The sequence below is a fragment of the Streptomyces sp. NPDC045470 genome, assembly GCF_040646595.1.
Classification (GTDB): domain Bacteria; phylum Actinomycetota; class Actinomycetes; order Streptomycetales; family Streptomycetaceae; genus Streptomyces.
The window spans coordinates 1-47,828 of record NZ_JBEZAN010000034.1 but is presented as its reverse complement, the minus strand read 5'-3'; the positions used below and the strand labels follow the sequence as shown (position 1 = coordinate 47,828).

Annotated in this window: 28 protein-coding genes and 1 pseudogene; 21 read left to right on the top strand and 8 right to left on the bottom strand. The window is 72.9% G+C overall.

The annotated features are described in order from the left end of the window. On the top strand, positions 1-294 hold a 294-nt coding region (locus AB0A97_RS40155; protein ID WP_361160609.1), incomplete at its 5' end, for an ANTAR domain-containing protein. A 905-nt stretch (positions 295-1,199) separates the two neighbouring features. On the opposite strand, the gene AB0A97_RS40150 is transcribed toward AB0A97_RS40155, so the two are convergent. Further along, entirely contained in the window at positions 1,200-2,612 is a 1,413-nt protein-coding gene (locus AB0A97_RS40150; protein ID WP_361160606.1) for an MmgE/PrpD family protein, read from the bottom strand. A gap of 116 nt (positions 2,613-2,728) precedes the next feature. Here AB0A97_RS40150 and AB0A97_RS40145 point away from each other — a divergent pair, with 116 nt between their 5' ends. From AB0A97_RS40145 to AB0A97_RS40135, 3 genes are all read left to right on the top strand, one after another. Further along, positions 2,729-3,631 (top strand): LysR family transcriptional regulator, encoded by a 903-nt coding sequence (locus AB0A97_RS40145; protein WP_361160603.1) that lies wholly within the window; start codon positions 2,729-2,731, stop codon positions 3,629-3,631. A gap of 171 nt (positions 3,632-3,802) precedes the next feature. Then, positions 3,803-4,711: an isocitrate lyase/PEP mutase family protein gene (locus tag AB0A97_RS40140; RefSeq protein WP_361160600.1), complete on the top strand. Its 909-nt coding sequence runs from the start codon at positions 3,803-3,805 to the stop codon at positions 4,709-4,711. Then, positions 4,711-5,850 carry a PrpF domain-containing protein gene (locus AB0A97_RS40135; protein ID WP_361160597.1) on the top strand — a complete coding sequence of 380 codons (1,140 nt, stop codon included), beginning with the start codon at positions 4,711-4,713 and terminating at the stop codon, positions 5,848-5,850. Before AB0A97_RS40140 ends, AB0A97_RS40135 begins: the two co-directional genes overlap by 1 nt. On the opposite strand, the gene AB0A97_RS40130 is transcribed toward AB0A97_RS40135, so the two are convergent. Together AB0A97_RS40130 and AB0A97_RS40125 are read right to left on the bottom strand one after the other, a co-directional pair. Beyond that, entirely contained in the window at positions 5,801-6,049 is a 249-nt protein-coding gene (locus AB0A97_RS40130; protein ID WP_361160612.1) for a hypothetical protein, read from the bottom strand. The genes AB0A97_RS40135 and AB0A97_RS40130 overlap by 50 nt on opposite strands. Positions 6,050-6,627: 578 nt before the next feature. Next, on the bottom strand, positions 6,628-7,476 hold the full coding sequence (locus AB0A97_RS40125; protein WP_361160594.1) for an AraC family transcriptional regulator: 849 nt from the start codon (positions 7,474-7,476) through the stop codon (positions 6,628-6,630). A 75-nt stretch (positions 7,477-7,551) separates the two neighbouring features. Between AB0A97_RS40125 and AB0A97_RS40120 the strand changes: the two genes are divergently transcribed. Both AB0A97_RS40120 and AB0A97_RS40115 read left to right on the top strand, forming a co-directional pair. Continuing rightward, positions 7,552-8,019: a nuclear transport factor 2 family protein gene (locus AB0A97_RS40120; protein WP_361160591.1), complete on the top strand. Its 468-nt coding sequence runs from the start codon at positions 7,552-7,554 to the stop codon at positions 8,017-8,019. Between the two features lie 287 nt (positions 8,020-8,306). Continuing rightward, on the top strand, positions 8,307-8,939 hold the full coding sequence (locus tag AB0A97_RS40115) for an FAD-dependent oxidoreductase (RefSeq protein ID WP_361160588.1): 633 nt from the start codon (positions 8,307-8,309) through the stop codon (positions 8,937-8,939). An 8-nt stretch (positions 8,940-8,947) separates the two neighbouring features. Here the strand turns inward: AB0A97_RS40115 and AB0A97_RS40110 are convergent, their stop codons facing one another. Together AB0A97_RS40110 and AB0A97_RS40105 are read right to left on the bottom strand one after the other, a co-directional pair. After that, positions 8,948-9,355: a DUF1761 domain-containing protein gene (locus tag AB0A97_RS40110; RefSeq protein ID WP_361160585.1), complete on the bottom strand. Its 408-nt coding sequence runs from the start codon at positions 9,353-9,355 to the stop codon at positions 8,948-8,950. Between the two features lie 263 nt (positions 9,356-9,618). Beyond that, on the bottom strand, positions 9,619-10,380 hold the full coding sequence (locus tag AB0A97_RS40105; protein WP_361160582.1) for a MerR family transcriptional regulator: 762 nt from the start codon (positions 10,378-10,380) through the stop codon (positions 9,619-9,621). A 1,112-nt stretch (positions 10,381-11,492) separates the two neighbouring features. On the opposite strand from AB0A97_RS40105, the gene AB0A97_RS40100 reads away from it, so the two are divergent. The 13 genes from AB0A97_RS40100 (at position 11,493) to AB0A97_RS40040 (ending at position 41,457) form a co-directional block, all read left to right on the top strand. Next, entirely contained in the window at positions 11,493-11,957 is a 465-nt protein-coding gene (locus AB0A97_RS40100; protein WP_361160579.1) for an ester cyclase, read from the top strand. Between the two features lie 168 nt (positions 11,958-12,125). Then, on the top strand, positions 12,126-16,454 hold the full coding sequence (locus tag AB0A97_RS40095; protein ID WP_361160576.1) for a beta-ketoacyl synthase N-terminal-like domain-containing protein: 4,329 nt from the start codon (positions 12,126-12,128) through the stop codon (positions 16,452-16,454). After that, positions 16,451-22,957: an amino acid adenylation domain-containing protein gene (locus AB0A97_RS40090; protein WP_361160573.1), complete on the top strand. Its 6,507-nt coding sequence runs from the start codon at positions 16,451-16,453 to the stop codon at positions 22,955-22,957. Before AB0A97_RS40095 ends, AB0A97_RS40090 begins: the two co-directional genes overlap by 4 nt. Then, positions 22,941-25,907, top strand: coding sequence for a beta-ketoacyl synthase N-terminal-like domain-containing protein (locus AB0A97_RS40085; RefSeq protein WP_361160570.1), 2,967 nt, complete (start codon positions 22,941-22,943; stop codon positions 25,905-25,907). The genes AB0A97_RS40090 and AB0A97_RS40085 overlap by 17 nt, the downstream gene beginning before the upstream one ends. Next, on the top strand, positions 25,904-30,304 hold the full coding sequence (locus tag AB0A97_RS40080; protein WP_361160567.1) for an amino acid adenylation domain-containing protein: 4,401 nt from the start codon (positions 25,904-25,906) through the stop codon (positions 30,302-30,304). Before AB0A97_RS40085 ends, AB0A97_RS40080 begins: the two co-directional genes overlap by 4 nt. After that, a complete protein-coding gene (locus AB0A97_RS40075) occupies positions 30,301-31,143 on the top strand; it encodes a methyltransferase domain-containing protein (RefSeq protein ID WP_361160565.1) in 843 nt (280 codons plus the stop codon). The genes AB0A97_RS40080 and AB0A97_RS40075 overlap by 4 nt, the downstream gene beginning before the upstream one ends. Further along, positions 31,140-31,349 (top strand): MbtH family NRPS accessory protein, encoded by a 210-nt coding sequence (locus AB0A97_RS40070; protein WP_031004704.1) that lies wholly within the window; start codon positions 31,140-31,142, stop codon positions 31,347-31,349. Before AB0A97_RS40075 ends, AB0A97_RS40070 begins: the two co-directional genes overlap by 4 nt. Beyond that, a complete protein-coding gene (locus AB0A97_RS40065) occupies positions 31,346-33,142 on the top strand; it encodes a fatty acyl-AMP ligase (RefSeq protein WP_361160563.1) in 1,797 nt (598 codons plus the stop codon). The genes AB0A97_RS40070 and AB0A97_RS40065 overlap by 4 nt, the downstream gene beginning before the upstream one ends. Further along, positions 33,132-34,463: an aspartate aminotransferase family protein gene (locus AB0A97_RS40060; RefSeq protein ID WP_361160560.1), complete on the top strand. Its 1,332-nt coding sequence runs from the start codon at positions 33,132-33,134 to the stop codon at positions 34,461-34,463. The genes AB0A97_RS40065 and AB0A97_RS40060 overlap by 11 nt, the downstream gene beginning before the upstream one ends. A 116-nt stretch (positions 34,464-34,579) precedes the next feature. After that, a complete protein-coding gene (locus tag AB0A97_RS40055; protein WP_361160557.1) occupies positions 34,580-35,401 on the top strand; it encodes an alpha/beta fold hydrolase in 822 nt (273 codons plus the stop codon). 100 nt (positions 35,402-35,501) lie between these two features. Beyond that, entirely contained in the window at positions 35,502-36,548 is a 1,047-nt protein-coding gene (locus AB0A97_RS40050) for a TauD/TfdA family dioxygenase (RefSeq protein ID WP_361160555.1), read from the top strand. Further along, positions 36,545-37,591 (top strand): TauD/TfdA family dioxygenase, encoded by a 1,047-nt coding sequence (locus AB0A97_RS40045; RefSeq protein ID WP_361160552.1) that lies wholly within the window; start codon positions 36,545-36,547, stop codon positions 37,589-37,591. Before AB0A97_RS40050 ends, AB0A97_RS40045 begins: the two co-directional genes overlap by 4 nt. Then, the gene (locus tag AB0A97_RS40040; protein WP_361160549.1) at positions 37,588-41,457 is read left to right on the top strand and encodes an amino acid adenylation domain-containing protein; all 3,870 of its coding nucleotides are present in this window, start codon (positions 37,588-37,590) and stop codon (positions 41,455-41,457) included. Before AB0A97_RS40045 ends, AB0A97_RS40040 begins: the two co-directional genes overlap by 4 nt. Before the next feature lie 245 nt (positions 41,458-41,702). Here AB0A97_RS40040 and AB0A97_RS40035 read toward each other — a convergent pair whose 3' ends face one another. Then, entirely contained in the window at positions 41,703-43,232 is a 1,530-nt protein-coding gene (locus AB0A97_RS40035; protein WP_361160546.1) for an MFS transporter, read from the bottom strand. Between the two features lie 120 nt (positions 43,233-43,352). Here AB0A97_RS40035 and AB0A97_RS40030 point away from each other — a divergent pair, with 120 nt between their 5' ends. Then, positions 43,353-44,066 (top strand): TetR/AcrR family transcriptional regulator, encoded by a 714-nt coding sequence (locus AB0A97_RS40030; RefSeq protein WP_361160543.1) that lies wholly within the window; start codon positions 43,353-43,355, stop codon positions 44,064-44,066. 288 nt (positions 44,067-44,354) lie between these two features. On the opposite strand, the gene AB0A97_RS40025 is transcribed toward AB0A97_RS40030, so the two are convergent. Beyond that, positions 44,355-45,383 (bottom strand): threonine aldolase family protein, encoded by a 1,029-nt coding sequence (locus tag AB0A97_RS40025; protein WP_361160540.1) that lies wholly within the window; start codon positions 45,381-45,383, stop codon positions 44,355-44,357. A 414-nt stretch (positions 45,384-45,797) separates the two neighbouring features. Then, entirely contained in the window at positions 45,798-46,910 is a 1,113-nt protein-coding gene (locus AB0A97_RS40020; protein ID WP_361160537.1) for an FAD-dependent monooxygenase, read from the bottom strand. 5 nt (positions 46,911-46,915) lie between these two features. On the opposite strand from AB0A97_RS40020, the pseudogene AB0A97_RS40015 reads away from it, so the two are divergent. Next, a pseudogene (locus AB0A97_RS40015) lies at positions 46,916-47,569 on the top strand (crosslink repair DNA glycosylase YcaQ family protein); the annotation flags it as partial. Positions 47,570-47,828 lie beyond the last annotated feature (259 nt).

Genomic DNA, 47,828 nt, shown 5'->3' with positions numbered 1-47,828 from the left:
CAGACCCGACCGGTCATCGACCTGGCCCGCGGCATCCTGATGGCCACCTTCGATCTGACCCCCGAAGCGTCCTGGGCCGTCCTGGTCACCACCTCACAGAAGACCAACACCAAACTGCACCGCCTCGCCCAGGACCTGCTCGACAGCCACCAGGGCACCGCCCTGGCCGGCACCGCACGACGGCACCTGACGGACGCGATCGCCGCGGTGAAGGCGAACACGCCCGGACCACCGAACTCACCTGCCCACGACGACACCACCCCCGGACAACGCACCGCCCCACCACTCCAATAGCCGCCTGCGACGTCTCGCCTTCGCCATCTCCGGGCGCCCGCTGCCCGAAGGTGGCACGCGAAGAGTTCGTCGGCGGCACGCAGGAAAGAGTCCGTCAGCCTGGCCGGAAGAGATCGTGTCCGGCTTGCCGCGCCGAGCCGTGCTCCGGTGGAAGCGGACCGGCTCATCGCCGCCGCCGTTCCCCCCCGACGGCAGCGACCGCTCACCGCGGCCTACCGGCCGACTGCGGTGAACATCCCCCGGCCTACGGCAAACCGATCAAGGTCATGGCCGAGTCACCCTCCTCCAAGCCGTGAACCCATCGCCCTACGCCAGTTGCCCAACAGCGGGCCGGGATGCCGAGCGCGCCGTATCGCACCAAACGATCGTCATGCCAGGACAGACGACACGTCTTTGCGGGTGCCTCACTGCCTGGACAGTTCTTCGCACCCCCGCAGCTTTCTCGCGGGCCGCTTGCAGCATGGACGGCGACATCCCTCGCTACGATCCGCCGTGCCCATGATCCCGCCGTGTGGGTCCGTGCTCGGGCCTCAGCGTTGTCGTAGAGGAAGGTGCGCGAGACGCCCGCTCATCGGGCGACGGCGGCGATGCTGGTCTGGGCCTTCTCTTGTTCGGAGCCGGGTGGTGGTCTGGTGGACCCGCTTCAGGGCGCTCTCGGTCTTGCCGCAGCGGGCGGCCAGGGTTGTTGCCGTGTGGGGCCCCGGGGAAGGTCACGGTGTTCACGCAACGGTGATCAGCCGGGCACGGATGCCCTGGCATGCACAGTGGCTGGTGTGTCTCGTCGGACATGGCGGAGTCCGGAGGCGGCAGGTGGCGCTGCACGGTCCACACCGGCTCCGGGCGGGTGTGGAGCCGTCACGGCAAGGACTGAGCCGCCCAGGCCGTACTGTCTGTGCCTCGACCCCTCACGCCCCACCGGTCACTACCGGCCCGCCGCACGCCTCGGCGAAGCCGGAGGCAGGGCGGCTGTCGCCCAGCGCCAGTACCGCACGCCGCACACGATCGGCCGTTTCGCGGTCGGCGACTCGTCCGATCGTGCCGCGGAACTTGCGGTCGATCTCTTCGTCGGTGAGCGGTCGCTGTTCGTGGCCGCGGTTGTACTGCTCACGGTGGCGCACCACTCGCCCGTCGGTGAGTGCGATCTCCACGAAACCGGAATAGGCCGACGGGAAAGCGCTGTCGGGGTCGTCGTCAACCTGTACCTTGCGGGCCAGTTCCCGGATCCGGGTGTCGGAGCGGGCGTCGGCTTCGAGTTCGTCGAGGGTCAACCGACCGCGGACCAAGGACGCGGCGACGGCGAAGGGGAGGCTGAATTTGGCGTCGTACTCGTCGCGCGGCGCCTGTTTGGCCCCGGCAGGCTCACACACCACCTTGCGTGGAACCGGGTGGATCGCGCAGCGGATTCCCGCTATGTCCTCCGCCCTCAGGGCGTGCTCGTTGCGGAGGATGAGCGCGGCGTCGGCGAAGGCGTGGAGGAAATGGCAGACGGGGAAGGGTTTCACGGCGGTGCGCAGCAGTTCCCAGCTCACGCCCAGGTCCTCGGAGACGGCGGCCGGGCGTGCGTCCCGGCTCGGCACGTGCGTGGCGTAGAGGCCGAAGCGGCCTTCGTAAACGCCGGGCGGACCGCTCCAGCCGGCCCTGGCGAAGCTCGCGGCGGTCAGTCCGCTCGCGGCGGCCCAGCCGGGATGGAAGCGCTTGGTCCACGACCCGTCCTCCAGGAACTCCATCAGGCCCGCCGCCTGTGACCCGACGATGCCCTGCGCGGTGGCCAGGCCGCCGGCGTCCAGACCCATGATCTTTCCGGCGGCGACGGCGGCTCCGAACCCTCCGGCCACGGCCGTCGGATGAAAGCCCACGTCGTGCAGCCCACCGGCGGCTCCCATGCCGACCCGGGCCATGACCTCGACGCCGAGGACGTAGCCGAGCAGCAGGTCGCGCGTCGAGGCGTTCGAGGCGACCGCGGCGGACAACGCGGCGGGCAGGACCACGGAGGTGACATGAGCGACGGCGGGCAGGTGCGTGTCGTCGAAATCCAGGCCGTGGATCAGGATGCCGTTGAGCACGGCGGCGTCGCGCGCGGTGAGCCGGTCCGCCATGCCGAACACGACGTGGTCCCCGCCCCCGAATGCCGCCAAGGCGTCGCGGGCCACGCCGGCGAAGGGGAACGCGGTGGAGGCGAAGGCGATCCCGACGGCGTCGAGCACGAGGTGGCGGGCGCGCTGGAGCACCTTGTCGGGGACGTCACCGAATTCGGTCCGTGCGACGAACTCGCCCACCTGCTCGGCCAGATACCGCTGGTCCCGGCTTTCGAGGGTCATTTCGAAGGCTCCTCTGCTCGCTGTGCCGACATCTCGTTCGAGGATCGGGGCCCAGGGCCGCCGCGGTGAAATGACCATAGGGAAGCCGACTCATGCGCGCGGCGTATGGTCGCTGGATGGAGTTACGCGAGCTGAGCTGGTTCATCACCCTCGCCGAAAGTGAGCACGTCACCGCGGCGGCGCAGAAGCTGAACATCTCGCAGCCGACGCTGTCCCGCGCGCTGGCGCGGCTGGAGCGACGGCTGGGTGTGCGGCTCTTCGACCGGCAGCAGAACCGCTTGCGCCTCAATCGCTACGGTGAGGTGTTCCACGCGCACGCCGTACGGGCGGTCGGCGAGGTCGCGTCGGCCGAACAGCGCATCCGGGCTCTCCTCGACCCGGACGCAGGCACCATCGCCCTGGGATTTCTCCACTCGCTGGGCGGCTGGCTCGTCCCCGAACTGCTGCGGGAGTACCGCACGATCGCGCCGTCGGCCGCCTTCCAGCTACGGGGGAACGCCGCCGACATCGTCGTGGACGAGGTCCGTCACCGACGCCTCGACGTCGGGTTCACCAGCCCCCGGCCGGCCGGGGAGGACATCCGCTGGGTTCCGCTGCTGGAGGAACGGCTCACCCTCCTCGTCCCCGAGAACCACCCGCTGGCCGCCCGGGCAGCGGTCACGGCCGGCGAGCTCGCGGCCGAGCGCTTCGTCACGTTCCCCCGGGCGTTCGGGGTGCGGCAGATCCTCGACCAGGTCTGCACCGAGGCGGCGTTCACGCCCCAGCTCGCCGTGGAGGGCACGGAGCTCAGCACCCTGCGGGCCCTGGTCGCGGCCGAGGCCGGTATCGCGATCGTGCCGGAGTCCCGGTCAGAGACCGCGCTCCACCCCGGCACCGTGGAAGTCCCGTTGGACGAGAACGGCGCGAAGCGGGAGGTCGGGATCGTCACCGCCACCGACGGGCCGGCCACCCCAGCCGCCCGCCGCTTCTGTGCGTTCGTTACGCGAACCCTCCGTACCCCTCATACGCCTGACGCATAGACCGGCCCAACGTCCGTCATTTCCCTTGCCGGCCACCGTGCCCGCAGGCTGGTGGGGCCCGTCGGACACGCTTCCCGCACCGTACGGCAGGACGTGCTTCCCACGCCGTACGGCAGCCGGCCGCGCCTCGTCGGGGCTCAATGGCACGTTCGTAACGAAAGGAGTGAGGAGTTGACCACCCATCCCGCCCGCCTGCTGCGTGAGCTGATCAACGGCGACGAGTTGGTCATCGCTCCAGGCGTCTATGACGGCTTGACCGCCACGCTGGTGGAGCGCGCCGGGTTTCCCGCCGCATACGTGAGTGGAGCGTCAGCTTCGGTCAGCGTGCTCGGCCGGCCCGATCTGGGACTGATGTCCGCCGGCGAGGTCGCCGCACACGTCGTCCGCCTGCGAGGCGCCACCTCGCTACCGCTGATCGTCGATATCGACACCGGTTACGGCAACGAGCTCAACGTCCGCCACGCGGTGGAGACCCACGTCCGGCTCGGTGCCGCCGCCGTCCACATCGAGGACCAGGTCTTCCCCAAGCGCTGCGGGCACCTCAACGGCAAGACCGTCGTCGGCAAGGAGGAGGCCGTACGGAAGGTCCGCGCCGCCGTCGCCGCCCGGGGGAGCCACGATCTCGTGATCATCGCCCGTACCGACGCCCTCACTCCGCTCGGCCTGGACGAAGCGATCGACCGCGGTCGCCGGTTCGCCGACGCCGGTGCCGACATGGTCTTCGTCGAGGCTCCCGGGAATCCCCACCAGCTCGACCGGATCGCCCGCAGCATCGACGTCCCGCTGGTGATCAACGTGATCGCCAACTCCCGGACCCCGCTGCTCACGGCATCCGACTACGCCGGCCTGGGCTATCGGCTGGGCATCTACCCCTTCGTGAACATCGCCGCCGCGAGCGCGGCCGTCGACTCGGCACTGACCCGACTGCGCGAGACCGGCCTGCCGCCCCGGGACGCGGCCGGCCCGGCCGAGCTGTTCGGCACCGTCGGCCTGGACGACTGGCTCCAGTGGCCCGATCGGCTCGTCACCGCACAACCACCGTCTCCTGCCCGGCCGGCGACGGCAGAGGAGGGCTCCTGATGGGTGGACAGGCATCGATTCCCCTGGTCCTCATGCGGGGCGGCACCAGCAAGGGCCTCTACCTCCACGAACGCGACCTCCCCCCAGCCGGTCAGGCACGTGACGCGCTGCTGCGCCGGCTCATGGGCTCTCCCGACGTCCTCCAGATCGACGGACTGGGCGGCTCGCGCCCGATCACGTCCAAAGTGGCCGTCGTCGCGCCGTCCGCCCGCGACGACGCCGATGTCGACTACACCTTCGCCCAGGTCGACATCGAAAGCGGCCGTGTCAGCTACAACGGCAACTGCGGCAACATCTCCTCCGGCGTGGGCCCGTTCGCGATCGACGAGCGCCTCGTCCCCGCACACGAGGGCGTGACCGAGGTCCGCATCCACAACACCAACACCGGCAAGATCCTCGTCGCGCGGGTGCCGGTCTCCGACGGCCTCGCCGAGGTGACGGGCGATCTGGCCATCCCGGGCGTGCCAGGAACCGGAGCCGAGATCGTCATGGACTGGTCGGCCACGATCGGCGCCATGACCGGGCGCCTGCTCCCCACCGGCGCCCCCGTCGACAAGCTCACGCTGGAGGACGGCCGTGTCATCGACGCCTCGATCGTCGACGCGGGCAACCCGGTGGTCTGGCTGCGCGCCGAGGACTTCGCACTGACCGGAGACGAACGCACCGAAATCAACGACGACCGCGACCTCCTCGCGCTCGTACGCGAGGCGCGCGGAAAGGCCTGCGTCCTGATGGGCCTGTGCTCCGATTGGCGTCGCGGCGACACGGACGTCCCCGCGGTGCCCTTCGTCGGCCTCGTCGCGCCGCCGTTCTCGTACCGTACCTTGAACGGACAGCGAGCCGAGGCCGGGCACATGGACCTGCGGCTCCACCTGATGTTCATGAACCGTCTGCACGAAAGCATCGCCGTCACCGCCTCGATCAGCCTCGCCGCCGCGTCCCGCGTCCGCGGCACCACCGTCCACGACGCAGCGAAGTCGCGCCGGCCCGGTGCGGTGCTGGTCGGCCACCCCTCCGCGATCACCGGCGTCTCGGTCACCGTCGATGACGACACCAGCGGCCCGGAGGTGACCTTCCGGTCGCTCGGCATCAGCCGGACCGCGCGCCGACTGATGGCGGGGCGCGCCTTCTACTCGTAGGCAGGTGCTCTGCGAGCTGAGGGCATGGATCGTGGCCCATGTCGACGAAGTGGTCGAGCCCGTAGGTGCAGGAATGCCTGTGGGAGCGAGCGCAGGGCAGGACGACGGCGCGCCCGGGGACGATCTCGGCGTAGTGGTCGGCGTTGTCGGCCGTCGGTACGGACTGGACGATGGCGTGCAGGTACGCGGTTCCGCCGATCGGGGCGAACTCATGGAATGCCGTACCGATTGTTCAAGAGCCCGGCCGGCAAGCAGGAGGTGGTTGCGCTCCAGGGCAGTTTCGTTCCGGACGACTGGGAACGGGGGACGGGTGTTCACCGCGCTGATGGGCCGGGGTGACACCGAGGAGACCTGGCCTGGGCCGTGTCGGTGGGCTCCACCATCGTGCGGGCTCCACCAACACGCCGCCGGGGCCCGCAAAAAGGGCCGCGGCCGGCGTCGCGGCCGCCGTGCGTACGGAGCGGCAGAATCTTCAGAGCGCCGTCCCCGATCTTGAATACGCGCTTCCGGCCCTCGGTCACCAGCCCGTCGTACCGCTGGCGCGGGACGGCCCCGGCCTTCTCACCTGCGGGCACCCGCACCCACTCCCCCGGAACAGGTCAGGCACGGCCCCGTGGCCGTGGAGAGAAACCGGGCGGTACGGAGTGACAGCGGCGGGCACCGATTCCCCACGTACTGCCAGTTCGAAGTCATGAAAGGTGGTCGGTGGGGTTGCTGCACAGGGCGGACGTCGCCTTGCGCCTGTGGTGTGAGGTGCGTGCCACGTGGGGCGGGTAGTCAGCGCGTCTCGCCGGTGTCGTGTCCGGTCCATGCGATGTGGTCCACGGCCAGGCCCGCGTCACCGGCCAGTGTCCCAGGAGTCATCGCGGTGAATGCCATGACCTCGCGGTGGAGATGGGACTGGTCGGCGTAACCGCACTCTGTTGCGATGCGGGCCACGCTGCCGCCTGCGGTCAAGTGGCGGGCCGCGTGGTGGAAGCGGACGAGAGTCCCGGCGCGCTTGGGGGGCAGACCGATCTGTGACCGGAACCGGGACCAGAGGCGCCTGCGGCTCCAGCCGACCTCGGCTGCCAGATCCTCGACCCTGACCTGGCCGCGACTGGCGACGATCCGGTTCCAGGCCCGGACCACCTCCGGGTCCGCCGGTGGCCCCGCCCCGCGGCGACGGGCGAGGAAGGCATCCGTCAGCGCGAAACGGCCCTCCCAGGACGGGACTTCATTGAGTTGTTCCCGCAGCCGTGCCGCGCTCCGGCCCCACAGGTCGTCGAGGGGAACACGGTCCAGCTCCGCCGGGCCGACCCCCAGCACGGTGTGCGTGACCACCGGGGACAGGTGTACCTCCACGCATGCGACGTTCTCGCCTCGCATACGCGCCGGCCCGGAGGCGAGCCCGGAGACGAGACTTCCGCGTTGTTGCCGGCCGACGGCGTCGCCCACGATCAGTGGGCCTTCACCGAACTCGACGATCAGGGTGAAGGCCGGGCGCGGGATCACCGGCAGGTCGACGGGGCCCGTGCCCCGGTCGCGGAATCCGGCCAGGCTGATGCCGCCTGTCCGACCTCGCCACGGTGGCCTCGCGACCTCCCACCTGGTGACAGCCTCACGCTCGCGCACGGAGGGTCGCATCGTCCCATGCTACGCGGAGACCGATCGGAGCATTTGTCCAAGACGCCCGGACGCGCGGGCGGTGACAGTGGGTCCATGAGCGACATCATCATCCGCAACGCCTTCCAGGCGTTGGCCAGCAATGACCACGACCGGATCTCCGCGGTCCTCACCGAGGACGCCGAGTGGCTGTCGCCCCCGGGGAACGCCACCGCCGTCGCGCTCGGGGCGACCCACCACATGGTCGGCAGGAATGCCATCGCGCGCTTCTTCGCCGAGGACTTCCCCCGTGTCTTCGGGCGTGACGTCACCGTCGCCGTCCTGGGGCTGCACGCCGATGACGAACGGGGGGTGGCGGAGTTCACCATGACGGCGACGCTCGCCGACGGACACCGATACAGCAACGACTACTGCTTCGTCTTCGAACTCCGGGACGGGTTGATCCACCGGGTCCGCGAGTACACGGACACGGCCCGCGGACACCGCATGCTCTTCGGCGAAGCTCCGCAAGAGGTACCCCGAACCGTCCATGAGCCGGTCAGCCCCGACAACCAGCAGGTCTGAACCGCCGGGCCTGCCACGGCGCGCAGTGGCCGCAACCGGCTCACCCGGGCTGTGTGTTGGGCGGGGCGCCGCTCGTAAGCCAGAGTTCACCAGTTCCTGTGTGCGATCCCGGTTCGCCGAGGGGCGCTGGCGTCGATCGCCCGCTGCTCTGGTTCGGTCCGGGGTGGCGTCGCGGCGGGTGAGCGGGCGTATGGCGCCGGGCGGGCCGGCCCGGCGGGCATCGTTGCCGGTAGGTCAGCCATGGTCAACGGGGCCGACAACGTTGGCCTGCCAGAGCTGCTGGAAGGATGCGCAGTTCACCTTGGGCCAAGGCCCCGGCGTCGCTATGGCCTTCCGCCAGGTGCCTTTCCGGGCGGCGCCCCCAGGCCGAACTGACCTGCTTCACCGGCCTGTTCGCTCTGGCCGCCGACGCCTGGCCGCACGCCGAACACCTGCGCGCAGACAGCGACTTCCACTGGTCCGACTTCAAACCTGGCCTCCACTACCAGACCCGCCCGTCATTCCCCGACCTCCCGCCCGGCAATGGCGCTCTGACGTCACGCATCTACTGCGCGAGCGAGGACGATGTGCGGCAGGCGGTCGGCTTCGCCCGCCGCCACGGTCTTGAGGTGCACGTGCGCGGCGGTGGGCACAGCCTGGCGGGGTTCTCGACCGGCACCGGCATGGTGATCGACGTCTCCGGGATCCACCACGTCCTCGTCGAGGACGGGCTCGTACGGGTCGGCGCCGGCACGCAGACCGTCGACCTGCACGACGCCCTGCGCGGCAGCGGCCTGCCCCTGCCGTCCGCGGTCGGCGCCCCGACGCGGAGGCCGATGGCAGCACGTGCGGCGGAGGCCGACAGACCGGCCACCGGAAGCGCGCCCACCATCGGAGCACCCCGGTACGGCGGTGGCCGCAGGGTCCGTGCGGTGCACTGAACGCGGCGCTACTGGAGCAGCCCGACGGCGAGGGCCATGCCCAAGAACAGCACCAGTTGGTAGGCGCTGTTGAGCACAGTGAGCCGCAGGGGCTTCTGCTCGAACGCGTTGTGCTGCGCCAAGGTCGTCAGCGAGAACCCCAGCCAGACCACGAAGCCGACGGCCGGAGCGATCCAAAGGGAGTCGCTCTCGAAGAAGCCCGTCGCCAGGGAGAGACTGCCGGCGAGCACCAGCGCCGTGAGGAGAATCGATGCCAGGAGGACCACGAACGGAGACTTGCCGACTCTCTTGGAATCCTCCTCAGTCACTCCCGTCAGGTCTCTCCAGACGCCGACGAAAGCCTTGCCGTACCAGACTCCGGCGATGGCCATCCCGACCGCAGTCGCCACCAGGACAGCCGGCCAGCTGACACTCATCTCCATGCGGGCCCCTCTCACCTTGGAAGTACCGTCGCCCGCGGAGCGTGTCGGCCCAGCACATGGCGGGTCAAGCACATCTCTTCATGGCGAGGGCGAGTGTCAGTTCGCAGTGACAGTAGCGGCTGGGGAGGAGCGGCCCCGTAACGCGACACCACGAGGAAGGCAACGAAAGACCGATCCCCGCCGGTCCGAGGCGCGGAAGGGCGCATGTCGAGTCCGGTAGGGCCGTCGCACCCCCGTGGCGGCGGCCCGGTCCCGGGTCAGCGCAGTCGCGTTGCGGCGTACGCCTCCATGGCGGCTCGCTGGTACGTGGCCAAGCCTGGTGCGATCGACTCGTACACCGCGTGCCAGTGTTCGTTCTCCACGCAGGTACGCCCGATCGCGCGGTACTCCTCGGCGGTGGCTGCCCGGATGCGGGCCAGCGTCCGGTACTGGGTGTCGGTCTCGGCCTGCACCGCGTCGGCGTCAGCGGGCAGGCCGGCGGACAGCAGGTCGGCCAGCCGGATCAGCTGCGCCGTGCGCTCGCGCTCGTCGGCCTCGCGCTCGGCCTCGCTCAACGCCGCGGCATGCCGCTCGACGGCCCCGGCCAGTTCCGGGAAATCGTGCAGGGCCCTCATGCACTGGGCGGACCGGATGCCCTCGAACAGGTTCTCCGGTCGGCTGATGCTGATCATGTCTGTGCCGTCCTTCCTGGACTGTTCCAGTTCGGCGATCGTGCGGGCGACGGTGCCGGCCAGGGCGTCCAGCCGGTCGCGCTCGGCGAGCAGCCGACGGTGGTGGCTCCGTAGGGCCCCCAGCTCGTCGACCTGCGCGGCCAGGATCCGGCCGATCTCCGGCAGTCCCAGGCCCAGCTCCCGCAGTACGAGAACCTGCTGCAGCCGCAGCAGTTGGCGCTCCTCGTAGTAGCGGTGGCCGTTGGCCCCGACCCGGGCCGGCGACAGCAGGCCGATCTCGTCGTAGTGCCGTAGCGTCCGGGCCGTCACCCCCGACATCCGGGCGACCTCCGCGATCGGCCAGGCCATCGCCGCCTCCCTCCCACGCGCTTCACCGGGCAGGTTTCCTGCCCTGCTCAGAACGGTAGGGGTTTCCGCTGCGGCAGCTTCAAGCCCGGGCTCTCGGCTTCTTGCGTGCCGATCGACGGCCGCCTGGACCCCCGCCTCGTGCCGAACCCACGCGAGGTCATGCAGTTCCGGCTGTCGGAGCTGGCGCAGCGGGTGCGGATCCAGGTACGCCGCCCAGTGCCCGCCCAGCGCCACGGCGAGCTCCGTGCGACGGCCCTGTCGGACGGGTGCTGTCGTGCAGCCGAGCACGGGAGCGAGGACAGCGGGCCGTACGTCCCCGTCGCCTGCACGAGCCGCCCCCTCCCGCAACGGAAAAAATTCGGCCACCCGCTTGCCGGCCGGTCCGCTGCCCGCCGCGCCCGGTGCCTGTTGGGCCGGGGCTTGTTCGTGGGGTCCGGGGAGGCGGGTGGCGGCTGTGCGCGGAAGGCTTGAGGTTGCTGTACGAGACTCGTACAATGTTCCGCAGCAGTACAGTCGACCGGCGAACCGGGGGTCGGGGGCTCCACGAGGCGCGGCCTCGTCTCGTGGAGGAATGGGCCATTCACCATTCCACCCGCTACCGGAGGTGCTCACCCACGCACTCCACCGCCGGACGGCATATCACGGGATTACCAAGCATTCGCAAAGAAGAGAACCGACCACTTTCGCGTCGCCGGTTCACTGTTAGGCTGAAAAGCAACTTCACGGGTGGCAGTCCGTATCGGGCTGCATAATTGGGGGTAAAAAGTGATTTCTCGTGCCGGGGGGCGAGGAGTGCCGGGGGTACTTCCAGAAGGGCGCCCAGCAGCGCCGCCCCTGTTCCCGCGGTGAGTTGAGCCGCTTCTCTTTGTGACGTCGGGCCCGCAGTAGGGCCGGCTTGTCGCTACCTTTCATCCGGGCAGCTACGGAATCTTTCAGACCCGCGCGTGCGGTCGGCCTTTCGCAGGTCGACGCGGATCGCGCAGGTTGCTCTGCCGTGCCTTCACCGTTGCCTGGATTTCTTTTCGGCGTCGCACGCCGCCCTTCATGGTACGCCGTGCTGCCCGGAATTCAAACCGCTCGGCGGTAGCCGGCCACGAAAGGTGGAACTTTCCATGAACACGAACACGAACGCAAACATGGATATGAGCACGAACGCGGACAAGAAATCCCTTGAAGCTTTGATTATCCGCTACCAGGACGAGGTCCTGAACGGCCACCGGGACGACCTGCTGACCGAGATCCTGCACCCCGACTTCCGTGGCGAGACGGACGAGTCGGCGCTGGAGATGGAGACCCAGGGCGACGACATCGAAGCGGCCCGCGACTTCATGGTCGAGCTGCGGTCGAAGGTCGCCGAACTCCGCTACACCTGCACCGAGATGCGGTGGGACGGCGACGTCCTGCGCATGCGGTGGACCGTCGGGGGGATCCACACCGGCACGCTGATGGGCTTCCCGCCCACCGGCCGGCGGTTCACCTTCAGCTACCCCAACTGGGCCCGGTTCAAGGACGGCCGGATCATCGCCGCGCAGAGCGAGTGGGACGAGAAGGAGCTCGCCGCCATCCTCGGCGCGTGACCGCTGCCGCGGCACCCGTGCCCGTCTGACGCCCGGAACCCGGCCGGGGCGGGCGGCGGCACCAGGCCGTACCGCAGGTAGTGCGCGCGGCCGCCGGCCGGAACCACGGACGTGGCTCCGGACCCCTTCGTGACCCAACCAGACCGGACCCTGTCCGACGGAGCATCCATGTGTGCCAGACCTACGGACCGTCATGCCCCCGTACCCTCCGGGCCGCTCTCGGCGAGCGACCTGACCGGCCGTCTCCTGCGGCGGGCGGGCGAACTGCTGGACGTCCCGGCCGCGTCGGTCGGCCCCGACGCGGCCCTCTCCTCCCTGGGGCTCACCTCGTTGCACGCGGTCGCCTTGAGCGAGGCGCTCGCGGAGTGGTCCGGCCGCCCCGTGCCGCCCAGCGTGTTCTGGGAGGCGCCCACCCTGGCGGGAGTCGTGGACCGGGTCCTCGGCCACGGCCGGCCCGGCGAGCGGCAGGAGCCGTCGGGGAGCGTCCCGTCGGCGGACCGGGAGCCGGTGGCCATCGTCGGTATCGGCTGCCGCCTCCCCGGCGCCTCGACGCCCGAGCAGTTGTGGGAGCTGCTGCTGGACGGCCGGACGACCGCCGACGGGCTGGAGCTGCACACCTGCGAAGGGGCGCGGGCCCGGCTCGAAGGCTCCTTCCTCGACGACGTGGACTCCTTCGACGCGGCCTTCTTCGCGATCTCCCCGCGTGAGGCCGCCACCATGGACCCGCAGCAGCGGCTGCTGCTCGAAACGGCCTGGGAGGCCCTTGAGGACGCGGGCCAGGTCCCCGCGGCGCTCGCCGGCAGTGCCACCGGCGTCTTCGTCGGCATCTCCGGTTACGACCACGGGCGGCTGCACTTCGGCACCCCGGACGCCGATCTGCACATCGGTACCGGCAGCGCGCTGAGCATCGCCGCCAACCGGCTCTCGTACGCCTTCCACTTCACCGGCCCGAGTCTGGCGGTGGACACCGCCTGTTCGTCGTCGCTGGTGGCCGTCCACCTCGCCTGCCGCAGCCTGTGGGAGGGCGAATCGGAACTGGCGCTGGCGGCGGGGGTGAACGTCATCCTCGACGGGGCGGTCAGTGACGCCTTCGCGCGCGCCGGGTTCCTCTCGCCCGACGGTCGGTGCAAGACCTTCGACGCCGCCGCCGACGGGTACGGCCGGGGCGAGGGCTGCGCCGTGGTCGTCCTCAAACCGCTGACGCGCGCCCTCGCGGACGGCGACCCCGTGTACGCGGTCGTCAAGAGCACGGCGGTCAACCAGGACGGGCACAGCAACGGCCTGACCGCACCCAGCGGCACGGCGCAGGAGCGCCTGCTCGCCGCGGCCTACCGCCGGGCCGGTGTGGCGCCCGGCGCCGTCGGCTACATCGAGGCGCACGGCACCGGCACCCCGCTGGGCGATCCCGTCGAGGCGCGGGCGATCGGCCGGGCGCTGGGCGGTGCACGGGAGTCCGGGGAGCCCCTGTACGTGGGCTCGGTCAAGAGCAACCTCGGTCACCTGGAGGCGGCCGCGGGCATCGCCGGGCTGGTGAAGGCGGCCCTGTGCGTCCGCCACCGGACGATCCCGCCGACCGCCGGCTACCGGACGCCCAACCCCGGGATCGACTTCGCCGGCCTCGGACTGCGCGTGCCGGACAGGGCGCTGGCCTGGCCCGGGGGCCAGGACGAGGCCGTCGCCGGGGTGAGTTCCTTCGGCTTCGGCGGTACCAACGCGCACATCGTGCTCGGTGAGCCGCCCGCCACCGCCACGGCGTACGACGGGGACGACACGGAGACGGGCCGGACGGGCGCCACGCTGCTGCCTGTCTCGGGCACCGACCCGGCCGGGGCCGCGCAACAGGCCGTCGCCTACCGGGAGTTGCTGGCGTCCGATCGCTCGCGCACGGGTGCGCTGGCCTATACGGCCGGTACCCGGCGTACCCATCACCGCTTCCGCCGGGCCCTGGTGGCGGGCGGTGCCCGGGAGGCCGGGGACCTGCTGGCCGGCGTCGCGGCGGAGCCGCCGGACCGGCCGGTGCCCCCGGGCGGCCCCGGCCCGACCGCCTTCGTCTTCTCCGGACAGGGCAACCAGTGGCCGGGCATGGGCCGCGAGCTGCTGCGCGACGAGCCGGTGGCGGCCGCGGTGCTCGGCGAGTGCGACGACATCCTGGAGAAGCTGACCGGATGGTCGCTGCTGGAGCGGCTCGCCGCCGACGAGGAGGCGGCCGCCGGGTACGACGATCCGGCCGTGCTCCAGCCGGTCCTGGTCTCCGTCCAACTGGCGGTGGCCCGGCTCCTGGAGAGCTGGGGCATCGCCCCGGAGTACCACGTCGGCCACAGCCTCGGTGAGGTCTCGGCGGCGGCCGCGGCCGGCGCGCTGAGCACCGAGGAGGCGCTGTTCCTCGCCGTCACCCGCGGTGAGGTGATGCGCGGGGCGACGGGCACCGGCAGTACGGCGCTGCTCGGGCTGCCCGCCGACGAGGTGGGCGCCAGGATCGCGGCGGCGGGCGGCGCGGTCGACACGGCGGCGTGGAACGCCCCGCGCTCCACCCTGGTCGCGGGCGACAGCCCGGCGGTGGAGCGGCTGGTGCGGCAGGCGGCGGCCGACGGTGTCTTCGCCCGTGTCCTGCCGGGCACCACCGCGTTCCACAGCCGCTTCGTCGAGCCGCTGCACGACCGGCTCGCCGCCGAGGTGGGGGACCTGGCACCGCAGGACGTCGCCTCCACCCTGGTCTCCACCGTCACCGGAGGCCCCGTCGACGGGAGCGCTCTGGGCGCCGCCTACTGGGCCCGCAATCTGCGGGAGCCCGTACGGTTCGCGCAGGCCGTACGCCACGTGACCGACGCGGGCTGCCGGACGTTCGTCGAGATCGGCGCGCATCCCACGCTCACGCCCGCCATCCTGGAAACGGCCGCGGCAGCGGGCGCCGACGTCGTGGTGGCTCCCACCTTGCGACGCGGTGAGCCGGCCCGTACCGCGCTCCTGCACACCGCGGCCACGCTGTACGAGGCGGGCGCCGAACTCGACTTCGCCGCCGTCAACCCCGCCTCGGCCGGCGTGCTCCGGCTCCCGGTGCGGCAGTGGAACAGACAGCGGTTCGGGGACCGGGCGCGTCTCGCGGCGCGGATGTCCCGGGTGGTCTCCCCCGCGCCCGCCGGGCTGCTGGGCCGCCGGTTCAGCGCGGCGGCGGGGGACGCGCACTACTGGGACGGCGCGCTGGCTCCCCACACTCCTCAGCTTCCCGCCTGCCAGGCGGGCCGTTACGGCCTTGCGGGGGTTCCGCTGCACCTGCCGGACAGCCTGGCGGCCGCGGCCCTCGACGCGGCCGAAGAGCTGTTCCCCGAGCGGCGGTTCACGGTCGACGTACGGCCGGACCCGAGGGCCGTACGGGTGGCGCAGGATGCCGCGACTCAGCTCGCGCTGACACCGGACGGGGCCGGGGGGCGCCTCACCCTGCACACCCGCGGGGAGGGCGAGGGGAAGTGGTTGCCGTACGCCGAGGCGACCCTCGCCGAAGGGCACCCGGCGCCGCAGGAGCCGGTGGACGTCGCCGCGCTGCTCGGCCGTCTCCCGGAGCGGACGCACGGCGAAGCGCTCCGCGCGGGCCTCGTCGCGGCCGGCTGGAGCCTTCCCGAACCCGAGCGGGCCGAGGAGGTGCAGCACGGGCCCGAGGGGGCGCTGGTACGACTGCGCGCCGCCGCCGCGTGGAACCGGCGCGCGATGCTGGACTCGGCGGTGCTGGCCGCGGTGCTGGCCGCACACCTGGCGGATCAGGGAGCGGCCGCCCGGGTGCCCGACCGGTTGGCCGGCGTCTCCGTCCCCAAGGCCACGGGCCCTAAGGCCACGGACCCCGGCGCCACGGACCAGGCGGTGCCCTCATGGGCCCGTGTCACGGTCCTGGACGGCCAAGCCGACGACGCGTCCGAGGAGTTGGCGCTCCGCGTGCAGCTCCTCGACGCCGAGGGGTGGGTACTGGGCGGGATCGGGCGCATCACCCTGACCCCGCTGGGTGACGCCGAGTCGGCCGCGGCGGCGGCACTGCTCCACCAGGACGAGGCCCTGCTGGCCGTCGCCGACGCCCCGATCGGCGAGCTGCTGGCCGCGAGCCCCGCGGAGCGGCCCGGCCTGCTGACCGACTACCTGCGCAAGGAGACCGCCCGGGTGCTGCGCATGCCTGCCGCCTCGATCGACCCCGCGGCGCCCATGAACGCCCTCGGGCTCGACTCGATCATGAGCCTGGAGCTGCATCGCAGGCTGGAGGCGGCGCTGGGCATCGAGGTCCCCGTCGTGCGGTTCCTGCGCGGAGCCACCACGGCGGACATCGCCGCCGAACTGGCCGCGTCGCTCGCCGACGGCTCCCAGGGCCCGGCGGACGGCGCCGGAACTCCCCGCCACGCGGAGCTGGAAGACCCCGCGGACATCGAACGGCTCCTGGCCGAACTGGACGACCTGCCCGAGGAGGAGGTGGATTCGCTGCTTCAGCGGCTCGCGCCGCAGGCAGCGGAACAGTCATGACGACTGAGCTCTCACAGGACCAGCGCCGCGAGGCCCTGCGTGCGCTGCTGCGCGACCGGGCCCGCCGCTCAGCCGAGCCGCAGCCCGTGTCCCAGGGCCAGCGGGCTCTGTGGACCTTCGACCGGATCCACCCGGGCAGCCCTGCCTACAACCTCAGCTTCGCCGCGCGGGTCGAGGGCCCGCTGGACACCGGTGCGCTGCGTACCGCCCTTCAGCAGATCATCGACCACCACGCGGGACTGCGGACCACGCTGGCGGAGTACGAGGGTGAGGTGCGGCAGCGGATCGCCCGGCACGGCACGCTGGAGTTCACCGAGGCGGACCTGACAGGCCGGACCGCCGAGGAGGTCGACGCCGCGGTCACGGAGTTCTGCACTCTGCCCTTCGACCTGTCCGAGGGCCCGCTCCTGCGCGTACGGACGATCCGCCACGCGGACGGGCCGCTCCTGCTGCTGTCGGCCCATCACATCGCGATGGACCTGTGGTCCTTCGGGCTGTTCATGGACGACCTCCAGCGCTGCTACCCGGCCGCGGCCGAGGGCCGCAAGGGCGAGCCCGTACATCCCGGCCAGGGCTACCTCGACTACGTACGCTGGCAGTCCGAGATGCTCGAAGGGGACCGGGCCGCCGCCGACGCGGCGTACTGGGAGGAGCAGCTCGACGGCGCCGTCCCGGTACTGGACCTGCCGACCGACCGTCCCCGCCCGGCCGTACCCGGCCACCTGGGGTCCGTGCACACCTTCCGCCTGGACTCCGCGGTGACCGAGCAGGTCACCGCGCTGGCGAAGGAGCACCGCACCACCCCGTACGTCGTGCTCCTGTCGGCCTTCAACGTACTGATGCACCGCTGGACGGGGCAGGACGACATCTGTGTGGGGTCGGTGTCCTCGGGGCGCAGCCGTGCCGCGTTCCAGGAGGTCCTGGGGTACTTCTCCAACCTCACCGTGCTGCGTACACGCATCAGCCCGCGGCAGAGCTTCGGCGAGCTGGTCGACGCGGTGCGGGAGACCGCGCTCGGCGCGCTGGAGCACCAGGACCACCCCTTCCCGCTGCTGGCCGAGCGGCTGGCCGGCCTGCGCCGGTCCGGCGGCTCCCCGCTGTTCAACGTGGCCTTCTACTACGAGTCGGCGGCGTGGTCCGCGCAGAGCGGCCTTTCGCTCTTCGGCACCGGATTCACCGACGCCTCCCTGCGGCTGGGCGACCTCACGCTGCGGCCCTACCCTCTCGCCGTACAGGGCACGGAGCACGACCTGTCGCTGTTCGTCGAAGAGGTCGGCGGTGAGCTGTGCTGCTCACTGCGGTACGCCACCGACCTCTTCGACCGCGGCACGGTACGGCGGCTGGCGGACTCCTTCGCCACCCTCACCGCCCAGTGTCTGGCCGCCCCGGACCGCGATCACGCCCTGCTGGACGCCGTCCCGGAGGCCGACCGGCGGCTCCTGCGGGAATGGAACCGCCTGGCGGACGGCGCCCGCAGCACCGGGCGCTGCGCCCACGACCTCGTACGGGAACAGGCCGCACGCACCCCGGACGCCCTCGCCGTCGTGCACGGCGACGCCCGTCTCACCTACCGTGAGCTCGTCGAGCGGGCGACGGACCTCGCGGCGGAGTTGCAGGCCCGGGGTGTCGGGCCGGACGTACGCGTCGGTCTCAGTGCCGAAGGGTCGCTGGAACTGGTCGTCGGCATGCTGGCGGTGCTGATGGCGGGCGGCGCGTACGTGCCGCTCGACCCGGCCTATCCGCACGACCGGCTCACGTACATGCTGGAGAACTGCCGGGCGGCCCTGCTGCTCACCCTGCGCCGCCACGCCGGGCAGCTCCCGCCCGCCGGCGTACCGGTCCTGTTCCTGGACGAGCTGCGCCCGGCGCCGGGCGGGCGGCTGACCGGCCCGGCCCCCGCGCCGGACGACCTCGCCTACGTGATCTACACCTCCGGCACCACCGGCCGCCCCAAGGGCGCCATGATCACCCACCAGGGGCTGGTCAACCTCGACCTCGTCCACCGCGAGGCGCTGCCGCCCCGGCCCGGCCGGCGGGTGCTCCAGTTCGCGTCGATCAGCTTCGACTACTTCACCTGGGAGTGGATGCTCGCCCTGACCACCGGCGGCTCGCTGCACGTGGCCTCACGTGAGGAACTGCGCCCCGGGCCCCCGCTGATCGACCTGGTGGCCCGGGACCGGATCACCACGCTCAACCTGACCGCGGGTGTCCTGGCCACCCTCGACCCCGCCGAGCTGCCCTCCGTCACCGAGGTGACCTCGGCCAGCGAGCCCTGCTCGGCCGCACTGGTCGAGCGCTGGGCCCGCGACGGCCGGCGCATGGTCAACGCCTACGGGCCCACCGAGATCTCGGTCTTCTGCACCACCATGGCGCCGCTGACCGCCGACGGCAGCACCCCGCCGATCGGCCGCACCGTGCCCGGCACCGAACTGCACGTCCTCGACGCCGCGATGCAGCCGGTGCCGGTCGGCGCGGTCGGCGAGCTGTACATCGGCGGCCTCGGCGTCGGGCGCGGCTACCAGAGCCGTCCCGACATCACCGCCGACCGCTTCGTCCCCGACCCGTTCGGCACCCAGCCGGGCGGCCGGCTCTACCGCTCCGGCGACCGCGTTCGCTGGGATGAACGCGGTGTCCTGCACTACCTCGGCCGCACCGACCACCAGGTCAAGATCCGCGGTGTGCGCATCGAGCCGAGCGAGATCGAAACGGTCCTGGCCGCCCACCCGGACGTGCGCCGCGCCGTGGTCCTGGCCCGTCCGTCCCGGACCGGGGACCTCCATCTCGTCGGCTACGCGACCCTGCGCGAACCGGTTTCCGGGCCGGTGGACGCCGCGGCCTTGCGCGCCCACCTCGCCGAGCGGCTGCCGGCCGCCCTGGTCCCCGCCTTCCTCGTCGTCCTGGACCACTTCCCCCTCAACCCGAACGGAAAGCTGGACCGGGCCAGGCTCCCCGAGCCCGACCTGGAACGGGCCCGGGAGGACCTGGCCGGCGGCGAGCCCCGCACGCCGCTGGAGCTGAGCGTCGCCGCCGTCTGGCGCGAGGTGCTGGGCGTCGAGCGGATCGGCGTCCGGGACAACTTCTTCGAACTGGGCGGGCACTCGCTGCTCGCGACCCGGGTGGTGACCCGGCTGCGCGACACGCTGGGGGTCGAACTCCCGCTCCGCGACGTCTTCGACGCCCGCACCGTCGAGGCGCTGGCCGAGCGGGTGGAGCAGCACCGTGCGGAGCGGGACGGGACGTCGGCCGGGCCCATCGAGCCGGTGGCGCGCGATCCGCGCGGGACGGAGCTCTCCTTCGCCCAGCGCCGGCTGTGGTTCCTCGAACAGCTCCAACCGGGCAACCCCGCCTATCACGTGGCGGGCGAACTCCACCTGGACGGCGAGCTGGACGTACCGGCACTGCGCGCCGCCCTCACCGAGGTGGTGCGCAGGCACGAGGCGCTGCGCACGGTGTACACCACCGTCGACGGTGAGCCGCGCCAAGTGGTGGCCCCGGTCCCGGCCGAGGTGCTGCCGACGGCCACGCTCGACGCCCCCGGCCTGCTCGCCGAGCGCGCCGCGGCCTTCGCCGCCCGGCCGTTCGACCTGGCCGCCGCCCCCATGCGGGCGGAACTGGTGCGGCTCGGTGCGCGCCGTCACGTCCTTCTGCTGGCGCTGCACCACATCGCGTCCGACGGCTGGTCGCTGCGCGTCATGCTGCGCGAACTGGCCGAGCTGTACGCGGCGTTCCACGCGGGCAGGCCGTCGCCGCTGCCGGAGCCGGGCGTGCAGTACGCCGACTTCGCCGCCTGGCAGCGTGCCCGGCACCGTACGGCGGAAGGGGAACGGTCCCTGGCGCACTGGCAGGAGCGGCTGGCCGGCAGCCCGCCCGCGCTGGAGCTGCCCACGGACTTCCCGCGCGGCGAACTGTCCGGCCGGACCGCCGGCCGGACCGCGCGGCCCCTCGACGCGGCGCTGACCGGGAAGATCCACGAGCTGGCCGCACGCCACGCCGCCAGCCCGTCGATGGTGCTGCTCAGCGCGTTCCAGTCGGTGCTCTCCCGCTGGTCGGGACAGCACGACGTGCTGGTGGGCATGCCCGTCGCCGGGCGGGTCCGGCGTGAGGTCGAGGACACCGTCGGGCTCTTCGTCAACACCGTCGTCATCCGCGGCGACACCTCCGGCAGCCCCACCTTCACGGACCTCCTCGGCCGGGTGCGGCGTACGGCACTGGACGCCGACGCCTACCAGGACGTGCCGTTCGAGGAGCTGGTGGAACGGCTGGCCCCGCAGCGCGACATGTCGCGCACCCCGGTGTTCCAGGTCATGTTCAACATGCACAACCTGGACGCGTTCGAGATCGGCATGCCGGGTGTGTCCACCCGGCTCGTCGAGGCGCGGGACACCACGTCCAAGTTCGACCTGACCCTGTACGCCAAGCCCCGCGAGGACCGTATCGACCTCGAACTGGTCTACTCCGCCGACCTCTTCGCGCCCGAGACCGCGCAGGCGCTGCTCGACCAGCTCCACGGTCTGCTGGTGGCGGCCGGGGACGACCCGGACCGGCCGGTCGACACGCTCACGTACGGAACCGCACCGGCCGACGACACTCCCGCGGCGTTGCCGTCACTGCCCTGGACGGGCGCGGTGCACGAGAAGTTCACCGCGGCGGCACGCCGCCGCCCGGAAGCCGCCGCGCTGCTCCACCCCGCCGGGCGGCTCGACTACGCGGCCCTGGAGGACGCGTCGGCCACGGTCGCCGGCCTGCTGCGGGCCGCCGGCGTCGGGCCCGGCGACCGGGTGGCGGTGCACAGCGCGCGTTGCGCGGGGCTCGTGGTGGCGCTGCTGGGTGTGCTGCGGGCCGGGGCCGCCTTCGCGGTCCTCGACCGGGAGCACCCCGCCGCCCGTCGCACGGCGAACGCCGAAGCGGTGGCGGCCCGCGCCTGGATCGAGGTCGGTGACGCCGCGGACGGGCCCGCCGCGCTCGGGGTACACACCGGGATCACGTGCCGGATCGGCGCGGACGGGACGGTCTCCGGACCGGCCGGGCCGGTGACCCGGCACACCGGCGCCCCCGCCCGGCCGGAGGACACCGCCTACCTCGCCTTCACCTCGGGGTCCACCGGCGTCCCCAAGACGGTCGTGGGCCCGCACGGGCCGCTGGCGCACTTCGTGGACTGGTACACCACCACCTTCGGCATCGGGGCCAGGGACCGGTTCGCGCTCACCTCCGGGCTGAGCCACGACCCCCTGCTCCGCGACCTGTTCGTGCCGCTGGCCGTCGGGGCCCCGGTCCACGTGCCCGGCCCCGGGGACCTGGCCGCGCCGGAGGCGCTCGCCGCCTGGCTGGCCGCCAACGAAGTGACCGTCCTGCACCTGACCCCGCCGACCGCCCGTTTCCTGTCCGTCCTGCCGAAGGGCTCCCTGCCGTCGCTGCGCTACGCCTTCTTCGGCGGCGACGTCCTGGGCGCCCACGAGGTCCAGGTGATCCGGCGGCTCGCCCCCGGCGTCACGGTCGTCAACTTCTACGGCGCCACCGAGACCCCGCAGGCCCACGCCTGGCACGTCGTCGGTGACGACCCGGTGGGCAGCCAGCCGCTGGGCCGCGGCATCGACGGCAGCCGGCTGCTGGTGCTGCGCGGCGACGAGCCCGCCGCCGTCGGCGAGCTGGGCGAGATCGCCGTACGCAGCGCCCACCTCGCCGACGGCTACCTGAACGACCGGGAGGCCACCGCGCGCAGCTTCACCACCGGCCGGCACACCGGCCCCGGTGAACGCCTCTACCGCACCGGCGACCTCGGCCGGCTGCGGCCGGACGGCACGGTGGCCTTCGCGGGCCGCGCCGACCGGCAGGTCAAGGTGCGCGGCCACCGCGTGGACCCGGCCGAGACCGAGACCGTGCTGCGCGCCCACCCGGCCGTCGCCGACGCGCGGGTCCTGGCGGACACCGACGCCGCGGGGGAAACCGTGCTGCGCGGCTACGTCACGGCCGTCGGCGACGAGGACCCGGCGGCCCGCGCCCTGCGCGCCCACGCCGCCGAACGGCTCCCGGCCCACCTCGTCCCCGCGGCCGTCACCGTCGTCGCCGCCTTCCCGCTGACCCCGAACGGAAAGGTGGACGAGCGGGCCCTGCGCCGGCTGCCGGCCGACCGGGACACGGCGGGCAGCACACCGGACGCCGCGCCCGCCTCCGACCTGGAGCACCGGCTGACCGAACTGTGGCGTGACCTGCTGCGCACCCCGCAGGTGGGCCGCGAGGACAACTTCTTCGACCTCGGGGGCCACTCCCTGCTCGTCGTCCGCCTGCAAGCACTCATCGAACGCGAGCTGGGCCGCACGCTCAGCGTCGTCGAACTCTTCCGCTACCCCACTGTCGCCGCCCTCGCCCGGGCCCTCGGTGACCCGGCGCCGGACGACGCGGCGGCGGCACAGCGCGCGGCGGCCGACGCGGCACTCAGAAACGACCGGCGGGCCCGGCGCAGGCGCCGGCTCAGAGAGGAGCACACCGGTGGACACCACGCCTGACGACGGCCTCGACCGGATCGCGGTGGTCGGACTGGCCTGCCGGGTCCCCGGCGCCGACGACACCGAGCGGCTGTGGCAGAACCTGCTGGCCGGGCGGGAGTCGGTGGTCCGGCTCCCGGTCACCGGCGACGAGCCCGAGGGCTACGTCCCCGCCGCGGCCCCCCTGGACGGCCCCGGCGACTTCGACGCGGAGTTCTTCGGGATGACCCCGCGCGAGGCGGAGCTGACCGACCCGCAGCACCGGCTGTTCCTCGAACACTGCTGGACGGCGCTGGAACACGCCGGCTGCGACCCGGCCCGCTACGACGGCCGGGTAGGTGTCTGGGGCGGCTGCGGCGTCAACACCTACCTCGTCCTCAACGTACTGCCGCACTACCGGCGTGCGGACCTCCTGCGGGAGTACCCGGCCGCGCTGCTGCACGGCAACGACAAGGACTACCTGGCGACCCGTACGGCATACCGGCTCGGACTGACCGGCCCGGCGCTGTCCGTGCAGACCGCCTGCTCCACCTCGCTGGTGGCGGTCGCCCAGGCGTGCCAGTCGCTGCTGGACTACCAGTGCGACATGGCGCTGGCCGGCGGGGCGGCCCTGAAGCTCCCGCAGGAGTGGGGTTACGTCTACGAGGAAGGCGGCATCCAGTCGCCCGACGGGCACTGCCGGCCGTTCGACGCGGACGCCGGCGGCACGGTGTTCGGCAGCGGTGTCGGTGTCGTGGCCCTCAAGCGGCTGGAGGACGCGCTCGCGGACGGGGACACGGTGCACGCCGTCATCCTCGGCGCCGCGGTCAACAACGACGGGGCGCGCCGGGTCGGCTACGCGGCGCCGAGCGTCGACGGGCAGGCCGAGGTGATCGCCGAGGCGTACCGGGCCGCCGGGATCAGCGCGGCCACCGTCGGCTTCGTCGAGGCCCACGGCACCGGGACGGCGGTCGGCGACCCCATCGAACTGGCCGCGCTGGACGAGGTGTTCCGCGCCGCCGGGGCCGCCGGGGCGTCGGTGTACGTGGGGTCGGTGAAGTCCAACCTCGGCCACCTCAACGCGGCTTCCGGCGTGCTCGGCCTGATCAAGGCGGTGCTCGCGGTCCGCACCGGCCAGGTGCCGCCCACCGTGCACTACCGGGCCCGCAACCCGATGACCGCGGCCGACAGCCCGTTCACCGTCAACAGCGCCCCGCAGCCCTGGCCGCGGCGGGACGCGCCGCGCCGGGCCGGCGTCAGTTCCTTCGGGGTGGGCGGCACCAACGTCCACGTCGTCCTGGAGGAGCCCCCGGCCCGTACCGAGGACGGCACCCGCAGGGTGCGCGCGCACCAGATCGTCCCGCTGTCCGCCCGCACTCCCGAGGCGCTGGAGCAGGCCAGGGAGCGGCTGGTGGCGGGGCTGCGCGACGGGGGCTGGGGCGCGCTGCCCGATGTCGCCCACACGCTCCAGCGGGGCCGCCGGCATTTCGCGCACCGGACGGCCGTCGTCCACACGACCGGTCCCGGGGCGGCGGAGGCCCTGGCCGAAGCGTCCGGGCGGCAGGCCGCCGACACGGCGCGGGTCGCCTTCCTCTTCCCGGGGCAGGGCAGCCAGTACAGCGGCATGACCGCCGGTCTGCTGGAGACCGAGCCGGTCTTCGCCACGGAGATCGAGCGGTGCGCCCGGCTGCTGCGCCCGGAGATCGGGCGTGACCTGCGGGAGCTGCTGGCGCGGCCCGCGCCGGAGGACGGGCCCGACCCGCTGACCTCCACCGGGCTGGCGCAGCCGGTGCTGTTCGCGGTCGAGTACGCGCTGGCCCGTACGGTGCAGGCGCTCGGCGTGGAGCCGGCCGGGATGCTCGGGCACAGTCTCGGCGAGTGGGTGGCGGCCACCCTGTCCGGTGTCTTCGCCCTGCCCGACGCCCTGCGGCTGGTGGCGGCGCGCGGCCGGCTGATGGCCCGGATGGCGCCGGGCGACATGCTGGCGGTGCAACTGCCGGAGGACGAGGCCCGCGCTCTGGAGCGGCCCGGTCTGGTGCTGGCGGCGGTCAACGCCCCGGGCCAGTGCGTGCTGTCCGGCACGCCGGAGGAAGTGGTGGAGGCGGCCGGCGAACTGGCCCGGCGCGGCGTGCCCACCCGGCTGCTGGAGACCTCGCACGCCTTCCACTCCCCCTCGCTCGACCCGATGCTCGACCCGTTCGCGGCGCTCGTCGCCGAGGTGCCGCGCAACGCTCCCCGGCTGCCCTTCGTGTCCGGGGTGACCGGCACCTGGATCACCGGGGCGCAGGCGACCGATCCCGCCTACTGGGCCGAGCAGGCGCGCCGCCCGGTGCGCTGCGCCGACGGGCTGCGGACGCTCGCCGACGGCGGACGGCCGGTGCTGCTGGAGGTCGGTCCCGGCCGGGCGCTGGGCCGGTTCGCGGCCCAGGTGACCGGGCCCGGCACGGCGGCGGTCGCCACCGTGCGCGGGCAGCGGCAGGCCGGGCCGGACGAGCGCACGCTGCTGAACGCCGTGGCGCGGCTGTGGGAACACGGCGTGGAGGTGGACTGGGCGGCGTTCTCCGCCCCTGAGGAGCGGCTCACCGTCCCGCTCCCCACCTACCCCTTCCAGCGCCGCACGCACTGGATCGACGCTCCCGGGGACGACCACCCGGCGAAGGACACCGCGACGGCCCCTGGGCAGGCCGCGACGAGCGCCCCGGCGCGGGACGCCGACGCCCCGCGGGAGGACCCCGTTCTCGTCCGGACCCGGCAGCTGTGGAGCGAACTGCTCGGCGTCGAGGACATCGCGCCCGGGGACGACTTCTTCGTCCTCGGCGGCGACTCCCTCCTCGCCACCCGCCTCGCCTCGCGCATCCACCGCGCCCTCGGCGTCCGGCTGCCCCTGGACGAGCTGTTCGACGAGCCGTCCCTGGAGCGGATGGCCAAGCTCGTCACGGCCCACGGCGGCGCCATCGACCACGCCTCGACGGACCACACGGAGAAGCGATGACACCGTCCCCCGCCGGCCCTCTCTCCTTCTCCCAGGAGCGGGCCTGGTTCCTGGAACAGCTCACCCCCGGCACCGCGCTGCAGAACATCCCGCTGGCCGTACGGCTCACCGGCCGGCTGGACACGGCCGCCCTGACCGAGGCGCTGCGCGGCCTCGTGCGGCGGCACGGCGTGCTGCGCTCGTCGGTCACCGTCGTGGACGGTGTCCCGGTCCAGCGCGTCGAGGACCCCGGGCCGCTGCCCGTCCCGGTCACCGACCTGCGTAGCGGTGACACCGCCGGCACCGAGGCGGCGGCCCACGACTGGCTGCGCCGGCAGGCACGGACGCCCATCCCCCTGGACCGGGCTCCCCTGATACGGGCCGCACTGGCGCGGGTGGGCGAGGACGAGCACCTGCTCGCCGTCACGGTGCACCACATCGCCTTCGACGGCTGGTCGGTCGGTGTCCTGATGAGGGAGCTGGGCGCCCGCTACGCCGCCGGCATCGCCGGCCAGGGGGCCGAGCTGCCCGAACTCCCCCTGAGTTACGCCGACTTCGCTGCACGCCAGCGTGCGGCGTTCACATCCGGCGAGATGGCCGACGACCTGGCCCACTGGCGGGACGAGCTGTCCGGCCCATTGCCCGTGCTGGAACTGCCCACCGACCGCACCCGCCCGGAAACGCCTGCCTACCGGGGCGCGACCGTCAGCCGGGTCCTGCCCCACGACGACGCCCAGGCGCTCGCGGAACTGGCCCGCGCCCAGGGCGTGACGCCGTACATGGTGCTGCTGGGCGGTTACGCCGCCCTGCTCAACCGTTGGAGCGGCCAGTCCTCCGTCGTCGTCGGCAGCCCCGTCGCGGGCCGTACCAGCGAGGACCTGGACGACCTGATCGGCTTCTTCGTCAACACCATGGCGGTGCGCGTCGACCTGTCCGGCGACCCGGGCTTCGACGTACTGCTGCGCCGGGTGCGCAAGAAGGCGCTGGGTGCCTACGCGCACCAGGGCGTGCCCTTCGAGAAGATCGTCGAGGAACTGGCCCCCGACCGGAACGGCAACCGGGCACCCGTCTTCCAGACCCTGTTCGTCCTGCAAAATGCCCCGCTGGAAGGACTCCGCCTGCCGGGGCTGACGGTCGAGCCGCTCCAGGTGCACAACGGCACCGCCACTTTCGACCTGCTGATGTCGGTCAGCCGGCTGCCGCAGGGCCTGACCGTGACCCTGGAGTACGACACCTCGCTCTTCGACGAGGCCACGGCCGTCCGGCTGCTGGAACAGTACGAGACGCTGCTGCGGGGCGCGGTGGCCGACCCCGGCACCCCGGTCTCGCGGCTCCCGCTCCTCGAAGCCGGGGAGGCGGAGCGGCTGCTGGCGCTGGGCCGGGGCGGCGAGGACTTCCCGGTCGGCGGCAGCCTGCACCAGGGCTTCGAGGAGCAGGTCCGCCGCCGCCCCGACGCCGCCGCCGTCACCTGCGGAGACCGTCACCTCAGTTACGCGGAACTCGACACGGCGGCGAACGAACTCGCCTCCCGTCTCCGTGCGTTGGGGATCAGCGCCGAGAGCCTGGTCGGCCTCTACCTGGACCGCGGCTTCGACACCGTCATCAGCATCCTCGCCGTGCTCAAGGCGGGAGCCGCGTACGTCCCCATGGACCCGGCCTACCCCGGCCCCCGCGTGGCCCGCATCCTCGGCGACGCCCGGCCGCCCGTCCTCGTCGTCCACGAACGGCTGCGCGGACGGCTGCCGGAGTACGACGGACACCTGCTGGTGCTCGACGGCACCGACCGGCCCGCCACCCGCCCCACGCCCGCGCCCGCTCCCGCGCCCGTCCCCACCGGCCCGGACAACGCCGCGTACGTGATCTACACCTCCGGGTCGACCGGCACCCCCAAGGGCGTCCAGATCACCCACGCCAACGTGCTGCGGCTCTTCGCTGCGACCCGCTCCCGCTACCGCTTCGACCACCACGACGTGTGGCCGCTGTTCCACTCCTACGCGTTCGACGTGTCCGTGTGGGAGCTGTGGGGAGCGCTGCTGCACGGCGGCCGGCTGGTCGTCGTGCCGGACGCCGTCGCCCGCGACGCCGAGGCGTACCGGGAGCTGGTGCGCGCCGAAGGTGTCACCGTCCTCAACCAGACCCCGTCGGCCTTCGTGCACTTCTCGGCCGCCGACGCCCCGCACGACCCGGCCGAACTGGCTCTGCGCCTGGTCATCTTCGCCGGGGAGGCGCTGGAACCGGGCACCCTGAAGGGCTGGTTCGCCCGGCACGGCGACCGCACCCCGCGCCTGGTCAACATGTACGGGATCACCGAGACCACCGTCCACGTCACCCTCCGGGAGATGACGTCGGCCGACGTCACCACGGCGCGGCGCAGCCCGATCGGGCGCCCCATGCCCGACCTCGACCTGTACGTCCTGGACGGGCGGTGCCAGCCGGTGCCCACCGGCACCACGGGCGAGCTGTACGTGGGCGGCCCCGGGCTGGCCAGGTGCTACTTCGGCGCGCCCGCCCTGACCGCCGACCGGTTCGTACCGGACCCGTTCGGCCGCACGCCCGGCGCGCGGCTGTACCGCAGCGGCGACCTGGCGCGGATCACCGCCGACGGCGAGATCGAGTACCTGGGCCGCTCCGACCACCAGATCAAGGTACGCGGCTACCGCGTCGAAGCGGGCGAGATCGAGGCGCAGTTGCTCGACCACCCCGCCGTCGACTCCGCGGTCGTGGTGCCCCGGCCCGATCCGGGCGGCGACGTGCGGCTGACCGCGTACGTCACCTGCGGTGCCGGCCCGGTGTCCGAAGACGAGCTGCGGGCCCTGCTGGCGGAGCGGCTGCCCGGCTACATGGTGCCGTGGCGGGTGCTGGTGCTGGACGCCCTGCCGCTGACCGTCAACGGCAAGGTGGACCGTGCCGCGCTGCCCGCCGCCGACAGCGTCCGCCCGGCCGTGGCCACCACGTACGAGGAGCCGCGGGACGCGGTGGAGCGGGCCGTGGCCGCCGCCTGCGCCGCGGTGCTCGGACTGGACCGGGTGGGCAGGTCGGACAACTTCTTCGAGCTGGGCGGGCACTCCCTGCTGGCCACCCGGCTGGTCTTCCGGCTCCGGGCCGAACTGGGCACCGAACTGCCGCTGCGCGCCCTGTTCGAGGTGCCCACGGCCGCGGGCATCGCCGCGGCCGTCCGGGCCGCGCAGGAGCAGCGCGGCGCCGCGCCCGCGGCCCGGGACCTGGCCGCGGACGCCGTACTCCCCTCCGGCCTGGCCGGCTTCACCGCCCCGGCGCCCCACCTGCTCGCCAAGCCCACCCACATCCTGCTCACCGGCGCCACCGGATTCCTCGGCGCGTTCCTCCTGCGCGAACTGCTGCGCACCACGGACGCCGCCGTCCACTGCCTGGTACGCGCCGACGACGACGCCCGGGCCCGGCAGCGGCTGACGGAGGCGGCCCTGCGCTACGGCCTCGACGACCCGGGACAGGACAGCCGGGTCGTGCCGCTCGCCGGCGACCTCGCCGCCCCGGGCCTGGGCCTCACCGCGCGGCAACGCGACCGGCTCGCGGACACCGTGGACGCGATCTACCACTGCGGTGCCGGCGTCAACCTCGTCTACCCCTACGAACAGCTCAAGGCCGCCAACGTGGACGGCACCGCGGAACTGGTGCGGCTGGCCGGCCGCACCCGGCGCGCCCCGCTGCACCACGTCTCGACCATCGGCGTCTTCGGCGCCGTGCCCGGACACGGCGGACCGGTCCGGGAGACCGACCTGCCCGGCCCCGCCGGTGCGCTGCGCCAGGGCTACACGCAGAGCAAGTGGGTCGCCGAGCGGATCGTGTGGCAGGCCGCGGCCGCCGGGCTGCCGGTGACCGTGCACCGGCCGAGCCGTGTCGCCGGCGACAGCCGCAGCGGCGCCTGCCAGACCGACGACTACCTGTGGCGGGTGATCAAGGGGTGTGTGCAGGCGGGCCGCTACCCCCGCGACGTCCGGGTGCTCACCGACCTGGTGCCGGTCGACCACGTCAGCTCCGCCATCGTCGCGCTGTCCCGCACGCCGGAAGCCCTGGGCCGGGCACACCACCTGGTCAACCCCCGGCCGGTGCCGCTGAGCGACGTACTCGAACACGTCCGCACCTTCGGCTACGACCTGACCGGCCTGCCCTTCACCGACTGGGCAGGCGCCGTCGCCGCGGACCCGGACAACGCGGCCTACCCCCTGCTGGGCGTCCTGGAGTCGAGCGCCGAAGCCGCCGGCGAACTGCGCTTCGCGCAGGACGACACGGCCGCGCTGCTCGAACCCGCCGCCCTCCGGTGCCCCGCCACCGACGCGGAACTCCTGCACCGCTACCTGGATCACTTCGTCAGCACCGGGTTCCTGCCGGCCCCGGTCCGCACCCACCTCTCCGACGACACCACGAGGAACCACTCATGACCACAGCGACCCGGTCCTCCTACTACAGCTCCGGTGAACACCCCCACCCCGAGTACGAACTGGAGCGGCTCCGCGCCCAGGCCCTGGTCTTCTGGCCCAAGGAACTGCGCCACCTCCAGCAGCTCGGCCTGCGCCCCGACATGGACGTGCTCGACGCCGGATGCGGCCCCGGCTTCATCACCGAGGCGCTGCTGGAGAGCCTGCCGCAGGGCACCGTCACCGGACTCGAACTCGACGCGGGCCTGCTCGCGCAGGCACGCGGCCGGCTGGCCCCCGAGGAGGGCGGGCGGCTGAACCTGCTCCAGGGCTCCATCACCGAAGCCCCGCTGCCGGACGCCGGGTTCGACCTGGCGCTGGCCCGGCTCGTGCTCCAGCACATCGCCGAGCCCGCCCGGGCCCTGACCGAACTGGGCCGCCTGCTGCGCCCCGGTGGCCGCCTCGTGGTGGCCGACGCCGACGACGCGCTGTGGGGCAGCATCCACCCCGGCATCCCCGGTCTCGCCGACGTCATGGAGCTGCGGCGCCGGCACCAGGCGCAGCGCGGCGGCAACCGCTACGTCGGGCGCGCCGTACCCGCCATGATGCGCGCCGCCGGGTTCACCGACATCACCGTCGAGGCCGTGGCCGTCACCAGCGACGAGCTGGGCATGGACGCCCTCGCCGGCCAGCTCGACGTGCGGGCGCGCACCGCCCTGATGGTCAAGGAGGGCGTGATCTCCGAGGAGCAGGTGGAGCGTACCCAGGAGGAGGTCCGGCAGTTCCTGGCCGACCCGGCCTCGTCCTTCATGCTGCTGATGTTCCTCTACAGCGGCGTCAAGCAGGGCGGTGAGCGCCGGTGAGCGGCGACGCGCCCGCGACCGCCTGGGCGGTCGTCGTCAACCACGAGGAGCAGTACTCGGTGTGGCCCGGTGACCGCCCGGCCCCGCCGGGCTGGCGGGAGGAGAGCCGCCACGCCACCCGCGAGCAGTGCCTGGAGCACATCGCCCAGGTGTGGACCGACATGCGGCCGCTGAGCCTGCGGAACCGGATGGAGAGGCCGGCATGACGTACGGAACCGATGCCCTGCCCGTCGGGGAGGACACCGACGAGCTGCGCGACTTCGCCCCGGACACCCTGGTGCGGGCGCTGCGCACACGCAGCGGCAAGCAGCCGGACCGGGTGGCGTACACCTTCCTGCACAACGGCGAGACGATCGGCGAGGAGCTGACGTACCAGCAGCTCGACGTGGCCGCCCGGGCCCGTGCGGTGGCGCTGGACGACGCGGGCCTCGGCGGCCGCAACGCCGTGCTCCTGCACGCGCCGGGACTGGAGTTCGTCAAGGCGTTCGCCGGCTGCCTCTACGCCGGGACGGCCGGGGCGCCGCTCCAGGTACCGCACAACGCCGCGGGCGTGGAACGGCTGCTGCGGGTCGTCGAGGACACCGGGTCCCCGGTCGTCCTCACCGACACCGAGACCCGTGACGACGTCCTCGCCCGGTTCGGTGGCACCCCGGGCGTGGCGGAGCTGACCTGGCTCACCACGGACACGGTCGACCCGGGCGCCGCCGAGCGGTGGACCGAGACGGAACCTGACCCCGAACACACCGCCCTGCTCCAGTACACCTCCGGCTCCACCGGCCGCCCCAAGGGCGTGATGGTCTCGCACCGCAACTTCTGCGTGCAGGCCGCCGAGAACCAGGAGGTGTGGCACGTCAGCGACGACGACATCGGCGTCTCGTGGCTGCCCACGTTCCACGACATGGGCCTGATGTACGGCGTGGTCATGCCGCTGTGGCGCGGCATGCGGGTCTACCTGATGGCGCCGCAGGCGTTCGTCCGGCGGCCCCGCCGCTGGCTGGAGGCGATCAGCCGCCACCGCGGCACCCTGTCGGCGGGCCCCAACTTCGCCTACGACATGTGCAGCCGGGTGGCCGAGACGGAGGGCGTCGACGGGCTGGACCTGTCGTCCTGGCGGATGGCGGTCTGCGGCGCCGAGCCGGTACGCATGCCGAGCATGGAACGCTTCGCCGCGGCCTACGCGCCCGCCGGGTTCGCCCACCGCGCGCTGGCCCCCGGCTACGGGCTGGCCGAGAACACCCTGAAGGTCTCCGCGACCCCGGCCGACCAGGACTACCGCACCCTGTGGGTCTCCGGCGCCGCGCTCGCCGCGGGCCGCGCCGAGCCGGTCACCGCGGACACCGCCGGAGCCGTGCCGGTCGTCTGCAACGGCCCCCACCAGACCGGCACGACCGTACGCATCGTCGACCCCGTGACCCGCCGGGCCCGCCCGGACGGCGAGGTCGGGGAGATCTGGGTGCAGGGCGGCAGCGTCGCCAAGGGCTACTGGCGGCGGCCCGCGGAGACCCGGGAGACCTTCCGGGCCCGCATCGCGGACGAGGAGTCCGGCACGTTCCTGCGCACCGGCGACCTCGGATTCGTCCACGAGGGCGAGCTGTACCCGACCGGCCGCTGGAAGGACCTCATCATCGTCGACGGCCGCAACCTGTACCCGCAGGACATCGAACTGACCGTGGAGAAGTCCCACCCCGCGCTGCACCCCGCCTGCGCCGCCGCCTTCCCGGTCGAGCGCGACGGACGCGAACAGCTCGTGGTGCTCGTCGAGACCAACCCGGGCGTGACCGCCTCCGGCGACGACCTCGCCGCCCGGGTCGCCACCGCCGTCGGACAGCACCACGAGGTGCTGCCGGCCGAAGTGCTCCTCGTACGCCGCCGCAGCCTGCTCAAGACCACCAGCGGGAAGATCCAGCGCCGCGCCTGCAAGCAGAGCTACCTGGACGGCACGCTCCAGTACGCCGGGCAGCACGCACCGGACGGAAAGGACGAGGCCCGTGGAGCCTGACACCTCCGAAGCCCGCGGACAGGTGTTCCGCTGCTGGTCCGCACAGGGCGGCGACCGGCCGCTGACCGTGGCCGGCGCCCAGGGAAGCTGGTTCTGGGACCACGACGGCAACCGCTACCTCGACCTGGCGTCCCAGCTGGTCAACGTGAACCTGGGGCACCAGCACCCGCGTCTGCTGGCGGCCGTCACCGCGCAGGCCGGCCGTCTGTGCACCGTCGGGCCGCACTTCTCCGACGACACGCGCGACCGGCTGGCGCGGCTGATCGCCGAGCGCGCCCCCGGCGACCTGGACCGGGTCTTCTTCACCAACGGCGGCACCGAGGCCAACGAACACGCCGTCCGCATGGCCAGGCTGTCCACCGGCCGGTCCAAGGTGCTCACCGCCTACCGCTCCTACCACGGGGCCACCAGCGGCTCGATCACCCTCACCGGGGACCCCCGCCGCTGGCCCAACGAGCCGGGCCTGCCGGGCGTCGTGCACTTCTTCGGGCCGTACGCCTACCGCACGGCCTTCCACGCGCAGGACGAACAGCAGGAGTGCGAGCGGGCGCTGGGCCACCTCGAAGAGGTCTTCCGCATGGAAGGCCCGCACACCGTCGCCGCCGTCCTCCTGGAGACGGTGGTCGGCACGAACGGCGTGCTCGTCCCGCCGGACGGCTACCTCCAGGGCGTACGCGAGCTGTGCGACCGCTACGGGGCCCTGCTCATCTGCGACGAGGTCATGGTCGGCTTCGGGCGTGTCGGCGAGTGGTTCGCCGTCGACGCGTGGCAGGTCACCCCCGACCTGATCACCTTCGCCAAGGGCGTCAACTCCGGCTACGTACCGCTGGGCGGGGTCATCGTCTCCGAGCGGGTGGCGGCGGCGTTCGAGGACCGGGTCTACCCCGGGGGCCTGACCTACTCCGGGCACCCGCTGGCCTGCGCGCCGGGCATCGCCACCATCGAGGTCTTCGAGGAGACCGACCTGCTGGCGCACGTGCGGCGGATGGGCCGGGAGGTGATGGCGCCCGCGCTGGAGAAGATGGCCGCTCGGCATCCGAGCGTCGGCGAAGTACGCGGCCGCGGCCTGTTCTGGGCGATCGAGCTGGTCCGCGACCGGGAGAGCCGGGAGCCGCTGGTGCCCTTCAACGCCACCGGCGCCGAGGCCGCGCCGATGGCCGAGGTGATGGCCGCCTGTGTCGCCGCGGGCGTCTGGCCGATGTGCCAGATGAACCGCGTCCACCTCGCGCCGCCCCTGGTGATCACCGAGGAGGAGCTGCGCGGGGGTCTGGAGGCCGTCGACGCCGCCCTGGACACCGCCGACGCGTACGCCACCCGATGACCGCCGGTCCGGCCGTTCCCCCGGCGGCCGGGCCGGCCCCCCGCCCGCAGTGGCCTCCGTTCCGAAGGCCCCACCTCCACCCCACCCGACTCGCCGCAGGAGGGCGAATTCGTTCCATGAGTACTTCACTGAGTACTTCACTTTCCCCCGCGTCCACCCACGCGCCGCCCGCCTCCCGGGACTGGCTGCGGCGCTACGGGCCCGAGCGCCCCCGCGCCGCGGCGCGCCTGGTCTGCTTCCCGCACGCGGGCGGCGGCGCGAGCTTCTACCGCCGCTGGGCGGCCCTCCTGCCCGAGACCTACGACCACCTCGCGGTGCAGTACCCGGGCCGCGAGGACCGCATCGGCGAGGAGAGCGCCGGCGCGATGGGACCGCTCGCCGACCGGATCGCCGAGGCGCTGACGCCCCTGGCGGACCGGCCGCTGATCCTGTTCGGCCACAGCATGGGCGCCTCGATCGCCTACGAGGTCGCCCGCCGGCTCCAGGAACACGGCCGTACCCCCCACCACCTGGTCGTCTCCAGCCGGCTGTCCCCCAGCCGCGAACGCCCCGGCACCGTCCACCTCCTGGACGACGAGGCATTCCTGCGGGAACTCGCCGCGTTCGGCGGCATCAGCCAGGAGGTGCTCCGCCACCGCGAACTGCGCGACCTCGTCCTGCGGCCGATGCGCAGCGACTACCGGCTCATCGAGACCTACCAGCCGACGGCCACCCCCGCGCTGGAGTGCCCGGTCACGGCGGTGCGCGGCGACCAGGACCACTCCCACCCGGCCGGCGAACTGCGCGCCTGGGCCGAGGTGGCGGGGGACGACTTCCGGCTCGTCACGCTGCCCGGCGACCACTTCTACCTCGCCTCCCGGACCCGGGAGCTGATCGAGCTGCTGCTGCCGCGGTTCGCCCCGGAGCCGGTGCCGGGCGGCGCGCTCCCGGTTTCCTGAGCCCGGTCTCCCGGACCCGGTCTCCTGGGCCCCCGGACCCGAGCGGCCCCCGCTCCCCAGCGCCACGTTCGACCACGCCACCGCACGACGGAGGATCCCCATGACGCACCTGCACGCCTCACCCCGCCCCGGCCCGGCCGTCCGGCGCCGTTCCGGCGGCCGTTCCCTGTTCTCGGTGTCCGAGGAGTGGAACGGCGCCACCCTGCCCGCGCTGGTCCGCGCCAACGTCCCGGGCCTGGACCTCGCAGCCTGGATCACCACCCACAAGAGCACCGTCGACGAACTGGCCCACCGCGCGGCGGCCGTGCTCTTCCGCGGATTCGACGTCCCGGGGGCCGCGGCGTTCCGGACCGCGATGAACGCCCTGTCCCCGCACGTCCTGGACTACGGTGAGCGCTCCTCACCGCGCAGCGAGGTCACCGCCGGCGTCTACACCTCGACCGAGCACCCCGCCGACCAGCACATCCGGCTGCACAACGAGCAGTCGTACACCGACAACTGGCCGGTCCGCATCGTCTTCTGCTGCGAGCTGGCCGCCACCAGCGGCGGGCGCACCCCCCTGGCCGACTCCCGCAAGGTGCTGGCCAGGCTGCGCCCCGAAACCGTGGCTCGGTTCGAGGAGCTGGGCGTCGCCTACGTGCGCAACTACCTGCCCGGCATCAGCCTTTCCTGGCAGGAGGCCTTCCAGACGGAGCGGCGTGCGGATGTCGACGCCTACTGCGCCCGGGCGGGCATCACCGTCGAATGGGTCGGCGACACCCACCTGCGGACCCGCCAGGTACGGCCGGCCGTACGCACCCATCCGGTGACCGGCGAGCGCACGTGGTTCAACCACGCGGTCTTCTTCCATGTGACCTCGCTGCCCGAGGAGGTGACACGGGGGCTGCTCGACTCGCTCCCCCTGGAGGACCTGCCGTACCACACGTACTACGGCGACGGGACGCCCATCGAGGACCGCACCCTCGCCGAGATCCGCGCCGCGCTGGACGCGGAGACCCGTTCCTTCGCCTGGCAGCCCGGTGACGTGCTGCTCGTCGAGAACATGCTCAGCGCGCACGCGCGGGAGCCCTTCGAGGGCCCGCGCCGCATCCTCACCGCCATGGCCGACCCGATCAGCGACTTCGACACGAACGGGAGAACCGCATGACCGCGACGACCGCCCCCGCCACCGCGGCCGGCCCCGGGCCCCGGCGCCGCCGGGCCGGCGCCGGGTCGGCCACCGAACTGGTCCGCAGCCGCCCGCTGCACGACGAACCGTTCCTGCTGCGGGTGGACGCCGCGGTCCAGGGTCTGGAGCTGGACCAGTGGATCGCCGGCCACCACGACCGGGTGACGGCGGACCTCGACCGGTACGGCGCCGTCCTCTTCCGGGGTTTCGCCGTCGACGGGCCGGAAGCCTTCGGACGGGCGGCCCGGGCCATCTCGCCCGACCTGCTGGACTACCTGGAGCGGGCCGCGCCCCGCACCGAGGTCGCGGACAAGGTCTTCACCTCGACCGAGTTCAACGAGGACCAGTGGATCCCGTTCCACCACGAGATGTCCTACTCCCACAACTGGCCGAGCAGGCTGTACTTCTACTGCGACCTGCCCAGTACCGACCGGGGCGCCACACCCGTGGCCAGTGAACGGGCCGTCCTGCCCAGGATTCCCGCCGAGGTCCGCGAACGGTTCGAGCGGCACGGCGTCCTCTACGTCCGCAACTACGGCCCGGACCTCGACCTGCCCTGGCAGGAGGTCTTCCAGACCACCGACCGGGCCGAGGTCGAGGCGTACTGCCGTTCCTCCCGTACCGAGTTCGCCTGGACCGGCCGGGACGGGCTGCGCACCCGGTCCGTCCGCCAGGCCACGGCCCGGCACCCGCGAACGGGCGAGACCGCCTGGTTCAACCACGCCCATCTCTTCCACGTCTCCAACCTCCCCCCTGAGGTGTCCGCGGCGCTCACCGGGGAGTTCGGCACGGAAGGGCTGCCGCGCAACGCCTACTACGGCGACGGCGCCGCCATCGAGGACGACGTCGCGGAAATGATCCGCGGCCTCTACCGCGAGGCCGCGGTGTCCTTCCCGTGGGAACGGGGGGACGTCCTCGTCGTCGACAACTTCCTGGCCACCCACGCGCGGGAGCCCTTCACCGGCGACCGCCGGATTCTCGTCGCCATGTCCGACCTTCATGTGAATCGAGGTAACCGATGACCAGCGTCGAGGGCTACCGTCTCTCGCCCGCCCAGCTCCGGGAGTGGCAGCGCGGCGGCGACCGCCGGCTGACCGCGCGGCTGCGCCTGACCACCCCGGCGGACCGCGACCGGCTGCGGTCGGCGCTGGAGACGGTCGCCGCACGGCACGAAGTGCTGCGCCTGCGGCTCCTCCAGTACCCCGGCGTACGGGTTCCGCTGCAAGGCATCGACGAGGACGCCGCCGTCCCGCTGGAGGACGCCGAACCGGCCGGCCCCTGCGACCTCTTCGGCGGCCCGCTGTTCCACGCCGCGCTGGTCGACCTGCCCGGCGGCGGACAGGAACTCGTACTGCGGGCGTCCGCCCTGCTCAGCGACTCCGCCGGACTGCGCGTCCTGCTCGGCGAACTGGCCACCGCCTACCAGGGCGGCACCCTCGGCGACGACCCGGACCGGCTCCAGTTCCTCGATGTCTCGGAGTGGCTGCTGGAGCAGGCCGACGAGGCCGGCGCGCCGACCGCGAAGGCCGCGCAGGCCGCGCAGGGCACGGTGATCGAGCGGCTGTCGCTGCCGTTCTCCGACGGCGGACCGGCGCAGGCACCGAACGTGCTCCGTGCCGAGCTGAGCCGCGCCGCCACCGAGGCACTCCACCGTCGGGCCGGCATCCAGGGCGTACCGGTACGGTCGCTGGCCCTGGCCGCCTGGGCGCTGTCCCTGGCCGGCCGTAACGGCGCCGGGGCCGACGACGCCGTCTTCCCGCTCGGCCTGCACGTCGACGGCCGCTCGGCGCCCGGAACCGAAACCGTCGTGGGTCCCTTGGACGGCCGGCTCGCCGTCGGCATCCCGCTGCCGCTTCCCGTGGCGCCCAAGGAGCTGCTCGACGTCGTCCAGCGGCAGGTCACCCGGGCCGTCGGGGCGGACGGGTACGCCGGGCCCGCCGGGGACGAGGAGTTCGCCGCCGGGTTCGCCGCGTCCGAGCCGGAGGCCGTACGGGAGTGGGCGGGCCTGCCCGTCGCGGGCCTGACCGTGGACGGTCCGGCGCCGGTGTCCCCGCTCCACCTGAGTGTCGAGATCGCGCCGGAGGCCATCCGCCTCGCACTGCACCACGACACGTCCCGCTACGGCGGCGAGGCCGTACAGCGGCTGCTGGACGGCACCGTCGCGGTCCTGACCACCCTTCCCGCGGCGTTCGAGGACGAGCGCGCGCTGCGCGTCTGCGGCGAGCAGGAGGCCGGTCTCCTGGCGCGGTGGAGCCGGGGCGGCACGCTCGCGGAGGACGCCCCCGGCACCCTCGTCGAGGCGTTCGACGCGGCCTTCGCGGCGGCCGACGCCGCGGCACCGGCCGTGGTGTCCGCCGACGGCACGGTCTCCTTCGCCGAGCTGGACCGCGCCGCCTCCGCGGTGGCCGCCGCCCTCGTCGGGGCGGGCGTCGCCGCCGAGGAGCCGGTGGCCGTGCCCGCCGAGCGTTCCTGGCGCACCGTCGCCGCGCTGATCGGTGTGCTGCGGGCCGGGGCCGTCTACGTACCGCTGGACATCGCGGCGCCCGCGGCACGGCAGGTGTCGCTGCTGCGGGCGGTCGAGGCGCGGCGGCTGGTGGCCCCGGACGGGCACGGCGTGCCGGCCGGGCTGGCCGGGGAGGTCGAGATCCTCACCCCGCCCTCCGCCGCGGCCCCGGCGCCCGCCGCGCTGCCGCAGGTCCGGCCGGACGATGCCGCGTACATCATCTTCACCTCCGGCTCCACCGGCGCGCCGCGCCCCGTGGTCGTCGAACACCGCGCGGTGGCGCACCTGTTGCGGGCGCTGAAGGCGACGGTGCACGCCGACGCCGGTCCGGGGCTGCGGGTCGCGGTGAACGCCCCGCTGACCTTCGACGCCTCCGTCAAGCAGCTGATCCAGCTCGCCGCCGGGCACACGCTGTGCCTCGTACCGGACGAGATCCGCCACCACGGCGGTGAGCTGCTGGCCCACCTCGCCGAGCAGCGGGTCGACGTGTTCGACTGCACGCCCTCCCACCTGCGCGCGGTGCTGGCGGCCACGGCAGGCACCGGGGCCACCCTGCCCGGCACCGTCCTGATCGGTGGCGAGGCGGTCGACCAGTCCCTGTGGGACACCCTCGCCGGCCTCGACGGGGTGCGCGCCGTCAACGTCTACGGCCCGACCGAGTGCACCGTCGACGCCACCTTCGCCGAGATCACCGGCGGCACCCGGCCCACCATCGGCCGGCCGCTGCCCGGCACCGACGTCCTGGTCCTCGACGCGGACCTGCGGCCCGTACCGCCGGGTGTGGCGGGCGAGTTGTGCGTCGCGGGCCCGCAACTGGCCCGCGGGTACCTCGGGGACCCGGAGACCACCGCGCGCCGCTTCGTGACCGCCGAGGCGCTGCCGGACGGCGCCCGGCGGGTCTACCGCACCGGCGACCGGGTGCGGTACCTGGCCGACGGCACCCTCGCCTACCTCGGCCGTACCGACGACCAGGTGAAGGTCCGCGGCTTCCGGGTCGAGCCCGGCGAGATCCAGGCCGTCCTCGGCACCCACCCGGGCGTCGCGCAGGCGGTGGTGGTGGCCCGCGAGAGCGCGGACGGCACCACGCTGACCGGTTACGCCCGGCCCGTCGCCGAAGCCGTGACCGGCCTCGACCCGGACCGCGTCGCGGGCGTCAACCCGCACGAGACCCGCTACCTGTACGACGAGATCTTCCTCCAGCGCACCTACCTGCGCGGGGACGTGACCCTGCGTGAGAACGCCGTCGTCGTCGACGTCGGCGCCAACATCGGCATGTTCTCGCTCTTCGTCCACCAGCTGTGCCCGAGCGCCTCGCTCTACGCCTACGAGCCACTGGCCCCGGTGTACGAGCACCTGCGGACCAACACCGCCCGGTTCGGGGTGCGGGCGAAGACCTTCCCGTACGGCCTGGGGGCCGCGGACGCCGAGCTGTCGTTCACCTACTACCCCGGCTATTCGATGATGTCCGGCGTCAGCGCGTACGCCGACTCGGACTCCGAGGTCAAGGTCATCAAGCGCTACCTGGCCAACGAGCGGGGGCAGGGCCTGGAGGACAGCGGCCGGCTCCTCGACCGGGCCGACGAGCTGCTGGCGGACCGGTTCCGCGGCGAGGAACTGCGCACGCGGGTACGGCGGTTCTCCGACATCGTCGACGAGGAACGCCTCACCCGTGTCGACCTCCTCAAAATCGATGTCCAGCGGGCCGAACTGGACGTGCTGCGGGGCATCGACGCCCGCCACTGGGGCCTGGTGCAGCAGGTCGTGATGGAGGTGCACGACGGCGCGGGCACCGCCACCGAGGGGCGCCTCGGGGAGATCGTCGCCCTCCTGGAGGAGCAGGGCTTCACGGTCACGGCGGAGCAGGACAGCCTCCTCGAAGGCACCGACCGGCACTCCCTGTACGCGGTCCGCGCCGGGTACGCCGACGACCCGCGCCCCGTCGTCGCCGACGCCCGCACCCAGGCGCCCGTGAACGGCGTGGTGCTGCGGGACTGGCTGGCCGAGCGGCTCCCCGCGCACCTCGTACCGGGCGCGGTGGTCACGCTCGACGCCTTCCCGCTGACCCGTAACGGGAAGATCGACCGTGCGGCGCTGCCGGAGCCCGCCGAGCGGGACCGGACGTCCGCGGAGCTGGTGCCGCCCCGCAACCGTACGGAGGAGGTGCTGGCCGAGGTCTGGCAGGAGGCGCTGCGGCTGGACCGGGTGAGTGTGGAGGACGACTTCTTCCGCCTCGGCGGGGACTCGATCCGGGCGATCCAGGTGCAGGTGGCGGCCGGCAGCCGGGGGCTGGAGGTCCAGCTTCGGGACATCTTCGGCTGCGCCACGATCCGTGAACTGGCCGAAGCCGAGGGCACGGTCCTCACGGAGACCGCGCCGGCGCAGTAGCCGGGCCGCTCGTCCGGCGGCGTGGTCCGGCCGGTGGGGACGCGTCCCCACCGGCCGTTCGCCGTGCTCCCGTCCTGCGGACGAAGAGCGCCGGGCGGTGGCGGAGCGGTACGACACCGTGGCGGCCTCCACGGTCGTCGCGCGGGCTACGACGCCACCACCCGGCTGTACCGGCCCGGTGTGCGGTGATTTACGGGGGTGGCACACCGGCCGGTGTCCGGGCCCGCCGTACGGCGGGCGGTGGGTCACGCGGGCACGCTCTCCCCTTGCGGCTCCGCGACGGTCCGGTGGCCGGGCTGCGCCTTCTTGGCACCGGGGATGAGGAGGAAGGCGATGACGGCACCCAGCAGGGCGGTCGCCGCGCACACGGCCATGGACAGGGTCATGCCGTGGGCGAAGGCGCGGTGGGCCGCGTCGAGGAGCGAGCCGCCCTGCTCGGCGGGCATGCCGTGCACCGCGTCGGCCGCCTCCCCGAGGGAGTGGCGCATCCCGGCCGGGACCGTACCCGGCAGCGCGTTCCCGTACGCGAGGGCCAGCACGCTGCCGATGACGGCGACGCCGAACGCCGAACCGAGTTCCTGCACCGTGTCGTTCATGGCGGACAGCCGTCCCGAACTCTCCGGGGGGCCGGCGCTCATGAGGACGTCGTTGACCGGGGCCACGGCCAGGCCCATACCGGCGCCGAGCAGTACCAGCCCCACGGCGGTGGGCGGATACCCGGCCCCGGGCGCGAAGAAGGCCAGCACGCCCAGGCCCGCGGCCATGGTGGCCAGGCCGAGCGCGATGGTGACCCGGGCGCCGATCGCCTTGGCGACGGCCGGGGACAGCGGAGAGGAGACGACGATGGCGGCGGCGAGCGGCACGGTGGCCAGTCCCGCGGACATCGGCGAGAAGTTCAGCACCAGTTGGAGCTGCTGGGTGACCACGAAGGCCCCGCCCAGCAGGGAGAACATCAGGAAGGCCATGGTGCCGCTGGCCCCGAGGAACTGCCGGGAGAACATCAGCCGCAGGTCGAGCATGGGCTCCTTGGCGGTCGCCTGGCGCAGGAAGAAGAGCGCCAGCACCACCAGTCCGCCGAGGAGCGGGGTGAGCACGACGCCCGAACCCCACCCGCGCGTCGGCGCGGAGATGACCCCGAAGAGGACGCCGCCCATGCCGACCGTGGACAGCACGGTGCCCGGGAGGTCGGCCCGGCGCGCGACGGGATCCTTGGACTCCGGCACGATCCAGGCGACACCGATGAGCGCCAGGACGACGACGGGGACGTTGAGGACGAAGACGGCGCCCCACCAGAAGTGTTCCAGCAGCACGCCGCCCAGCAGCGGGCCGAGCACCATGCCGAGCGCGGTGACCGCGCCCCAGCGTCCGATGGCGGAAGCGCGCTCCTCGGCGGAGAAGACGTGGACCAGGATCGACAGGGTGCCCGGCATGAAGAACGACCCGCCGACGCCCATCAGTCCGCGGGCCGCGACGACCTGCCACGGTTCCTGCGCGAAGGCGCCCAGTCCGGAGGCGATGCCGAAGACTACCAGGCCCACGACGAGCATCTTCTTGCGCCCGAAGCGGTCCGAGAAGCTGCCCGCGGTGAGCAGGACGCCGGCCAGCACCAGGGTGTACGCGTCCACGAACCACTGGAGTTCCTCGGTCCCGGCCCCCAGCTCACGGCTCATCGTCGGCAGCGCGACGTTGAGCACCGTGGTGTCGATCGAGACCACGAACACGGCCAGGCACAGCACCGCCAGTATCGCCCAGCGGCGTGGATGTCCCTGTTCCATATCCCCTCCAGTACGACGTTCGAGCGCTAGTACAGCGTACGACTCTCGGGCACTGTACTCTAGATCGCACGCCGGCACCACCAGCACACGCAAGGCACACCCCGGCCCCATGGAGGCGCAGTGACGGACGGCAAGCACAAGGTGAGCGCGGCCTGGCTGGAGGACAAGCCGCCCCGCAGACAGCAGCCGCTCTCCCGGGAGCAGATCGTCCGCGGCGCGGTGGAATACCTGGAGCAGCACGGGCTGGAAGAGCTGAGCATGCGCAAGCTCGCCGCCCACCTCGGCACCGCGGCGACGTCGCTGTACTGGCACGTGGTCACCAAGGACCAGTTGTTCGACCTCGTCCTCGACGAGATCTTCGGCGAGGTGCGCCTTCCCGAGGAGGACGGCGAGCCGCTGGAGGATCTCCGCCGGGTCATGCACGAGGTGCGGCGGGTGCTGAGCCGCTACCCGGAGGCCGCGCGCCTGGCCGCGAGCCGCCCGACGCTGGGCCCCCGCGCGCTCCGCGTGGTCGAATACACCCTCGGCGCACTGCTGCGGACGGGATATCCCGAGGAATCCATCGCCCACGCCTACAACCTGATCGCCGACTACACCATCGGCGGCGTCCTGGTGGAACTCTCACGGAAGCGGCTCACCGGACCCGACGCCCCTTCCGGGGAATCCTCCGAGGACGCCGACACCATGCGCTCGTTCGTGGAATCACTGCCGAGCGAGAAATTCCCCCACTTCGTCCGGCTCAGCGGCCTGCTCGTCACGGCCAACGACGAGGAGAGCTTCGCATTCGGGCTGGACCGGCTGCTGGCGGGAATCAGCAACGACCTGGAGAAGTGACCGCCGCGGCATATTGGCCTTTCGCCGGGAAAGGCCAATACACCGGCACACCGCGTCCGGTGAATCCGCCGAACCGGAGAAATCCAGCGGGCGTCCGGTGCGGTGATCGCCCCGGGGCGGCACCGGCCGGCCCCGGGACCTGATCAGCCCTGGGCGACCCGATCAACCCCGGGCGACCCGGTCAGCCCTGGGCACCCCGAGCAACCCCGGCCGACCCCGATCAACCCCGGGCGACCCGAGCAACCCCGGCCGACCCCGATCAACCCCGATCAACCCCGGGCGACCCGATCAGCCCTGGGCGGCGACCTCGGCCGTCCGCCGCAGCGCCTCGCCGATGTCCGCGCGGGACACGTCCCGGTGCGTCACGAAACGTACGCAGCCGTCCATCGACGACGCCAGCACCCCCGCCGCCCGCAGCCGCGTCAGCCACTTCTGGAGATCGTCCACCTCGGCCAGCACGATGTTGGTCTGCGGCCCCCGCACCCGCAGACCGAGCTCCGCCAGGCCGTCGGCCAGCTCCCGGGCGGCCTCGTGATCCTCGTGCAGCCGCTCCAGCCGGTCCAGCGCCACCAGCCCCGCCGCCGCCAGGACGCCCCCCTGGCGCACCCCGCCGCCGAGCATCTTGCGCACCCGCCGCGCCTCGTCGACGAAGTCACGCGGGCCCGCGACCAGCGAGCCGACCGGAGCGCCGAGCCCCTTGCTCAGGCACGCCTGGACGCTGTCCACACCGGCCGTCAGCTCCGCCGGTTTCACGCCGAGGGCCGCCGCGGCGTTCCAGATGCGCGCACCGTCCAGATGCACCTTCAGCCCGGCGGCGTGGGCCGCCTCGACGAGCCGCGCATGCTCGGCCGGCGCCGTGACGGCACCCCCCGCCGCGTTGTGCGTGTTCTCCAGACACAGCAGCGGCGTACGCAGCCGGTAGTACGGCCCCTGGGAACCCGCCGCCGCCGTCACGGCCTCCGGCGACGGACGCCCCGGCCCCGCGTCCCACGCCAACGGCTCCGGCATCCCACCGGCGAGCCACGCGGCGGTGCCCAGTTCGTTGTCCAGCACATGCGCCGCGCGAGGCACCAGAAAACGGTCACCCCGCTGCAGATGCAGCATCAGCGCGATGGTGTTGCCCATACATCCGGTCGGCACCCACAGAGCCGCTTCCGCACCGAGAAGCTGAGCCGCCCGTTCCTCCAGCTCCCGCATCGTGGGATCCCCGTCGAGAACATCGTCACCCACTTCCGCGGCGGCCATTGCGGCACGCATTTCGGCGTCGGGCTTGGTGACCGTGTCGGATCGCAGATCGATGGCCTGAGTAGCATTCATGGCAGCAACCAAACACACAACGACGCTGCCTGCACAGGCTTTTGACCAATTCTTTCGATCCAACGTGACCGACATCTCCACGCACCCCACCGGAATCGCCCCGGCCCCGACTCCCACCCCATCCGGAATGCTCGATTCGACATTCCGCGAACAGCTACGGCGCACCCACGGCGCAGCCATCGACTTTCCCCCACGGTCGCACCTGGAACCCGAGCCGGGTGTCGGATGTATATATTCCACCGCATGTAGGGGATTCCACTGCTGCCGAATGCCTTCCGAGTCGCAGGCGGTGGCGTACACACTGCCGCTCGGACACCCGAGGTCGTTGCGGCTGCCGGGACTGCGCGGCCACGACGGTCAGCCGGGCCGCGGCGACCACAGCACTGACCATGCCGCTCTTCTTCACTGAGATCTTCACTGTTTTCCTCGGAGCCGGGTGATCAGTTCTTGTCCGGGGAGACGAGCCGGCCGTACTCCTCGCGGTCGCCGCCGCGGTCCGGGTAGAGGTCTTGCGCCATCTTCTTCCGCACGGAGGGGAGGTGGCGGGCGACCCAGAAGTAGCCGCGCATGGAGGCGAGGGCGGCCCGGCCGATGACCGGCTTGTGGATGGTCGCGCAGGGAGGTGTTGGCGCCGACGCCCTGGCCGGGGGTCATGGTGTGGACGGCGTCGCCGAGGAGGGTGACGGTGTCGGCGTTCCAGCGCGGGATCGGGACCGAGGTCCGGATGTTGATCGGGAAGGTGGTCTGCCGGTCGCCCATGCTGAAGAGTTTGCTGAGGTCGGGGCTCCAGTCGGGCGTCATGTCCAGGACGGTTTCGATCAGCTCGTCCGGGGACTTCTTCAGGACGTCCGGCGGGAACTTGCCGGTCGAGGCCCGGAAGCCCCAGTTGATGTAGTCGCGGGTGTTGTCGAAGAGTAGCCCGGGCCACCGCTTGAGGAGTTCGGCGTCGTTGCCGCCGATGCCGCTCTTGATGCGGCCTGCACGGTCCCAGCGGAACTCCATGGTGTGCAGGATGCAGCTGTACCCCCTGGGGGCGACGACGAGGCCGATGCCCTGGAAGACCTCGGGCAGGAGCAGCGCCTCGGTCTCCGGGATGATCGGGACCTTGGCGGTGACGGAGACGATGCCGGCGTCCTTGACCTGCGCGTGCGGCAGGTACTGCCGACGCACACGGGAGTTGGAGCCGGCGGCGGCGACGAGCAGGTCGCCGGTGGCGTCGGTCCCGTCGTCGAAGTACGCGGTGACACGGCCATCGGCGTCCTTCTCGTAGTGCGTGAAGGTCTTGCCGAAGTGGACGTCGTCCTCGATGCCGGTGAGCACCTGCCGGAGAGTCATCCGGCTCACGGACTTCTCGCTGTTGACGGGGGCGTCACTGCCGACGAGGTCGAGGGGGAGGCTGGGCCTCAGGTCCTCCTTGAGGAAGCTGAAGTACTTCGGTGCCCGGGCGCAGGTGGCGAGGAAGGTGTCGAACAGTTCTGGCAGCAGCAGGTACTTCAGCGCCCGGCTGCCGTCGGGGTCGATGCCCACGCGGTAACGCGCCCGCCGAAGCGCCGTGGCTGTTCCACACCCGGCAGTCCTACGTCGCGGCAAGCGGACGACCGGCGCTGACCGAACCCGGCGCTGCCGCGGCGGGCCTCCAGGTTCTGGTACGCCGCTACCTGGCCGGGTTCGGTCCGGCGTCGGTGGCGGACGTGGCCCAGTTCTCGCTGGTACGGCGGGACCGTGTCAAAGCCGCGTTGCAGGCGCTCGCCGACGACCTCGTACAACTGGCGGGCCCCGACGGCACGGTGCTGTACGACGTCCCCGACGCGCCCCGGCCCGCCGAGGACACCCCGGCCCCTCCCAGGCTGATGGCGATGTGGGACAGCATCCTGCTCGCCTACGCCGACCGCGGCCGCGTCATCCCGCCCGCGTACCGCAAACTCGTGATCCGCGTGAACGGCGACGTGCTGCCCACCCTCCTGGTGGACGGCTACGTCGCCGGGGTCCGGCGTCCCGCCGACGCCGGCATCGAAGCCACCGCCTTCCATCCCCTACCGAACGAGGTCTGGGAGGAACTGGCCGCGGAGGCCCGGTCGCTCATGGCCTTCCTGGCCGACCGGGACCCCGCGCCCTACCGCCGCTACGACCACTGGTGGGCCAAGGGCCTCCCGGCCGCCGAGACACGGCTGCTGCCCGGCGACTGAGCCACCGAGCGATCGGACGACCCCCGTGGCCGGACGACCGGACGGCCCGGCGACAGGACGGCCCGGCGACCACTGGCCGCACGATCTGCCGCGGAGGCTCTGTCGCCGGGGCTTCGGTTCAGCGTTGGAGGAAGGTGAAGAGGTCCTCCCAGCGCTGGACGATTTCGTCGGTGGCGTAGCGCTGGATGTTGGTGCGGGCGGTTTCGCCCATGCGGTCGCGCAGGGTCTGGTCGCTGATGAGGGTGTCGAGGTGGCGGGC

Excerpts from the sequence above, each read along its gene's own strand:
- AB0A97_RS40150 (WP_361160606.1), bottom strand. The coding sequence starts at position 2,612 with ATGACCCTCGAAAGCCGGGACCAGCGGTATCTGGCCGAGCAGGTGGGC.
- AB0A97_RS40145 (WP_361160603.1), top strand. The coding sequence starts at position 2,729 with ATGGAGTTACGCGAGCTGAGCTGGTTCATCACCCTCGCCGAAAGTGAG.
- AB0A97_RS40135 (WP_361160597.1), top strand. The coding sequence starts at position 4,711 with ATGGGTGGACAGGCATCGATTCCCCTGGTCCTCATGCGGGGCGGCACC.
- AB0A97_RS40125 (WP_361160594.1), bottom strand. The coding sequence starts at position 7,476 with ATGCGACCCTCCGTGCGCGAGCGTGAGGCTGTCACCAGGTGGGAGGTC.
- AB0A97_RS40120 (WP_361160591.1), top strand. The coding sequence starts at position 7,552 with ATGAGCGACATCATCATCCGCAACGCCTTCCAGGCGTTGGCCAGCAAT.
- AB0A97_RS40115 (WP_361160588.1), top strand. The coding sequence starts at position 8,307 with ATGCGCAGTTCACCTTGGGCCAAGGCCCCGGCGTCGCTATGGCCTTCC.
- AB0A97_RS40110 (WP_361160585.1), bottom strand. The coding sequence starts at position 9,355 with ATGAGTGTCAGCTGGCCGGCTGTCCTGGTGGCGACTGCGGTCGGGATG.
- AB0A97_RS40105 (WP_361160582.1), bottom strand. The coding sequence starts at position 10,380 with ATGGCCTGGCCGATCGCGGAGGTCGCCCGGATGTCGGGGGTGACGGCC.
- AB0A97_RS40100 (WP_361160579.1), top strand. The coding sequence starts at position 11,493 with ATGAACACGAACACGAACGCAAACATGGATATGAGCACGAACGCGGAC.
- AB0A97_RS40095 (WP_361160576.1), top strand. The coding sequence starts at position 12,126 with ATGTGTGCCAGACCTACGGACCGTCATGCCCCCGTACCCTCCGGGCCG.
- AB0A97_RS40090 (WP_361160573.1), top strand. The coding sequence starts at position 16,451 with ATGACGACTGAGCTCTCACAGGACCAGCGCCGCGAGGCCCTGCGTGCG.
- AB0A97_RS40080 (WP_361160567.1), top strand. The coding sequence starts at position 25,904 with ATGACACCGTCCCCCGCCGGCCCTCTCTCCTTCTCCCAGGAGCGGGCC.
- AB0A97_RS40075 (WP_361160565.1), top strand. The coding sequence starts at position 30,301 with ATGACCACAGCGACCCGGTCCTCCTACTACAGCTCCGGTGAACACCCC.
- AB0A97_RS40065 (WP_361160563.1), top strand. The coding sequence starts at position 31,346 with ATGACGTACGGAACCGATGCCCTGCCCGTCGGGGAGGACACCGACGAG.
- AB0A97_RS40055 (WP_361160557.1), top strand. The coding sequence starts at position 34,580 with ATGAGTACTTCACTGAGTACTTCACTTTCCCCCGCGTCCACCCACGCG.
- AB0A97_RS40050 (WP_361160555.1), top strand. The coding sequence starts at position 35,502 with ATGACGCACCTGCACGCCTCACCCCGCCCCGGCCCGGCCGTCCGGCGC.
- AB0A97_RS40045 (WP_361160552.1), top strand. The coding sequence starts at position 36,545 with ATGACCGCGACGACCGCCCCCGCCACCGCGGCCGGCCCCGGGCCCCGG.
- AB0A97_RS40040 (WP_361160549.1), top strand. The coding sequence starts at position 37,588 with ATGACCAGCGTCGAGGGCTACCGTCTCTCGCCCGCCCAGCTCCGGGAG.
- AB0A97_RS40035 (WP_361160546.1), bottom strand. The coding sequence starts at position 43,232 with ATGGAACAGGGACATCCACGCCGCTGGGCGATACTGGCGGTGCTGTGC.
- AB0A97_RS40025 (WP_361160540.1), bottom strand. The coding sequence starts at position 45,383 with ATGAATGCTACTCAGGCCATCGATCTGCGATCCGACACGGTCACCAAG.